Source organism: Klebsiella sp. HMSC09D12 (assembly GCF_001808475.1).
GTDB lineage: Bacteria > Pseudomonadota > Gammaproteobacteria > Enterobacterales > Enterobacteriaceae > Klebsiella > Klebsiella oxytoca.
Map to the genome: position 1 here is coordinate 57,672 of NZ_KV793463.1, position 44,503 is coordinate 102,174.

Genomic DNA, 44,503 nt, shown 5'->3' on the forward strand with positions numbered 1-44,503 from the left:
GCTGCAAACGGCGGCGGGCGTTGCGGGCGGGGTGGTGCTGGGAAACATGCTCACCAATATGTTTAGCGGCTCGCATCCGCAGGAGATCGTTAATATCATCGAAGAGAAACCGCAGCCGGATCTCAGCCAGGCGCAGGACAATAGCGTCGCTGACGATACCTTCCGCCAGGATGACAGTCAGTTCCTTGCCGACAACAACGACTATGATGCCGACTTCGACGCCGGTTTTGGCAACGATGATTTCGGCAGCGACGACGACAGCTGGGTTTAACCCTGCTGGCGCTTGACGTCCAGCAGCCATTTCTCCAGCGCGGCGGCAAACTGCTGTCGATCGCGCTGGGATAAGCTATCCGGGCCGCCGGTCTGCACGCCGCTGGCCCGCATCGTTTCCATAAAATCGCGCATCGTGAGGCGTTCGCGTATCGTCGCCTCACTGTAGCGTTCGCCGCGCGGGTTCAGCGCCGCCCCACCCTTCGCCAGCACTTCCGCCGCCAGCGGGATATCGGCGGTAATCACCAGATCCCCCGGTTCACATAAACGTACGATTTCGTTATCCGCCACGTCAAAACCCTGCGCCACGCGCAGCGTGCGAATAAAGCGCGACGGCGGGACGCGCAGCGGCTGGTTAGCGACCAGCGTCAGCGAGATTTGCGTACGCTCGGCGGCGCGGAACAAAATATCTTTAATGACGTTCGGACACGCGTCCGCATCAACCCAAATAGCCATTGCGGCTCCTGTCGATGAAAAAGAGATAACGTATTGTCGCCTGCTTTGGCCTTCCGCGAAAGCAACAAGATGATAAGCTATGTCGCTAACGATAAAACAAACAAGGGGATTGGTGATGGAGAAGAAAATCGGCTTTATCGGCTGCGGCAACATGGGCAAGGCCATTCTCGGCGGCCTGATCGCCAGCGGACAGGTTCAGCCGGGACAAATCTGGGTCTACACCCCGTCGCCGGATAAAGTGGCGGCCCTGCACGACCAGTACGGCATAAATGCGGCGCAAAGCGCGCAGGAAGTGGCTCAGGTAGCGGATATTATCTTTGGCGCCGTTAAGCCGGGCGTGATGGTGAAAGTTCTCAGCGACGTTGCCTCCAGCCTGAATAAAGACTCTCTGGTGGTTTCCATTGCCGCTGGCGTCACCCTCGACCAGCTGGCGCGCGCTCTGGGCCACGATCGTAAAATAGTCCGCGCGATGCCCAATACGCCTTCGCTGGTTAATGCGGGCATGACGTCGGTTACGCCAAACGCGCTGGTTAGCGCCGAAGAGACCGCGGATATCCTGACCATCTTCCGTTGCTTTGGCCAGGCGGAAATTATTGCTGAGCCGATGATCCACCCGGTGGTAGGCGTCAGCGGCTCCGCGCCGGCTTACGTCTTTATGTTTATCGAAGCAATGGCTGATGCCGCCGTACTCGGCGGAATGCCGCGCGCTCAGGCATATAAATTCGCAGCCCAGGCGGTGATGGGCTCGGCCAAAATGGTGCTCGAAAGCGGGGAACATCCGGGCGCGCTGAAGGATATGGTGTGCTCGCCGGGCGGCACGACGATCGAGGCCGTGCGCGTGCTGGAAGAGAAGGGTTTCCGTTCCGCCGTTATCGAAGCCATGGCGAAATGCATGGAAAAATCAGAGCAGCTGAGCCGTTCCTGATATCCACATCGGACAGCGGGTGGGGTATCCCTCACCCGCTCATTTTCTACACCTGTTTTTTCAGGCACGCGCTCATAAATTTGCTGCGATCGTCACCTTTCAGCGACTGCTGGGTCGCCTGACCGTTGCACTCGCGCATTTTTAGCTGCTGAGGCGTTAACCCCTTACCGTCCTGGGCCGCGCCCTCTTTCTTCAGGCAGCTGCTCATAAACGTTTTACGCTCATCCCCTTTTAGCGACTTCGCTGATGCTTCTTTATTGCAGACGCTCATCTTTTGCTGCTGGGGGGTCAACTCTTTTTCCGAGGCACCCACCGCTGTCATAAATACCAGGCCAAAAAGTAGGGTCACAAGTAATGTTATTTTCATCGCACCATCCTCTATGAGTGGAACACTGTAAGTCTGGTCGCTGATGGAGAAAAAACCAGCCGGTAACGAAAATTCATCACCGGCGTCCGGTTATTTCAGATTAAGTGCGGCTTTCATGGTGTAAAACAGGTCGGTCTGATCGGTTAAGCCCACCACGTTAGCCGCATGCGGGCCATAGGCGGCGATACGCAGCTGAGTACCGGTATGCTCCATCGACTCTTCTTCAGAGTTGCCGTAGCTCATCACCATCACCGAGCCATCTTTGGTGTTCAGCGCCTGCGTCAGGCCCGGCGCTTTGGTATCGGCGGGGATAATCTGGCTGGCGTGAGCGTGGTCGGCGGTGACGATAACCAGGGTGTTGCCCTCTTTTTTGGCAAATTCCAGCGCCTTCTGTACCGCTTCATCCAGATCGACGGTCTCGCCAATCTGGCCGCACGGATTCGCCGCATGATCCTGTTTATCGATGGAAGCGCCTTCCACCTGCAGGAAGAAGCCTTTCTCATTGCTGCTCAGCAGATCGATGGCTTTTTCAGTCATCTGCGCCAGCGTCGGCACCGATACATCGCGTTTCGGGTTCGGAGTACAGGTTACTGCCGCCTTATCGATATTACCGTGATAAGACGCCTTTGGGCCTTCCCAACGCACCGGCATATTGCCTTCCGCGAAGAGACCGAGCAGCGGTTTATCCTGATTTGCCTGGCTAATAGCGGCCAATGAGCTGGCATCGGTAACGATCTGGTAGCCGCGGGCCACCGCCTGCTCGTGCAGCGTTTTGCCCTGCCATTCGCCGGCCGTCGCGCTTTCAGCGAAGGTTTTCGCTCCGCCGCCCAGCGTCACGTCGGGACGCGCGTTCAGCAGCTGTTCGGTAATGGAACCTTTCCCGCCCTTTTCCAGCGCATTGCTGGCGCATTTTTCGCTGGTCACGCTCGGGCCGTAGCATTTACGCGAAGTGACGTGCGCCACCAGCGCAGCCGGCGTCGCGTCCTGCAGTTCCGCCGTTGAGACGTTACCGGTGGCTAAACCCGCCGCTTTCGCCAGTTCAAGGATAGTCTGATGATCTTTTTCATGGATATCGACGCCCAGCGCGCCGTTATAGCTTTTTACGCCGGTGGTCCATGCGGTAGCGGAAGCGGCGGAGTCGGTCACATAATTCGGCTTGCCGGTTTTCTTATCCAGCGAATAGTGGGTGTACTGGCCAGTCAGCGGCAGCGCGTCAATCCCTTTAAAAAATCCGCCCGCCCCTTCTGCATAATTTCGCGCGGCGGTAATTTCAGAATCCCCCATCCCGTCGCCAATCAGCAAAATAATATTTTTAGCCGGTTTATTGATTAACGAAGCGCGCAGCGCCTCGGTCCTATCGCCGCTTAAACGACGCGCGCCGCCCGGCGTGGTGATATCGCCTTGGGCGGCGCGATTTTCCAGAACCGGTGCGGTTGTTGTTTCTGCGTGAATAATCGGGGAGCCCAGCAGAGGTAGCAGGGCAATAAACAGGGCGCTTAATTTCACTTTTATCGTCTCCATGTAAAAAATACTTTAAAAAACAAAACGAGGGAGACTGTATAAAAGCGATGTGACAGTAAAATGACAGCATCCATACCTTGTCACGAAACTAACTACGAGGATGCCGTAACAGCTTTTTTATATATTGCTGCAGTAGCTGGGTATCGCGGTCATCGACCAGCGGGCCGGGGCTGGCCTCGTCGATCGCCTGCTCGATATCGCTGATGAGCGCCTGCTGGGCGTCCTGCGCCATATGGCGCAGCAGAGCAGTGACCACCACTTCCAGCGCCTCGACCTGGGCCGTCAGTTCCTTCGATTCTTCTTCCTTTTGGGCGAGTTTTACCAGTAGCTCAGCAATGAGATTCTTCACAGCGCTTTATCCTTATGCGAGGTCCGTAGTCTGCTATTTATGTCATACATTAGCCGTCGGTTGCCACAATTATTTTTTTAAAATGAATCGGCTCATCCATGAATAACAAGCGAAACGTTTTGCTCTTTACACCCCGCCATCCAGGAAATGACTCAATGACGGATTAATAAGCGACATAACCAAATTTAACAAATAAGAATAAAATGGAATATCGCTATTCTATCGATAACTATAACGTATCGCCATAATATATCTGGTAGGCCAGATTAACGCTGTCCGGCGCGTCTTTTCCGGCCAGACGTGCAATAAGTATTTCGCTCGCAGTTTTACCGATTTCATAACGTGGGGTAATGACGCTGGCGATTTTTTGCAGCCGGGCGCGGCCAATTTCCAGCCCGTGAAAACCGGCAATCGCCATCTCCTGCGGGACGGTTTTTCCCTGAGCCTGGCACTCCAGCAGCACGCCTACCGCCAGATCGTCGTTGGTACAAAAGATTGCATCGATATCCGGCCGCACCTGCTGCATTTGCAGAAACATCTGCCGGCCAAGCGCAACCGAGGAGATGGTGCGCGGCGCCATATGATAGGGCTTCAAACCGTGGGCCGCCAGCGCCAGTTCGGTTCCGTGAAAGCGGCTTAAATCGCGGGGATCGTCCATTGAACCAAAAAAGGCGATCGCCCGTTTACCGCTCTCAAGAAAGGCGTTCGTCATGTCCCACGCCGCCTTTTCGTTATCGAAACCTACCTGGATATCCAGTTGCTGACCGCCAAAATCCATCAGTTCAGCAACAGGAATACCGCTGGCGCGGACGTATTGCACCATGCGATCGCTATGCTGTTTTCCGGTCAAAATCAGCCCGTCAATGTTATAAGAGAGCAGGTTAAGCACCTCGCGCTCTTCACGCTGCGGATCGTATTCGTAGTTGGCAATCAGGGTCTGGTACTGGTGAGCGGAAGTAACGGATTCGATTCCGGCCAGCACATCGGCAAAAATCTGATTGCGAAAAGAGGGAATGAGCACGCCAATCGTTTTGCTGCGAGCATTAAGCAGGATTTCCGGCGCCCGATTAGGAATATAGTTGTTCTCTTCCATGACCTTCGAAATCAGCTCACGGCTGCGCTGGGAAACCTGACCGGGGTCGCGTAAATAACGACTGACCGTCATTTTATTCAACCCCGCCAGGTTGGCGATATCCTGCAATGTCATCCGGTTGTTTTTCATCAGGTTCTCTACGACAAACGACTTATGTCCTTGCAGAGAACCTTACCACAGCAGCGGCGGTTTATGTTAACCGGCGACCTTTTTTGCCGTCACCGAGGAGGTGGCGGGTTGTGGGTTAGCGCGCACGTTGTACATCAGCACGACGGAGGACAACAGCGCGATAGCCATAAAGGTATAGGATACCCCCGGCCCGCCGGTAATACCGTTCAGATACCCCACCAGCCACGCGCCAAGGAAAGCGCCGAGCGCGCCGAAGCTGTTGATCAGGCCCATCGATACCCCGGAGACGTTACGCGGCAACAGTTCAGGAATGAGCGCGAAGAACGGGCCATAGGGCGCGTACATGCACGCCGCGGCAATCACCAGCAGCAGGTAAGAGAGCCAGAACGCCTGGTTGCCCACCATCCACGAACCAAAGAAAGCGATAGCGGCAATCAGTAATAATGGCCAAATAAACAGCTTTCGATTCTGAAACTTATCCGACAGCCAGGAAACCGTCAGCATCAGGATGATTGCCGCCAGGTACGGCACCGCCGCCAGCCAGCCCACCGCCACGATATCCATCTGCGCGGCGTTTTTCAGAATTGACGGCATCCACATCATGAAGCCGTACACACCGATGCTCCACAGCGCATGGACCGCGCAGAGCATAATGACATTGCGCGAGCGCAGCGCTTCACCGTAGTTGCGCACTGGCTTGATATGACTCTGCTCGCTGTCCATCACCTTCTGCAGGGTCTCTTTTTCCTGCTCATTCAGCCAGGAAACCTCGGACGGTTTATCGCGCACCAGAATCCACCAGCATACCGCCCACAGCACCGCCGGAATGCCTTCGATAATAAACATCTCGCGCCAGCCCCACGCCTGAATGAGGTAGCCCGAAACGATCGACATCCACAGCACCGTCACCGGATTTCCGAGGATCAGGAAAGTATTGGCGCGTGAACGTTCGGTTTTGGTAAACCAGTTACTGATATAAATCAGCATTGCCGGCATCACCGCCGCCTCGACCACGCCCAGCGTAAAGCGAATCGCCATCAGCATCGGAATATTGCTGACGAACCCGGTCGCCGCCGCGCAAAATCCCCATAAAATAAGACTGAAGAAAATCATTTTTCGCACGCTGCGTTTTACCGCATATATCGCACCGGGCACCTGGAAAAAGAAATAGCCGAGAAAAAATAGTGCGCCAATAAGCGATGCCGTTCCTTTCGTAATCCCTAAATCACTTTCAATTCCCGCCGCAGCGGCAAAACCATAATTTGCGCGGTCAAGGTAGGCCAGACTATAGGTAATAAATATAATCGGCATTAAATACCACCAGCGACGCACGGGTAATTTCGCGAGCATTTGCATAAGCCATCCTCAGGTGTTGAATACCATCACACGGGTTTAATAATCCGTCCTTCAGGCAGTGCGTGCGCGCATGCGGTTCGAAGGACGTGAAGTGATTCAGACGGCGGCAAGCATCCCGCCATCCACGAATAACAAATGACCGTTAACAAAGTTTGCCGCTGAAGAAGCCAGATACACCGCGGCGCCAATCAATTCTTCCGGTTTGCCCCAGCGTGCCGCCGGGGTGCGCTGATACAGCCAGGCGGAAAACGCCTCATCGTTGACCAGGGCGGTGGTCATCTCGGTGGCAAAATATCCCGGTGCGATACCGTTAACCTGAATATTGTATTCCGCCAGCTCAACGCACATGCCGCGGGTCAGCATTTTAACTGCCCCTTTCGAGGCCGCATAAGGCGTAATGGTTTTACGCCCCAGCTCGCTCTGCATTGAGCAAATATTAATTATCTTCCCGGCGCGGCGGCCGATCATATATTTCGCCACCTGCTGCGAAACCAGGAAAACGCCCTTCTGGTTGACCTCAATAACGTTATCCCACTCCTCCTCCGGAAACTCGGTAAAAGGGAAACGTCGTTGAATCCCGGCGTTATTAATTAAAATATCAATGGCGCCGACCTCCGCTTCGATGCGGGCTATCGCCTGCTCGACCTGCGTCGCCTGAGTGACATCAAATGCGTACCCTACCGCGCGGAAGCCCTGCGCCACCAGCGCCTGCGCCGCCTGGTCCGCGCGGGCCTGAGTCCGATCGTTGATGATGATTTCTGCCCCATACTCCGCAAGGCCGCCGGCCAGCAAATTGCCTATCCCCTGAGCAGACCCGGTGATCAGCGCGCGCTTCCCTGTCAAATCGAATAAATTTCGCATAAAACCTCTTTTTTAGATAACTGTTACGCGTAACTGTATACGCGTAACAGTTAATAATAGAAGAGGATGAGAGGAGAAAATGATCGTTTTGTGATCGGTAATACATTTGAAGCTGAAGGCGGTCGGCGACCGGCATTGACGCTGTGATGTCAATACCGGCGAAGGAGAAGAGAAGGGATTAAGCCGTTGTACGACGGCTGCGACGCAGCATGATGGCCAGCTGCCAGATATTGATCAGGACAATAACCGCCGTCGCGATAAACACCCAGCGGAAGCCGGCCATGGCCGAGACCGATGCGCCGATTAACGGACCGGCTACGTTGCCAAGATACATAAACGACTGGTTATAACCAAAAATCCGCCCGGTCACGCTGTCGCTGCAGTATTTCAGCAGAAGCGTTTGCACCGCCGGCAGCATTGCCCCATCGGCAAAACCGAGCAGAAAACGCAGCACACCAAGCTGGAATGGGGTTGTGACGAACGACATGGCAAAGAACATCACCACCGCGCAGCATAGCGTCGCCAGCAGGATCCGCGAGGTGCCGATCCTGTCGCCCAGTTTCCCCAGACGGGGAGCCGAAATCAGCGCCGACACGCCCGGTACGGCGGCGATCATGCCGGCAAGAAAGGCGATGTTATTGCTATCCGGCGCCATCGACTTAATAAAGAGCGCCAGAATCGGGCCAATTGAACCATTGCACAGTTGGATCACCAGGGTGGTGAAAAACAGGCTGATTACCAGACCCGGATAAGGCAGCGAGGCAAACACCGCCTTACCGCTCAGCCGCTCCGCCTTACTCATCTGCGGGCGGACGCCCTCTTTGATCAGAAACAGCGTCACCAGGAAACTCACGGTCAGTAAAACAGCAGTGATGATAAAGACCGCGCGCAAACCGACATGGTCAGCCAGGAAACCGCCGAGCAGCGGCCCACCGATCACGCCGCTGATTTGCGCCGTTGAAAGTGTACTCAGCGCCCAGCCGCTACGCTCGCGCGGAACCTGAGACGCCACCAGCGCCATAGCGTTAGGAATATAGCCGGAGGTCAGCCCCATCACCGCACGCAGGATAAACAGTTGCCAGACGTTGGTGGCAAAGGCCTGGAGTAAAATGGCGATGGCCATCCCCAGCGAGGCGCGCAGCAGCATTAGCTTGCGCCCTTTGCGGTCGGCCAGGCTGCCCCACATCGGCGAGACGATCGCTGACACCAGAAAGGTGACGCTGAAGGTCAGCCCAGACCACATGGATAACGCTTCGTGCGAGGTTACGCCGAGTTGAGAAACGTACAGCGGCAAAAAGGGGAGAATTTGGCTGATAGCCAGTCCGGTAAAAAAACAGCCAAACCAGACGGAGATAAGATTAACCTTCCAGGATTCCATAACTACGCGTATTCATTAATTTTTTGGCAATTATTACCTAGCTTAGCAATTTCCCCGATCCGCCGTACTACCAGAGATGCGCCAGAGGTGAGTTTAGTGTTTTATGACACCATATAGCCCTGTTGTGAATGATTTCGTGGTGAAAATCGTGGTGTACAGTGAGTTATGCTTAGAAACAGAAACCCTGGCCGCGCATCCCGAAGTGAAAATGGTTGGTATGGGCCGCGTTATAGTCCGGCCCTAAAGCGTTGCCGTAATAGCGGCAACCGCCGGCCAGTAACGCCTGCAGCCAGGGGTGATACTGCGCATCGGGCCACCCTTTCAGCACGCTGACGCGTCGGCCATCGGACAGACGAAAGCCGCTGACATCCAGCGCCTCCGCGGTAGCGTGCTCACTGCGCCGCGCGTTCTGGCGATGGTAAATATTACGGCAGGCATAGCTGCCAAAATGGTCAATCTGGCGGAGCTCTTGCCCCAGCATCCGGCGAGTCAACGGTTTCGCCTGCTGTTGCAGATATAGCGCGCTGCTCAACGCCAGCGGACAACTGGCAAGAAAGCTGCTGCTGAGCTTCACCGTGCCAAAATCACGCACCCGAACCACATTCTGCAGAGGACACGCTCCTCCGCTATCGGCCACCGGCTGGCTGGAAATGAGCTTCCGCCGGTTGGCCTCCTCAAGCAGGCCAGCGCACTCGGCGGGCGTTAATCGCCGCAGTTTATAGTGGCTGAGGAGTCCCGGGGGGTCTTCCAGGCGCAGCGGCGCGAATGGATTGTACTGTGCGGGAAGATAACGATAGCCGTAATATCCGGCCGCCAGCAGCGCCAACAGAACGATAAGACCTTTTCCTTTCACGCGCCGCCTCCCAATGCTTTACCCGGTGAATATTATGGCAGCCAGGGGGCTCTTTCACATGCTATGTTATGCCCTTTGATGTAATCATGATGGAAGTTGAAATGGCTAAGATGAGGGTTGGGATCGTTTTCGGCGGTAAGTCGGCAGAACATGAAGTGTCGCTTCAGTCAGCGAAAAATATCGTGGAAGCGATCGATAAAACGCGCTTCGACGTAGTTTTGCTGGGGATTGATAAGCAGGGGCAATGGCATATTAACGACGCCAGTAACTATCTGCTCAATCCGCAGGATCCTGCCCATATTGCCCTGCGCCCGTCCGATATTACGCTGGCGCAGATTCCCGGACGCGAGGCGCAGCAGCTGATTAACGCCGATAGCGGCCAGCCGCTGGCGGCCATCGACGTCATCTTCCCGATCGTTCACGGCACTCTTGGCGAAGATGGTTCTCTGCAGGGCATGCTGCGGATGGCCAACCTGCCCTTCGTCGGCTCCGACGTCCTCGGCTCCGCCGCCTGCATGGACAAAGACGTCACCAAACGTCTGCTGCGCGATGCCGGGCTGTCGATTGCCCCTTTTATTACCCTGACCCGCGCTAACAGGAATCAGGTAAGCTTTGCCGAGGTGCAGGCGAAGCTGGGCCTGCCGCTGTTTGTTAAACCGGCGAACCAGGGCTCCTCGGTGGGCGTCAGCAAGGTCAACAGCGAAGAACAGTATCAGCAGGCCGTCGCCCTGGCCTTCGAATTTGACCATAAAGTGGTGGTTGAACAGGGGATTAAAGGGCGTGAGATCGAGTGCGCGGTATTGGGCAACGATAATCCCGAGGCCAGCACCTGCGGTGAAATCGTCCTCAACAGCGAATTCTACGCCTATGACACCAAGTACATTGACGATCAGGGCGCGAAAGTGGTGGTTCCGGCGGCCATCGACAGCGATGTAAACGATAAAATTCGCGAGATCGCCGTTCGTGCCTATCAGACCCTCGGCTGCAGCGGCATGGCGCGCGTCGATGTGTTCCTGACCGCCGATAACGACGTGGTGATTAACGAAATCAATACGCTGCCGGGTTTCACCAACATCAGCATGTATCCGAAGCTATGGCAGGCCAGCGGCCTGGATTACACCAGCCTGATTAGCCGCCTGATTGAACTGGCGCTGGAGCGTCACGCCGCCGATCGGGCGCTGAAAACATCGATGAATTAATCAAGGTATCGCCCGGTGGCGGCTGGTGCCTTACCGGGCCGGTAGCCCGGACAGATGCGCAGCATCGCCTCCGGGAATCCACATCCAACACGGCTTCAGGTTATCTCCCCGGGGGCGGCGCAAGCGCCTGCCCGGGCTACGGGTTCACCGCCTCCGCCTTACGCTTCCTCTGCCGGGCGGCGGCGAATAATAAAACCGGCGATCCAGAAGCTAATCACCCACGTCACCAGCCCAACCGCGTAAGAACGCCAGCCTTCGGTTTCATACCCCAACAGCCCGACTACGCCATTCATAATAAAAATTAACCCCAGGGCAACCGCATAGTAGTGCCAGTCGCGGCGGATTTTTTCAGTGAGTTTCATAACCACTCCGACAACAAAAAAAGCATCTTCGCATAGCCATCACCGCCGGTCTGCAGCCGCGTGGAGAATTGTCGCACATTGCGATAGCGGTCTAAATTTCACAAATTTGTAGCAAACTCACAAGCCGATGAAATCAGGAATATTCCTGGGCGGAAATTACCAGCAATCTGATACTGGAATCCCCCCGGGGTTGCTAGAATGACTCGTATGTAGCCGAAGTAAAAAATCGGCAAGAAAGCGAAGTCCGGAGGTCAATATGGCTGAGTTCACCTTTGCAAAGACCGTCAACGGCGGCAAAAAGAGGAGCGCTATTACCAGCAGCAACATCGCCTATGCTCTGTTTGTGCTGTTTTGCTTCTGGGCCGGCGCGCAAATGCTGAGCATGCTAATCCACGCGCCGGGCGTTCTTGAGCACTTGATTCAGATGCAGGACAGTAGCCGCCCCCGGGTCGAAATTGGCCTGCTGGTCGGCACCCTGTTTGGCCTGATTCCCTTCGTGGCGGCCAGCCTGTTAATTGGCATATCAGGGCTGATTTTTCGCTGGCGCAGCCGCCGTTAGCGGCGCGCCATACAGCTGGCCCGTCGGTCGTCAACGCGTTTGGCAAACCAGGCGGTGGTCAGATTACGGGTGATTTTGGGGCTCTCAAGCTGTATACCCGGCAGGACTTCCCGCGGAAGCGTTTTACCGGCTTTCTTATCGGCGATGCGAAATACCTGTTTATAAAGATCGCTCTCTTCAAACGCCAGCGTGTCGCCTTTCTTTAACTGACGATGGATCTCGTCGTCGCTCATCGCCAGCTGGGAGGATAAGCGGCGCACCGCCAGTTCGGTGGTTCCCGCCTCGTCGCTGTCGTAGCGAATTAAGTCGCCATCCAGCGCCAGCTTCACGCCCGTTGCTTTAGAGACGGCATTCTGGAAGGCGGCATTGCGGCTGGCGTACCATCCGGCGTTAAAATCAGCAAAACGGTACAGCGGTACGCTGTAGTTCGCCGGATAGTTCAGCAGATGATAGGTGCCAAACCACAGACCGCCGCGCAGGCTGAACACCTCCTGGCGCACGGTACCGTCGATTTTCCACGGATAGCCGTCGGTGTGCTGCTCGGCGAAAGCAATGCTGACCTGCATCGGGCCGCCGGTATGTACCGGGTTCAACGAGCCGAACAGCTTCTGTCCCATCGGCACCATGCCGATAAAATCATCGAAAATCGCGCTCAGCTGCTTTTCGGTTTTCACGCTATCCAGACGTTCGCTATAGCTTTTGCCGTTGGGTGATTTGATTTTCAGCGCGGTATGTACCAGAAAAACCGGGATGTGCATTTTTTCCGCCCGGCGGTCTATCTCCTGCCAGGCGATTTTATTCAGCCCCGGCACCGCCGGGTCAGATTGATAGTTGGATTCCTGCTGCGCCACCGCCAGCACCGAACAGACGTTCTCTTCCGTCGGCGCCAGCTTCTGACTGGCAAAGGTTTTGGCGATGGCCTGCGCCCAGGCTTCGCGATCCTTCACGCTGGCGGGCATTTTCTGCCGCACTACCGCGGCGACATCAATCGCCTTTTCGCCCTTTTTCAGCTCCGGCTCCGGTTTGCTGGAGCAGGCGCTGAGGACAATCCCTGCCAGTAGCGTCAGGGTGAGAGAAGTGATTCTGGATTGCGCTACCGGCATGGTTCATCCTTGCGTTGATTAACTTAATGTTTGCGTCACGGTCTGCAGCTCTTTGCCATCCAGCTCGCGCTCGAAGCTGCGCAGACGTTTGTAGATAGACATCAGCTCAACCAGTGTAGTCCATGAGCTGATCAGGTACTGGAACGAACCGCGAACCTGGCCAAAGACGTTGGTTATCTGAGTCATCAGGCCCAGCGTAATCGTACCGGCAACAATCGACGGAAACAGCAGGAACAAACCGAAAACGTTATCCACCTGCAGATAAAGAATACGGGCGATATTGAAATACATATAGTGGAAATAGAGGCGGAAATAGTTGCGGCGCACGGCGCCAAAGAGTTCACGCACCGTCGGCGGCGTCGCGCGGTTAGCGTCATCTTCGCCGTAAACCAGCTCTTTACGATAGGCGGCCTCAACGCGCTGGTTTTTGAACTCCAGGCCGGGCAGCTTGATCCCAACGACCGCCAGCAGGCCGGTACCCATTAACGACCAGACGATGGCGGCAATCACCAGGCCATAAGGCAGATGACCGACAATCGGTAAATCCGGGACGTGCGCGGAGAGCGTTACCAGCACCGGCAGGAAGGCGATAAGGGTCATCACCGCGTTAAGGAAGCTGACGCCCATGCTCTCCAGCGTGGAAGCAAAGCGCATGGTATCTTCCTGCACGCGCTGCGCGGCGCCTTCGATATGGCGCAAATGCTGCCAGTGCGCCATATAGTGTTCGTTCATCGCGGTACGCCAGCGGAAGACGTAGTGGCTGACGAAGAAGTTGTTCATCACGCCGATCACCACCGCGATTAGCGCAATGCCGAGGAAGATGCCAATTTCATGATAGAACTGGTTAATGCTGACCTTGTGCGGCGTTGCCAGCGCGGCCTGGATAAGATCGTAGAACGGAGCATACCAGGCGTTAATGGCCACCCCAACCTCGACCAGAAACCAGGTAACGAAAATAATCAGCGAGGTACCGAGGATCGACCAGTACTGCCAGCGGTGCGGGCTGTAAATAAACCAGAAAAGGGCGAAAACGCCCACGCAGAATATGTAGAAGGCGTAGAACACCAGGTAGTTGAGGGACCAGAAGCGCGCCGCGCTAATCGCCACATCCTGCGATGCGCCGGTGACCCGCAGCAGCCAGTCGCCGCCGCCCGCCTGCCAAAAGATCACCGCCAGCAGCGACCAGATAAAGGCAGAAATAAAAAACGGCCCCGGTTTGGGGAAAAAGGATTTAAACATCTTGCTCTCCTGCTAACTTCTTTTTCGTTTTGCTGTGCTGTGTACCACAAAAGCGCCCGCCGCAAAGCCGTCGCAGCGAAGCAAAGTGGGCGGATGATGAGACCGGATATCAGCAGCTTAGTTCGCCTGCCATCCGCTAAGAATTGTTTCTGTCGGTTTCACCTGTAAAGGATTGCCGGGAACGGTCAGTGAACGCCACACATCGTTGTAGTGGGCGATCAGCGTGACGGCCGGCGCCGCTGGACGGTTGGCGGTAGTGTGGGCATCTTCCGCGACGGTAATCGCGTAGCCCCGGCTGGCGCCGTTTTTGATGGTGGTATCCACGCAGTAGTCGGTGGCGCAGCCGCAAATCACAAACTGCGTGATGTGATGTTCGCGCAGTACCTCTTCCAGACGGGTACGGTAAAAGGCGTCGCAGGCGGTCTTAGTCACGTACAGGGAGCCTGCGGGTTGGATCAGCTCGGGGAGCAAAGCAAAACCTTCGCTCCCCTCTTCGAGGCCGCCCGCTTCGCAGTGCTGAATGAAAATTACGGTGTCCGCAGCGTTAATCAGGCGGTTAATTTGCGCCGCGCAGCGCTCGCGCTCAACTCGCGGCGTCGCGAAAACGCCGTTTTGCATATCCACTACCATCACTACCCGTTTCGCCGCCATCTTCTCTTGCCCCCCCTCTTTAGCCAAAACGATCATCATACGCGCCCGCAGGTGAATGCCGCTATCCGAAAGCAAAAAAAGGATTTTTTACGCCAGGTTACGTTTTTCCGCACAGAATCGTGCTATTAGCGCTTTGCACGGCGGCGCTTCGTAGTATAAATACGCTCTATCTTTTTTCTTCATCATGATGGATGCTCCCGTTGAAACGTAGTCTGCTCATTTTTGCTGCGCTGTGCGCGGCGTCGTTGACATCGGTCCAGGCCGCACAGCCGAGCGTCGACCCGGAATTCGCCGCTGATGTGGTCGATCGTTACGCTAACCATATCTACTACGGCAGCGGCGCAGTCGGTATGGCGCTGGTGGTTATCGACGGAAACCAGCGCGTATTCCGCAGCTTCGGCGAGACGCGCCCGGGCAATAATGAGCACCCGCAGCTCGATTCGGTGATCCGCATTGCCTCTATCAGCAAATTGATGACCAGTGAAATGCTGGTCAAACTTCTCGATCAGGGCGTGGTTAAGCTCAACGATCCGCTAAGCAAATATGCTCCGCCGGGTGCGCGGGTGCCGACTTACCAGGGGGCGCCTATCACGCTGGTAAATCTGGCGACCCATACCAGTGCCCTGCCGCGCGAGCAGCCCGGCGGCGCGGCGCACCGGCCGGTATTTGTCTGGCCAACTCGCCAGCAGCGCTGGAACTGGTTATCCACCGCAACGCTGAAAACCGCTCCCGGCACCCAGGCCGCCTACTCCAATCTGGCATTCGATTTACTCGCCGATGCGCTCTCTACCGCTGCGGGCAAGCCTTATCCGCAGCTGTTTGAAGAGCAGATCACCCGTCCGCTGGGGATGAAAGACACCACCTTTACGCCTTCGCCGGATCAGTGCCGGCGCCTGATGATTCCCGAGAAAGGAGCCAGCCCGTGCAACAATACGCTGGCGGCTATCGGCAGCGGCGGCGTCTATTCCACGCCGGGCGATATGATGCGCTGGATGCAGCAGTTCCTCTCTTCCGATTTCTTCGCCCGTGGGCAGCAGGCGGACCGGATGCAAACGCTGATTTATCAACGCAGCCAGCTGACGAAGGTGATCGGTATGGACGTGCCGGGTAAAGCCGATGCGCTGGGCCTCGGCTGGGTCTACATGAAGCCGAAAAACGGCCAGCCGGGCATTATTCAGAAGACCGGCGGCGGCGGCGGCTTTATTACCTACATGGCGATGAACCCGCAGGCCAACGTCGGCGCCTTCGTGGTGGTCACCCGTTCTTCATTGACGCGTTTCAACAACATGAGCGACGGGATCAACGAGCTGGTCAGTGAATTAAGCGGCGTCCGCACCGGGATTGAGACCGCCAGCCAGTAACCTGTGGGGATGTTTTGCCGACGATTGATAAGGATCGTTTTGGCGAAACATCCCGCCGCCAATTGAGGTAAACTCACTTTTTTCATTTCACAAAATCAGGCAAACCATGACAGATTTAATCACTCGCCCACGCCGCCTGCGCAAGTCCGCTTCGCTACGTGCCATGTTTGAAGAGACAACACTGAGTTTGAACGACCTGGTGTTGCCGATCTTTGTTGAAGAAGAAATCGACGATTACACGGCCATTGAAGCCATGCCCGGCGTGATGCGTATTCCGGAAAAACACCTGGCGCGCGAAATCGAGCGCATTGCCAACGCCGGCATCCGTTCGGTGATGACCTTCGGCATTTCCCATCATACCGATGCCGTTGGCAGCGATACCTGGAACGAAAACGGCCTGGTGGCGCGCATGTCCCGCATCTGTAAAGAGGCGGTGCCGGAGATGATCGTCATGTCCGACACCTGTTTCTGCGAATACACCTCCCACGGCCACTGCGGCGTGCTGTGCGATCACGGCGTGGATAACGACAAAACTCTTGAGAATCTCGGCAAGCAGGCGGTGGTCGCCGCTGCCGCAGGCGCGGATTTTATCGCGCCTTCCGCCGCGATGGATGGCCAGGTGCAGGCTATTCGCCAGGCGCTGGACGCCGCCGGATTTACCGATACGGCGATTATGTCCTACTCCACCAAATTCGCTTCATCGTTCTATGGCCCGTTCCGCGAAGCCGCGGGTACCGCGCTGAAAGGCGATCGTAAAACCTATCAGATGAGCCCGATGAATCGCCGCGAAGCGATTCGTGAATCGCTGCTGGACGAAGCCCAGGGCGCCGACTGCCTGATGGTCAAACCGGCCGGTCCCTATCTTGATATCCTGCGCGATCTGCGCGAGCGCACCAACCTGCCGATCGGCGCGTACCAGGTGAGCGGTGAATACGCGATGATTAAGTTCGCCGCCCAGGCTGGCGCTATCGATGAAGAGAAAGTGGTGCTGGAAAGTCTCGGCGCAATCAAGCGCGCCGGCGCGGATCTGATCTTCAGCTATTTCGCCCTCGATCTGGCCGAAAAGAAAATCCTGCGTTAATTCGGCTATTACTGCCTCCCCGGTGGCGCTGCTGCAATATCGGGCTACCAACCCACAGCTATCTGTGGGTTGGTAGCCCGGACAGGCGCAACGCGCCGCCTCCGGGAAAAGGCTTTTATGCCGATTTTTGCGCGTCCAGATGTACCCCAATATAGCGCTGATAGCGGTTGGCCTTCAGATAGGTCAAATCTACCAGCACCAGCCCATCCACGCAGTTGTTGAAATCCGGGTCGCTGCCGAAATCGATAAACTGCACGCCGCCCGGCTCGCAGACTTCCGAGTACTGCTTATACAGCGGCGGGATCGCGCAGCCGAGGTTGCCGAGCAGGGACTTTAGCCGCGCCAGGTCGTCGTTGTAATCATCTCCGCCAAACTGGGCCAGCACATCGGGCAGCGAGGCCGGATAAGGACGCCGCGACTCTGCCAGCGGATGCGTCGCCGGGAACCACAGCCGATAAAAAGCCACCAGCAGATCGCGCGCCGACGGCGGTAGCCCGCCGGAAATCGACACCGGGCCGAACAGATAGCGATAGTGCGGATAGCGCGCCAGATACGCGCCAATGCCGGACCACAGGTAGTCCAGCCCGCGGCGGCCCCAGTAACGCGGCTGGATAAAACTGCGACCCAGCTCAATGCCGTGTTGCAGAATATCGTCCATGCGCGCGTCGTAATGAAACAGGCTGTAGCTGTAGATGCCGTTCAGGCCGCGCTTTTCCAGCTGTATTGCGGTTGGCATAAAACGGTAAGCGCCGACGATCTCAAGATCTTCCTCATCCCACAGAATCAGCTGCAGATAGTCGTCGTCATAAACGTCAACGTCGCGACGTTTGCCGCTGCCTTCCCCCACCGCGCGAAAGGCGATTTCCCGCAGGCGGCCCAGCTCGCGCAGTATCGGCGCATCTTCCTGGCCGCGGCGCTGCCAGAGATAGATGACTTTACCATCCGCTGTGCGTCCCAGCGTTTCAGCCTTCCCCAGCTCGCGCTTGAGCAGGGCGCGGTCTTCGGGACGGGCGATAGCGCTTTCGGTTTTGAATATACCCGGCAGCCCTTTGCCGAGTAGCTCCAGGTGGCGATAGCAGCGCTCGGTCAGTTCCCGAGAAGAGCTTTGCGGATTGAACCAGTTTGACCAGGTTATCTGTTGACCAATATTCACCGGCAGGCTGCTGTTGCGGCGACGGAACATTTGCTGCATCAGCAGCAGTAACGGCAGATTCTCGGACATCAGGGTACTGGCGTAAAACAGCGCGCTGTTGCGCGCGCGGATCCACACTGGCAGCAGCGGGGCGCGGTATTTCGCCGCCAGCTTAATAAATCCGGAGTGCCATTTTTTATCACGAATACCGCGCCGGGTGAGGCGTGAAACTTCGCCGGCCGGGAAGAAAATCAGCACGCCGCCGTTTTGCAACTGCTGGTCCATCTGCTGCAACGCCGCTTTGGCGGTGCGGCCATTGATATTATCGACCGGAATAAACAGCGAGCTCAGCGGTTCAAGGTGAGTCAGCATGCGGTTGGTGACCACTTTGACGTCGCGGCGCACGCGGGACACCGCATAGAGCAGAGCCAGGCCGTCAAGCGTACCGGTGGGGTGGTTGGCGATGATGACCAGCGGACCATGTTCGGGGATTTGTTCGAGATCGTGCGCCGGGATAGCGCAGCGGATATTAAGATGTTCGAGCACCTGTTCGACCGTATCCAGTCCTTTCAGGTGATGATGACGCGCGGCAAACTGCTGAAACTCTTCCTCATGCAGGAGCTTTTTCAGCACCTTTTTCTGCCAGAGCGCTGGCTTTGCCTGAGGCCACAGGTCATCGATGACATTGTCGAGACTAAACATAGCGGCACCTCCTCCGTCCTGCCCAGACAGTAGAAGGCGCAGATGTCGCTCAGATTACAGTTGAGTGAAGATTTGGGATTGGCTGGAGCTGGTAGCCCCGGGCTACACGCGCTACACGCGTACTATGCTGCAGTGCGTTTATCGTAGGTTGTTTCCCGGCTTGTGGCATATTGCGCCTTAGCCGGGCTACGGGTTAACCGCGTTCTGCGGAGCGGTAGCCCGGACAAGGCGCGTTAAGCGCCGCCTCCGGGAAACAGCGCACAATGCAGCGGCCACTTTCCTCCTCGGCTCGCGGCTGACGCCTTAGCCGGGCTATAGAAATTAACCAGCCCGGTAATACGGCTTGTCCCCGAGAATCGTCGCCCGGTGCATAATGCGCCGCTGCGGCAGGTAATCGGCGTTGGCGTAGTGCTGGGTGACGCGGTTATCCCAAATCGCCACGTCGTTCGGCTGCCAGCGCCAGCGCACCTGAAAGTCCGGTTTAGTGACGTGAGCAAACAGGAAGCCGAGCAGCGCCTCGCTCTCTTTCTCCGTGACGTCAACGATGCGGGTGGTAAAGCCCTCATTGACAAACAGCGCCTGTTTACCGGTCACCGGATGGGTACGCACTACCGGATGTAGCAGCGGCGGATTTTTCGCGACCGCCTCCAGCCAGCGCTGATGCTCCTCTTCGCTTTTACGATATTTATACTCCTGAAACGATTTGCGGAAATCATGCTCCGCGTGCAGGCCGCTTAACAGCTGGCGTAAAGGCCCGGAGAGTGCCTCATAGGCCGCAATGCCGCTGGTCCACAGGGTGTCGCCGCCGGTTGACGGCAGCTCTTTTGCCGCGAGGATCGCCCCGGCGGGCGGCGTCTCAATGAAGGTGACATCGGTGTGCCAGTTATCGTTATCCGGCGGGTTATCGTCGTGGGTATCAAGCACGATAATCTCATCGACGCCGGGCGCATGCGGATAGACCGGATGAATATGCAGGTCGCCAAAGCGCAGGGCGAGATCCCGCTGCTGCTCGGGAGTGATATTCTGCTCGCGCAGGAACACCACCTGATGACGCAGCACCGCGTGATACAGCTGCTCAAACTGGTTGTCGCTCAGCGGGCGGGTAATATCGACGCCGGATACCTGCGCGCCAATATACGGCCCCAGCGGGGTAATGCTTAAACGTTCGCTCATTGTACTTCTCCATGCCAGGGCGTCAGGCGACGCTGCAGCGCGCGCAGCCCCAGTTCCAGTAAAAAGGCGATGATGGCAATCACCGCGATCCCGGCCAGCACCACGTCGGTGGCGAGGAACTCACCGGCGGACTGCACCATAAAACCTAACCCACGGGTGGCGGCAATCAGCTCCGCGGCCACCAGCGTCGACCAACCCACGCCGAGCCCAATTCGCAGGCCGGTGAGGATTTCCGGCAGCGCGCCGGGCAGGATCACCAGCCACAGCACCTGCGCCCGGCTGGCCCCTAAAGATTGCGCGGCGCGAATGCGCACCTGCTGGGCACTCTTTACGCCCGCCAGCGCCGACATCGCCACCGGCGCGAATATCGCCAGGTAGATCAACAGGATCTTCGAGGTCTCGCCGATGCCGAACCAGATCACCATCAGCGGTAAATAGGCCAGCGGCGGCACCGGGCGATAAAGCTCGATCAGCGGGTCGAGGATCCCGCGTACCGTGGGGCTCAACCCCATGGCGATCCCGACCGGCACGCCGAGCAGTACCGCCGCCAGCAGCGCGATAACGATACGCGTCAGGCTCGCCGCCAGGTGCTGCCAGAGGGTGGCGTCCATAAAACCCTGCGGACCGGCAATAGTGATAAGTTTCTGCAATACCTGCCCCGGCGGCGGCAGAAACAGCGGGCTAATCAGCTGCAGGGCGGCAACGGCCCACCAGATAGCCAGCAGTACCGCCAGGGTCGCCGCGCTGAGAGTGAGCTGACGCGAGAACGGCCAGCGCCACTTCAGCCTCCGCTGACGCGGTTTATCATTGATGACCACGCTCATGAGAAAGCCTCCCGTTGTTCAAATACCCGGCTGAGGACGTACTCGCGCTGTTCGATAAACCGCGGGTCCGATTTAATGCTGCGGCAGGATTCGCCGGCCACAAAGCGGCGGCCAAAATCGAGCGGCAGCCGTTCGAGCACCCGGCCCGGCCCCGGCGAAAGCAGTATCAGCTCGGTGGCCATAAACACCGCCTCTTCTATATCGTGGGTGATCAGCAGTACCTTCTTGCCGGTCTCATGCCACAGGCTGAGCAGCAGGGTTTGCATCTGCTCGCGGGTAAAGGCATCCAGCGCACCAAACGGCTCGTCGAGAAGCAGCAGCTGCGGATTGGCCGCCAGCGCGCGGGCAATGCCCACCCGCTGACGCTGGCCGCCGGAAAGCTGCCAGATAAAGCGCTTTTCCGCCCCTTCGAGGCCGACTTTTTTCAGCATCCGCGCGGCGGTTGCCCGGCGCTGCGTTTTGTCGACGCCCGCCAGCTGTAGCCCGAGCGCGACGTTATCCTGCACGTTGCGCCACGGCAGCAGCCCTTCATTCTGAAAGACCACGCCGCGATCGGCTCCCGGCCCTTCAACCCGCCTGCCTTCAAGAGTGATGCTGCCGTGCTGATAAGGCACGAATCCGGCAATCAGGTTCAGCAGCGTGGTTTTACCGCAGCCGGAAGGCCCGAGGACCACCAGCAGTTCACCGCTGTCCAGCGTCAGGTTGATATCCGCCAGCGCTGGTTTACCGCCGTAGTCGGCGGAAAGATGCGAGATTTGCAGCATCATGATCTCCTTTACTTCACAAAACGGTCGGTAACGTACTGGCTGTAATCGCTTCCCGCTGCGGGGACTTTACCCTGCTCTTTCAGGAATTTAGCGGTGTCGATGATGGCTTTATTCACCGGCCCGTTCAGCTCCTGCGCCTGCTGGGCGGCGGTCAGATAGGTATTGCCTTTCACCAGCCCCGGCACGTCGGCTTCCGGTACGCCGCTCAGGCGCGCCAGCTTGCTGATGTTTTCCGGCTGCTTCAGCCACTCATCCGGGTTGGCGATATAGGGCTGCTGCGCGTCAATGGCGCTTTTGGCGAAGGCTTTGACAATATCAGGATGCTTTTCGGCAAAGTCTTTGCGTACCACCCACACGTCCAGCGTCGGCGCGCCCCACTCCCCCACCTGCGACGAGTCGGTGAGAACCGTGCCGTCTTTTTCCAGCGCGTTGACCGCCGGCGCCCAGACGTAGGCGCCGTCAATGTCGCCGCGCTGCCAGGCGGCAATAATCGCCGGCGGCTGCAGGTTGAGGATCTGCACCTGCCCCGGTTTAATCCCCCAGTGCTTCAGCGCCGACAGCAGGCTGTAGTGAGTCGTAGAGATAAATGGCACGGCGATGCGTTTGCCAATCAGATCCTGCGGTTTGGTGATGCTCTTTTTGACCACCAGCGCTTCGGAGTTACCGAGCTTTGAGGCCAGCAGAAAGACTTCAATCGGCACCTGCTGGGTGGCGGCGACTGCCAGCGGGCTGGAGCCGAGGTTGCCGATCTGCACGTCGCCGGAAGCCAGCGCCCGCACGATGCTCGCGCCGCTGTCAAACTTGCGCCAGTCGACGGTCGCCCCGCTCGCTTTGGCGAAGGTGTTGTCCGCCTGGGCGACTTTCGCCGGTTCGGCGGAGGTCTGATACGCCACGGTGACGTTCACCGCCTGGGCCTGGAATGCCGCCAGCGCCAGCGCGGCAATGAGTGTGATACGCGATGATAGTGCCATAGTGTCTGCTTCCCATAGTTGTTATGGGTGCAGTATTTCCGGCGCGATGCGTTTGATGAAGTAATTAAAAATTCTTGCTAAGAACAAAGCGTTTTTAGAAAAAAATCGGCAATGCTTATACACAAAATCATTCATGCTGCATCGAGGCGGCAAGGTTGTTCGTCCCCGGGAGCTGACATAAGTCAGTGACCGGGGCGGGCAAACGAAGCCAACAAAGAGGCAGCTTGAAGGATGAAGTGTATTGCGATTTTGTTACATTCATTGCATAACTGCGCCTGATTGATTGCCAGCGCAGCGGCGGCAGGCATCATAGAACCATGATGCGCTAAGAGAGAAGAAACATGATTCGAGTGGTGCTGGTCGATGACCATGTGGTGGTGCGTTCAGGCTTTGCGCAGTTACTCAGCCTCGAAGAGGATCTCGAGGTGGTTGGCCAGTTCAGCAGCGCGGCGGAAGCCTGGCCGGCATTATTGCGCGACGACGTCAACGTGGCGGTCATGGATATCGCCATGCCGGATGAGAACGGCCTGAGCCTGCTAAAGCGCCTGCGCGCGCAAAAGCCGCAGTTTCGCGCCATTATTCTCAGCATTTACGACACCCCGGCCTTCGTGCAGAGCGCCCTTGATGCCGGCGCCAGCGGCTATCTGACCAAACGCTGCGGCCCGGAAGAGCTCGTGCAGGCGGTGCGTTCCGTCGGTATGGGTGGACACTACCTGTGCGCCGATGCCCTGCGGGCGCTGCGCGGCGGAGAGCAACCGGCGCAGGTGCTCGAGGTGCTCACCCCGCGTGAACGCGAAGTGTTTGATTTGCTCGTTAAAGGCGACAGCGTCAAGGAAATCGCCTTCAAGCTCGATCTCAGCCACAAGACGGTGCACGTTCATCGCGCCAACGTGCTGGGCAAACTGCAGTGCCACAGCACCATTGATCTGGTCCATTTCGCCCTCGACCACCAGCTGCTGGCGGGTCATTAATGTCGCGCAGCCTTCGCCACAGCGTCATCTCGCTGTTCATCGTGCTGGCCTGGGGAAGCGGCTGGCTGATGCTGTGGACGCTCGGGTTTTACCTGACCCATAACGGCCAGCAGGCGGCGCTGTTCCTGCCTCACGGCGTCTATCTGGCGCTGCTGATCCTGCTTTCGCGCCGCTACTGGCCCGCGCTGGTGCTGCCTCCCGTGTTGATGCTGTTCTGGCTGCACGGCGAACAGCTGCTGAACGGCTATATTCTGCTGGCCGCGCCGTTGATCGGCCTGCTTCCCGCCGGCATCGCCCAACAGTTCTGGCACCGCTTCCCCCTTTACTGGCAGCGGCTGACGCTGCTGCTGGCCACGGTCACCGCCAGCGCGCTGCTCAACACCGCCCTGCTCTCGCCGTTTGTGAAAAGTCCGGCGATGATGCTCGGTCTGGCCTCGTTTACCGGCGGGGTGCTGCTGACGCCGTTTGTCTATCTGATTTTTGAATTCCTGCGCCAGCAGCACCGCTACCACCTGCTGGGGCTGGATACCAATAATCCGCCGCTGCGCACCTCATTGATCATCTGGTGCAGCCTGTTCTTTATTATCGGCATCGGCACCCAAATGGTTCTGTCGCCGGAAATCGAGCGTCTGCTGTTAATTGTGGTGTTTCTGCCCAACGTGGTGATGGCGTGGAAGTTCGGCTGGCAGGGCGGCGTTCTCTCCGGTCTGCTGGGCAGCATGATGATCACCATTGCCCGCCAGGTTGGCGTCGGATTCAGCAACCTGGTGGAGCTGGAGATTTTTCTGGCGACCCAGGCGCTGCTCGGTATCGGGCTGGGGATTGCCATCAGTCGCCAGCAGCACCTGGCGCAAAACCTGCACCACTATCGCCAGCGGCTGGAGGCGGAGCTGGCGGCGCGGCGGGCGCTAACCGAAAAGCTGATCCATACCGAAGAGGATACGCGCAAAAGCCTGGCGCGCGAGCTGCACGACGAAATCGGCCAGAATATTACCGCCATTCAGATCCAGTCGCAGCTGGTGAAGCGAGCGCGCGATCCGGCGCAAACCCAGGCCGCCGCCAGCCAGATTAACGATCTCGCCCGGCGTATTCACCACTCTACCCGCCAGCTGCTGCGCCAGCTACGCCCCCCGGCCCTTGATGAACTGTCGTTTAAAGAGGCGCTGCACCATTTGCTCAATGAGTTTGCCTTTGCCGAGCGCGGTATCCGCTGCCGCTTTGACTACCGGCTCACCGCCACGCCGGAGAGCGAAACGGTACGTTTTACCCTCTATCGGCTGCTACAGGAGCTGCTTAACAACGTCTGTAAACACGCCGACGCCAGCGAGGTTGCCATTGCTCTGTATCAGCAGGGGACGCTGCTGCGCCTGGAGGTCAAGGACAACGGCATCGGTATCAGCCCCGACAAAATGGCCGGCTTCGGCATTCAGGGCATGCGTGAACGGGTCAGCGCCCTGGGCGGAGAGCTGACCCTGGAGTCGCAGCATGGGACGCGGGTAATTGTTAACTTGCCCACAAATTTGCAACAAACAGCCGGCTAACCAGGAAAAAGTCTTAGTCACTCCGGACTTTCTCTCATCCCCTTTCGATTTCACTTTCATATAGTCAGCAAAACGGAGACGGCGATGCGCTCAGCAACCGACATTAATCAACATTACCGGACGCTGCGTCCGCAGCTGCTGATGTACATGGTCATCGGATATGCGGCGTTTTACCTGACGCGCAAAAGCGTCAACTACGTATTGCCGGCGCTGCAAACGGATCTGGGTCTGGATAAAGGCGATATCGGCCTGCTGGGATCGCTGTTTTACCTGACCTACGGTCTGTCGAAGTTTACCGCCGGACTGTGGCACGACAGCCACGGGCAGCGCTGGTTTATGGGCGTGGGCCTGTTCGCCACCGGTCTGCTGAACGTGGTGTTCGCCTTCGGCGAATCGCTGACGCTGCTGCTGGCGGTCTGGACGCTGAACGGATTTTTTCAGGGCTGGGGCTGGCCTCCCTGCGCCCGCCTGCTGACCCACTGGTACTCGCGCAACGAACGCGGCTTCTGGTGGGGCTGCTGGAATATGTCGATCAATATCGGCGGAGCGATTATCCCGCTGATTAGCGCCTTTGCCGCCCACTGGTGGGGCTGGCAGGCGGCGATGCTGGCACCGGGGACGATCAGCATGGCATCAGGCATCTGGTTAACGCTGCACCTGAAAGGAACGCCCCGCGAAGAGGGATTGCCGTCAGTAGGCCGCTGGCGTAACGACCCGCTGGAGCTGCGCCAGGAGCAGCAAAGCCCGCCGATGGGGCTATGGCAGATGCTGCGCACCACGATGCTGAAGAATCCGATGATCTGGCTGCTGGGCGTCTCTTACGTGCTGGTCTATCTGATCCGCATCGCGCTCAACGACTGGGGCAACATCTGGCTGACGGAGAGCCACGGCGTCAATCTGCTCAGCGCCAACGCCACGGTGATGCTGTTTGAAGCGGGCGGTCTGCTCGGGGCGTTGTTCGCCGGATGGGGCTCGGATCTGCTGTTCAGCGGCCAGCGGGCGCCGATGATTTTACTGTTCACGCTGGGGTTGATGGTCTCCGTCGCCGCGCTTTGGCTGGCGCCGGTCCATCACTACGCGCTGCTGGCGGTGTGTTTCTTTACGGTGGGCTTCTTCGTTTTTGGCCCACAAATGCTGATTGGCCTCGCGGCGGTGGAGTGCGGACACAAAGCGGCGGCGGGTTCAATTACCGGATTTCTTGGCTTGTTCGCCTATCTGGGGGCAGCGCTGGCGGGCTGGCCTCTGTCGCTGGTCATTGAACGCTACGGCTGGTCGGGCATGTTCAGTTTACTCTCGGTCGCCGCAGTTCTGATGGGTTTATTGCTGATGCCGCTGCTGATGGCGAGCATTACTACCTCTGCTGCTCAAAGGATAAAATAATGAAAAAAACGCTGGTCACTACCCTGATTGCTTCCGGCATTGCGCTGGCGACGTTAAGCGGCGCGGCGCACGCCAAAGGTCGTCTGGTGGTCTATTGCAGCGCCACCAACGAAATGTGTGAGGCGGAAACCAAAGCCTTCGGCGAAAAATATGACGTAAAAACCTCATTTATTCGCAACGGTTCCGGCAGCACGCTGGCGAAGGTCGATGCCGAGAAGAAAAACCCGCAGGCGGATGTCTGGTAAGGCGGCACCCTCGACCCGCAGTCCCAGGCCGGTGAAATGGGCCTGCTGCAGCCCTATAAATCGCCCAATCTTGCGCAGGTGATGGAGCAGTTCCGCGATCCGGCGAAGCTGAAAGGCAACTACTCCTCGGCGGTGTACGTTGGCATACTCGGCTTCGGCGTGAACACCCAGCGCCTGAAAGAGAAAAATCTGCCGGTGCCGAAATGCTGGAAAGATCTGACTAAACCGGAATATAAAGGCGAAATTCAGATTGCCGACCCGCAGAGTTCCGGCACCGCCTACACCGCGCTGGCGACCTTCGCCCAGCTGTGGGGGGACGATCAGGCTTTCGATTATCTCAAACAGCTTAACGCTAACGTCTCCCAGTACACGAAGTCCGGTATCGCCCCGGCCCGCAACGCCGCCCGCGGTGAAACGGCCATCGGCATCGGCTTCCTGCACGACTATTCGCTGGAAAAAGAACAGGGCGCGCCGCTGGAGCTGATCTCGCCGTGCGAAGGCACCGGCTATGAAATTGGCGGCGTCAGTATCCTGAAGGGCGCGCGCAACCTCGACAACGCCAAACTGTTTGTCGACTGGGTGCTGTCGAAAGATGCCCAAGAGCTGGCGTGGAAGAAAGGCAAGTCTTATCAGATCCTGACCAACACTACCGCCGACACCTCGCCGAACTCGCTGAAGCTCGACGACCTGAAGCTCATCAACTATGACATGGATAAATACGGCTCAACGGACGTGCGTAAAGCGCTAATCAATAAATGGGTTAGCGAAGTGAAGATGGGTAAATAAGCCCGCATTGCGTTCATTTGCCGGGTGGCGGCATCACTGCCCTACCCGGCCTACGACACCGGAAAACTTATGTCACACACACTTGCACTCCATCCCGTGAAAAAGCGGGATGCGATATTCCTTTGGGTTTTATTCGGCTGGCTGGCGTTTGCCCTGCTGCCGAGCTGGAGCCTGGATTACGGTCTGCTGGAGTCCACGAGCGATGAAATTCTCGCGGCCTACGGCTGGTCACAGTTCAATATCAGCTGGCTGTGGTATCTGTTACCGAGCCTGCTGCTGATTCGTCCCTTTCAGGAAGCCAGGCGGGAGCAGCGCAGCCGCCACTATCTCGATGCTGGCTGGGCGTTCTGCTGTATGGCGTTTATCGTCGTCAGCGCCACCGTGGAAGGCCGCGGATTAGGCTACGCCACCATCGTGCTGTTTGTCGCGCTGGGGGCCATCATGACCCTGGCGCTCACCCGCCTGGAATGGCTGGGGGGCGACCGCTTTGTCATTGGTTCGCTGGTCACCATCGTGGCGTTAATCGGCGTCTTTATCGTCTGGCCGAGCATCGCTATTTTCATCCCGATGTTCACTAACGACGCCGGCGAGTTTGCCCCGCTGGCGTTTATGGCCGTGCTGTCGCAGGCGCATATTGTCCAGGTGATCCTCAACTCCATCGCCCTGTCGATTGCGGTAGGCATCGGCTGCACTTTCTTTGGTCTGGTGCTGGCGATTTACACCACCCGTATCGCCCAGCGCAGCGCGATTATTGGCCGCATTTTCTCGATTCTGCCGATCGTCACCCCGCCGTTTGTCGTCGGTCTCGGCGTTACCCTGATGATGGGCCGTTCCGGCTACGTCACCGAACTGATGGTCGACTGGTTTGGCTTAACCAACACCAACTGGCTGTACGGATTTACCGGCATCTGGCTGGCGCAGGTGCTGGCGTTCACCCCGATGGCGTTTATGATCCTCGACGGCGCGATTAAGACCATTCATCCGTCGCTGGAGGAGGCGTCGTACACCCTGCGCGCCAGCCGCTGGCAGACCTTCAACGGCGTCTTCGTCCCGCTGCTGAAACCGGCGCTGGCGAACGCGTTTTTAATCGTCATCGTTCAGTCGCTGGCCGACTTCAGCAACCCGCTGGTGCTCGGCGGCAACTTCGACGTACTGGCGACGCAAATCTACTTCTATATCACCGGTTCGCAGCTCGATTATCAGGCCGCCAGTACTCTCGGCGCATTCCTGCTGCTGTTCTCGCTGCTGGTGTTCTGCATTCAGTATATGTGGATCGGCAAGCGCTCTTACGTCACGGTTTCCGGCAAGTCCTACCGTGGCGACGTGCAGCCGCTGCCGGTGACCCTGGTGTGGAGCGTGATCGCCATTCTGGCGGTGTGGATCGCCTTCAACGCCCTGCTCTACGGCAGTATTTTCTACGGCAGCTTTACCGTTAACTGGGGCGTGGACTACACCCTGACGCTGGATAACTTTATCAAGCTGTTCGGCCAGGGGATGAGCGACGGCGCCTGGCCTTCGCTGCTCGATACTCTGCTTTACGCCGGGATCGCCGCGCCCATCACCGCCGCTTTCGGCCTGCTGATCGCCTGGATCGTAGTGCGGCAGCAGTTTAAAGGCAAAAAGACCATCGAGTTCACCACCATGCTGTGCTTCGCGGTGCCGGGCACCGTGGCGGGCGTCTCCTATATTCTCGCCTTTAACAGCGCGCCGGTGTACCTCACCGGAACGGCGGCGATTGTGATTATCTCGATGGTCATGCGTAACGTGCCGGTGGGCATTCGGGCAGGTATTGCCGGTTTAGGCCAGATCGACAAATCGCTGGACGAAGCGTCGCTCAGTCTGCGCGCGGGTTCCCTGCGCACCATTACGCATATCCTGCTGCCGCTGCTGCGCCCGGCGATCCTCTCGGCGCTGATCTACAGCTTTGTGCGCGCCATTACCACCGTCAGCGCCATTGTGTTCCTCGTGACGCCGGACACCCGCGTCGCTACCGCCTATATCCTCAACCGGGTGGAAGACGGCGAATACGGCGTGGCGATCGCCTACGGATCGATTCTGATCGTCGTGATGCTGGCGATTATTTTTATCTTTGACTGGCTGATCGGGGAAGCGCGTATCTCCCGGTCAAAAGCCAAAAACCAGGCGTAATGGAGCGCACTATGAGTCAGAAAAATTTTGTTGAGCTGCGCAACGTCACCAAGCGATTCGGCAGCAACACGGTTATCGACAATATCAATCTCACCATCCCTCAGGGACAAATGGTGACCCTGCTCGGCCCTTCCGGCTGCGGCAAGACCACCATTCTGCGCCTGGTCGCCGGGCTGGAAAAACCGAGCGAAGGACAGATTTTCATCGATGGCGAAGACGTTACTCATCGCTCCATTCAGCAGCGCGACATCTGTATGGTATTTCAGTCTTACGCCCTGTTTCCGCATATGTCGCTGGGGGACAACGTCGGCTACGGTCTGAAGATGCTCGGCGTGTCGCGCAGCGACGTGAAAGCGCGGGTGAAGGAGGCGCTGGCGATGGTGGATCTGGAAGGATTCGAAGATCGCTATGTCGATCAGATCTCCGGCGGTCAGCAGCAGCGCGTGGCGCTGGCGCGCGCCCTGATCCTCAAGCCAAAGGTGCTGCTGTTTGATGAGCCCTTAAGCAACCTAGATGCCAACCTGCGGCGCAGCATGCGCGATAAGATCCGCGAGTTACAGAAGCAGTTTGATATCACCTCGCTGTACGTGACCCATGATCAGAGCGAAGCCTTTGCGGTTTCCGATACCGTGCTGGTGATGAATAAGGGACATATCATGCAGATCGGCTCGCCGCAGGATCTTTACCGCCAGCCCGCGTCGCGCTTTATGGCGAGCTTTATGGGCGATGCCAACCTGTTCCCGGCCGCCTTTAGCGAGGATTTTGTCAATATTTATGGCTATCGGCTGCCGAGGCCGCCGCATTTTGCCGCCCAGGGCGAGGGCAGCGTCGGCGTGCGCCCGGAGGCAATCACCCTGAGCGATCGCGGCGAGGAGAGCCAGCGCTGCACGATTCGCCACGTGGCCTATATGGGACCGCAGTACGAGGTGACGGTAGAGTGGCACGGGCAGGAAATTTTGCTGCAGGTGAACGCGACGCGGCTGCAGCCGGATGTCGGCGAGCACTATTATCTCGAAATCCACCCGTACGGGATGTTTGTGTTAGCGGATGCCGGGTGATTGATGCCGGGTAGCGCTTACGCTTACCCGGCCTACGATTCGTGCACGTTGTAGGCCGGGTAAGGCATCAGCCGCCACCCGGCGCAAACTCAACGCCGCGCGTTCAGTTCGGCAATATCCTTCGGCGTCGTGCGGCAGCAGCCGCCAATCAGCTTCGCCCCCGCCGCCAGCCACTGGGGTAAATATTCCGCCAGCGTTGCACAGGCTTCGCCGTGGCGATGCCAGGTCTTGGATACCGCGTCATAGTGCTCCCCGGAGTTAGGATAAACCACCAGCGGCAGCGCTGTCAGGCTATGCAGATGCGCCAGCGCGGCGGTGCTGTTTTCCAGCGCGATACAGTTAATGCCCAGCGCCACCACCTGCGGATAGTTTGCCAGCACGGCAACCACTTCCCGCAGCGGCGTGCCGTCGCTGAGATGCTGCGCATCGCGCAGGGTAAACGAGAACCATGCCCGCGCGCGCGGATAGGCAGTCAGCAGCTCCGCCAGCGCCTTCATCTCGGCGAAATTCGGCATCGTTTCACAGGCCAGCAGATCGGCCCCGGCGTCGAGCAGAGCTTCCACGCGCGGACGATGAAATGCCTGAAATTCCTCATCGCTGCGGACATAATCGCCGCGATACTCCGAGCCGTCCGCCAGGAAGGCGCCGTACGGCCCGACCGAACCGGCAACCAGCAACGCGCCCGCCCGCGGGTTTTCCGCCAGATACGCTTCCCGCGCCTTGCGGGCCAGCTCAACGCTTTTGCCGATCAGCGCTTTCGACTGCGCTTCATCAAGGCCGAGGGCAGCAAAACCTGCCGGAGTGGCCTGATAGCTGGCGGTGATCGCCACCTGCGCGCCGGCGCGGAAATAGTCGAGGTGAACTTCACGGATAAGCTCCGGGTTGTCGACCAGCACTTTCGCCGACCACAGGCTGTCGGCAAGATTGCAGCCGCGCGCTTCCAGCTCCGTCGCCATCGCGCCGTCCAGCAGGATAAAGGGCTTTGCGTCAATGAGGGCGGTTAACGGATTATTCTGCGACATGTTGAGGCTCCTGGGTGAGTTTCCGTGAACGAGTCAGATAATACGCACCATAACACAGTGCCACGAACGGGATCCCGCACCACAGCGCAATCCTCTGACTCGGGTCAAACGCCAGACCCACGCAGGCTACCAGGCAAAGCACAAATCCCAGCACCGGCACCAGCGGATACCACGGCGCGCGATAGTGCAGTTCGCTTAGCGCCTTCCCCTGCTGCAGATGGCGACGGCGGAACATAAAGTGCGAGGCGCAGATGCTCAGCCATACCGCCACCACCGCAAAACCGGAAATCGCCGACAGCGCGACAAACACCGTATCCGGGGCCACGACGCTGGAGAAGAGCGCCAGCACGCCGCCGAGCATGCTGACCGAAATCGCCGTCAGCGGCACCCCGTTTCTGGTCAATTTGGTAAAACAGGACGGCAGCGTTTTTTCATTGGAGAGCGACCACAGCATCCGCCCGGAGGCGTAAAGGCCAGAGTTGGCCGCCGACAGAATCGCCGTCAGAATCACAAAGTTAAAGATATCCGCCGCGTAGGGAATACCGACCTTTTCAAACACCAGCACAAACGGGCTTTTCTCGACTCCCGCCTGCTGCATCGGGATCAGCGCCGCCAGCACGAAGACGGTGCCGATGAAAAAGATAATCAGCCGGGCGATGGTGGTACGAATGGCCACCGGAATGACTTTATGCGGATTCTCCGTTTCCCCCGCCGCGATGCCGATAAGCTCGGTGCCGGAGAAAGCGAAGTTAACCGCCACCATGGTCATCAGGATCGGCAGACCGCCGTGCGGGAACCAGCCTTCGGCGGTGATATTGCGCAGCCCCGGCGCCGGAGAGCCATCCTGCATCGGAATGATGCCAAAGATCGCCGCCCCGCCGAGAATAATAAAGGCGATAATGGTGACCACCTTCACCAGCGAGAACCAGAATTCACCTTCGGCAAAGAAGCGGGTGGAGATAACGTTGAGCGCGAAAATCACCGCGCAGAACACCACGCACCAGACCCATACCGGCACCTGCGGGAACCAGTACTGCATGCAGAATCCGGCGGCGGTGAAGCTTGAGCCAAGCGCGACGGTCCAGGTCAGCCAGTAGAGCCAGGCGACGGTATACCCGGTCGCCGGGCCGAGATAGCGCGCGGCGTAGACGTGAAACGCCCCGGTTTCCGGCATCGCCACCGAAAGTTCGCCCAGACACTGCATCACCAGCCAGACCACTAGCGCGCCAATCAGATAGGCCAGCAGCGTGCCCGCCGCTCCGGTGGTGGAGATGATATAGCCGGTATTAAAAAATAGCCCTGTGCCAATAACGCCACCCAGCGACAGCATGATCAGGTGGCGAGTCTTCATGGTGCGCTTAAGCTGCCCACCTTGTTGTTGTGTTGTTTGCATTTGACCCCACGGGCGTATAGACATCTAAACATCCAGATAAGAGGTTCCTTATACCCCGCCTGTCGCCAAATTGCAAAGCCGCCGGGCCTGTCATCTATGCATTCGCCCAAATCATCATCGCCACTTATGGGCAGAATAACGACAAAAGAGAAACCGTGATCGCCGCCCTCATTAAATCAAAACATTGGTGCTAATTTTACAAAACAACAAACCAAAAAAGGATAATGCCATGATACCCCGCGCTTTGCCTCTGTGGGCCGCCGCTGCCGCCGTCGGCCTTCTACCGCTGCACGCCGCTCAGGCCGCGAGTTCCGTGAAGTTTCCCGATAAAGTCTGTGATATCACCCACTACGGCGCAGAAGGCCATCGGCTGCAAATCGCGCTCAACACCGATGCCATTCAAAAAGCGATTGATGACTGCGCCGCCGCCGGAGGGGGAACGGTGCTGGTGCCGAAAGGTAATTTCCTCACCAACCCGCTGTTTCTGAAGAATAATATTCAGCTTAAGCTGGAGAAAGACGCCACCCTGGTGGCCTCAACCGAAGTGGCTGCCTATCGCGGCGATGATAAAACGCGATACGCCGAAGCGGAAAACGGCTGGCTGCCGTTTATCAGCATCGCCGACGCGCAAAACGTGGCCATCGTCGGTGAAGGCACTATCGACGGCCAGGGCGCGGTGTGGTGGGAACGCTGGCGGGAAAATATCCGCGCCACCGGCAAGAAAGGCGGTACCGACCGGCCGCGGCTGATTTATATCACCCGCGCCAGTAACGTGCTTATCGACGGCGTGACCCTCACCCATTCACCCAGCTTCCACGTGGTCACCCGCTACGCGCACGATGTCGATATCAACGGCACGCGTATTCTTTCGCCGTGGCATGCGCCGAACACCGACGCCATCGATCCTATCGATAGCCAGAATATCCGTATTACCAACAACTATATCGACTGTAACGACGACCATATTGCCATCAAGGCGGAGAAAGCCGACCCGCGCTTCCCGGACGGCGTGGTGGATAACATCTATATCGCCAACAACACTCTGAAGCAGGGGCGCGGGATCTCCATCGGCAGCGAGAGCGCAGGCGGCGTGAATAACGTGCTGGTGGAAAACAATACCTTCGAAGGTTCGATGTACGGCATTAGGATTAAAAGCCCGCGCGGCAAAGGCGGCGAGGTAAAAAATATCGTCTACCGCAATACCAGAATGCATAACGTTGAGGTGCCGCTGGTGTTCTCCGCCTATTACAAAGCCGCGCCGATTGTGCAGGCCGAGGTCGATAAGCTGTTGCAGGCAGGCGGCTTTACCCTCGGCGAGCAGATCTATCCGCCGGACAGCGACCCGAAACAGCCGTTCGATAAATACAAGACTCCGCACTTCAGTAACATCACCGTTGAGAATTTAACCTCCACCGGCGACAGCAAAGCGGCGGCCTATATTATCGGTACCCCGGAAGCGCCGCTCAGCGGTTTCCATTTTAGCAACGTCAATATTGAAGCCGACCGCGGCCTGCGCATTCGCAATGCCGAGCTGGAGAGTAAAGGACTTAACCTGCAGGTGAAAGCAGGTCCGGTAATTCAACAAGACGCTGGCGCCATCGTGCACCAGTAACGCCACATTTGCGGGCAGCTGCACCACGGCGACTCTTCCGCCGGGCGCGGTCTGCCCCTTTTTTGATCCTCGTTGGCGTAGAGCCTGGCCCAACAGGCGTAATCGTTGCAGACCGTTTGGACACGGACAGCGCGCAAGAACCGGAGCGTACACGTAGTACGTGAGGATGGTTCGCTACGCTCCCCCTGCGGGCCGCCCTGAAGGGCGTTCAACACTCTGTGAGTATTGTCTGAGCACTGCCCAGGGCCAAACTGGCAAATAAGATAGCCCTAATGGGATAGGTTCTTAAACCGCCGCGTTTATCGGTGGTATGCCCTGGCATTCTCTTTGCAACCCTCCCGATATCTTTATCTGGCGAGGCAACGAACATGACAGAGCAAACCACAACGCTTAAAAGAACGCTCGGCAGTTTCCGCTTATGGGGGATCGCCGTAGGCTGGTTATTTCCGGGGAGTATTTTGGCTGGAGCTACGGCTGGTCCCAGGCCGGGACGCTGGGCTTTCTGATCGTCGCGCTGGCCATCGCCGCGATGTACTGCGCCTTTATTTTTAGCTTCACCGAGCTGACAACCGCCATTCCGCATGCGGGCGGACCTTTTGCCTACGCCTACCGCGCCTTTGGCCCCACCGGCGGGTTTATCGCCGGCTTCGCGACCCTGATTGAATTCGTCTTCGCCCCGCCCGCCATCGCTATGGCCATCGGCGCCTATCTGAACGTGCAGTTTCCGGCGCTCGACCCCAAATGGGTGGCCTGCGGCGCCTATGTTATCTTTATGACGCTGAATATTCTCGGCGTGGGGATTGCCGCCACCTTTGAGCTGATGGTGACGTTATTAGCGATTTTCGAACTGCTGGTGTTTATGGGCGTGGTCGCGCCGGGCTTCTCCTGGAGCCATTTTACCGCTAACGGCTGGGCGGGCGCGGAAAGCTTTAGCGGCCTGGCGCTGCCGGGCATGTTTGCCGCCATCCCGTTCGCGATCTGGTTCTTTCTGGCGATTGAAGGCGCATCGATGGCCGCCGAAGAAGCTAAAGATCCGCAGCGCACTATTCCCCGGGCGCTGGGCGGCGGCATTCTGACCCTGACCGTACTGGCGATAGGCGTGATGGTCTTTGCCGGCGGCGTCGGCGACTGGCGAACCCTGGCCAATATCAACGACCCGCTACCGCAGGCGATGAAAATGGTGGTCGGCAACAGCAGCGGCTGGCTGCATATGCTGGTGTGGCTGGGGCTGTTTGGCCTGGTGGCCTCGTTCCACGGGATTATCATGGGCTACTCGCGGCAGATTTACTCTCTGGCGCGCGCGGGCTATCTCCCCGCCGGGCTGGCGACGCTGAACCGCCGCACCCGCACGCCGCATCTGGCGATCCTCGCCGGGGGCGTGGTCGGCATCGCCGCCATTTTCTCCGATTCGCTGATCACCATTAGCGGGATGCCGCTGACCGCCTGTATCGTCACGATGTCGGTATTTGGCGCTATTGTTATGTATATCACCTCGATGGCGGCGCTGTTTAAGCTGCGCCGCAGCGAGCCGAAGCTGATTCGACCGTTCCGCGCGCCGCTCTATCCGTGGGCGCCGGCCTTCGCGCTGGCCATGGCGGTGCTCTGCCTGGTGGCGATGGTCTGGTACAACACGCTGCTGGCGCTGATTTTCGCCGCCATGATGCTCGGCGGCTACCTGTGGTTTCGCAAGACCGCAGCGGCTCGCCAGCGCGCGGCGGTGGATCCGCAGCTGCGTACGGTCTCCTGAGGAGGCGACACATGTATAAAACCACGCTATCGGGCCAGGTATGGCGCTTTGAGAGCCTGAAAACCCTACTGGCGAAGGCCTCCCCTGCGCGTTCCGGCGACGCGCTGGCGGGCGTTATCGCCGGCTCCGCCGAAGAGCGGATGGCGGCAAAAATGGCGCTGGCGGAGGTTCCGCTCACCGAGATTCTCGATAATCCGCTGATTCCCTACGAGCAGGATGAGGTGACCCGGCTGATCCTCGATACCCACGACGCCCGGGGCTTCGCGGCGATTCGCCATCTTACGGTCGGCGATTTTCGCGACTGGCTGCTCGACGACGCCACCGATGAAGCGGCGCTGCGCCAGGTCGCCCGCGCGATAACCCCGGAGATGGCCGCCGCGGTCAGCAAGCTGATGCGCAATCAGGATCTGATCCTCGCCGCCAGCAAATGCCGGGTCGTCACCCGTTTTCGCAACACTATCGGCCTGCCGGGGCGCCTGAGCGTGCGCCTGCAGCCTAATCACCCGACCGATGACCTCAAAGGCATCGCCGCCAGCATGCTCGACGGCCTGCTGTACGGCGCAGGAGACGCGGTGATCGGCATCAATCCGGCCAGCGACAGCCTGCCGGTGCTGGCGCAGCTAAACCATATGCTTGACGATATTATTCAGCGCTTCGCCATTCCGACCCAGTCGTGCATTTTGACCCACGTCACCAACACCCTGCAGCTGATTGAGCGCGGCGCGCCGGTGGATCTGGTGTTCCAGTCGGTGGCCGGTACCGAAGCCGCCAACAGCGGTTTCGGCATTAATCTGGCGCTGCTGCAGGAAGCGCGGGAAGCGGCGCTTAGCCTGAACCGCGGCACGCTGGGCAACAACGTGATGTATTTTGAAACCGGCCAGGGCAGCGCTCTTTCCGCCAACGCCCACCACGGCGTTGATCAGCAGACCTGCGAAGCCCGGGCCTATGCCGTCGCCCGTCATTTTGAGCCGCTGCTGGTCAATACGGTGGTGGGCTTTATCGGCCCGGAGTATCTGTACGATGGTAAGCAGATTATTCGCGCCGGGCTGGAAGATCACTTCTGCGGCAAGCTGATGGGGCTGCCCATCGGCTGCGACGTTTGCTACACCAATCACGCCGAAGCGGATCAGGACGATATGGATACCCTGCTGACGCTGCTTTGCGCGGCCGGGCTGACCTTTTTGATCGGCGTACCGGGGGCAGACGATATTATGCTCAACTACCAAAGCACCTCGTTCCACGATGCCCTTTACGCCCGCCGACTGCTGGGTTTACAGCATGCGCCTGAGTTCGCCGACTGGCTGACGAAGATGCAGATTATTGACCGCCACGGCGCGCTGCGTCTGACCGATGCCCGCCATCCGCTGCTTTCCGTCCTGCCGCAAGGAGAACCGGTATGAATCCTCCCGACGCCTGGAACCCGCTGCGTGAGTTTACCGATGCGCGGATTGCGCTGGGGCGCAGCGGCGCCAGCCTGCCGACCCGCGAAGTGCTGAATTTCGGCCTCGCCCACGCCCGGGCGCGCGATGCTATCCACCAACCTTTCGCCAGCGACCAGCTTGTTCAGCCGCTGGCGGAGCTGGGGCTGTCGACGCTGACCGTCCGCAGTGCCGCCAGCGATCGCCATGTCTATCTGAATCGCCCGGATTTGGGGCGACAGCTGAATGAAGAGAGCAGCGCCGACCTCGCCGCCAGCGGCGCGCGCCCCGCCGACCTGCTGCTGGTGATTGGCGACGGGCTGTCGTCGTACGCCGTGCAGCGCCAGGCAGTGCCGCTGATTCGCGCCCTGCTGCCCTATCTGAAAACCCTCGGCCTGAGCCTGGCCCCGGTGGTGCTGGCGCACCAGTCGCGGGTCGCGCTCGGCGATGATATAGGCGAAACGCTGAAGGCCAGAGCGGTGGCGATATTGATTGGCGAACGGCCCGGGCTCTCTTCGCCGGACAGCCTCGGAGTGTATTTAACCTGGCAGCCGCATCGTCAGCGGCTGGAGTCGGAGCGCAACTGTATTTCTAATATCCGTCCGGAAGGGCTGAGCTTTGATGCCGCCGCTTTTAAGCTGGCCTGGTTACTGGAGCAGGCCTTTTTGCGGCGGCTTACCGGAGTGCGCCTGAAAGACGAAAGTGATAATCCTGCGCTGCATGGAAAAATAAAACCGTTGAGCCAGCTAAAATAATAAACCAGGCGGACAGCAGAATAGATTTTTAATATTACCGGGCGCACCTGGATATTATTTTCGGGTGCGCGCTGGCATTGCGGATTTTGCAGGCCGGGTAAGGCGTCAGCCGCCCCCGGCATAATGCGTTCACCGTACCCAAAACAGGGTTGTCATCAGCCTTATGCCCTTTCCTGCAGGTAATAAGAATATTGCATGAGTAAAAACGAAACGGACGTTGTAAGGTAAATCTGCATACCAAATATATCTCGTTATCTATTCAATATAACAGCCAATAATTCGCCGGATATCCAGGTGAATTATTTCTCAATGTTATGCAGTCATTGATGGTTAAAGATATACCCAAAATAATTCGAGTTGCAGGAAGGCGGCGACGCAGGGAATCCCCAGGAGCTTACTCTAGTAAGTGACTGGGGTGAGCGAGGAAAGCCAACGCACATGCAACTTGAAGTATGAAGGGTATAAATAATCGACCGACGGTGAGGTAAAAATGAACAAGTTTTCCGGGAAAGCGTCTTTAATGGCCACGCTGGTTGCCGCGTGGGTCGGTGCCAGCAGCGCGCAGGCGGCTGAAATTAAAATTGGCGTGGTCTTGCCGCTGAGCGGCGCGCTGAGCGGCTACGGACAACCTTCGCAAAAAGGGCTGGATATCATCCAGAGCATTACGCCGACGTTAAAAAATGGCGACACCGTGAAGCTTATCGTGATTGACGATAAGAGCGACAAGGTCGAAGCCGCTAACGCCATGCAGCGCCTGGTCTCCAGCGATAAAGTCGACGCGGTGATCGGCGAAGTCACCTCCTCCAATACCCTGGCGATGACCAAAATCGCCGACGACAGTAAAACGCCGCTGGTCTCCTCAACCGCCACCAACGACCGCGTCACCCGCAACCACCCTTACGTCAGTCGGGTCTGCTTCTCCGACAGCTTCCAGGGCGTGGTCGGCGCTAACCTCGCCTCGCGCGATCTGAAGGCTAAAACCGCCGCCATCGTCTTCGACAGCAGCAACGACTACTCCGTTGGCCTGGCGAAAGCCTTCCGCACGCAGTTCCTGAAAAACGGCGGCACCATTCCTATCGAAGTTCAGGCTCCCGGCGGCAGCAAAGACTTTAAGGCCCAGCTGGCCAGCGTGAAGGCGAAGAACGTCGACATGATCTATATGCCGATCTACTACACCGAAGGGGCGCTGATCGCCGTACAGGCGAAGCAACTGGGGCTGAGCAAGCCGGTGGTCGGCGGCGACGGGCTGGCGGCGGATCAGGTCTTTTTTGACGTCGGCAAAGACGCGGTCAACGGCTATATGACCACCGACTACTACTCGCCGAACGCCAAAGAGCAAACGCCGGCGGGCGAGGTGTTTATCAAAGCCTGGGAAGCCAAATACCAGCAGCCGACCCATACCTGGGGCGCGATGGCGGCGGACGCCTATAACGTCATTATCAACGCCATGAACCAGTGCAGCGACCCGCGCGACCGGGTTTGCGTTAACGAAAAAATTCGCGCTACTAAGGACTTCCAGGGCGTAACCGGTACGCTGACGTTACAAAACGGCGACGCTATCCGCAGCGCGGTCATCAACGAAGTGAAGGATGGCAAGCTGGCGTTTCGTACCGTGGTTAATCCTTAACCCCGTCATACTTCAAGTTGCATGTGCGCTGGCTGTGTTACTCGGCTCATCCATGAGCATCGCCCCTACGGGGCCAGCGCAAGCGCTGTTCAAAACGGTTAACCGTTTTGTCCTGCAACTCGAATTATTTAGGGAAAATAAGAGAGATATCAGATGGATGGTGCCATTTTTCTCCAGCAAGTGGTCAATGGAATGAGCCTTGGGGGCATGTACGCCCTGATTGCCATCGGTTATACGATGGTTTATGGGGTGCTGCGCCTGATCAACTTCGCCCATGCGGACGTAATGATGGTCGGGGCGTTTACCACCCTGTTTTTGTTTTCTTCCATTGGGCTACCCTTCGGGGTAGCCGTTTTCCTGACCCTCGCGCTGTGCGGCCTGTTCGGCATGCTGATCGACCGGGTGGCCTATCGCCCGCTGCGTCAGGCATCAAAAATCTCGATGCTGATCACCGCCATCGGCGTCAGCTTCTTCCTCGAAAACCTGTTCAACGTGCTGTTTGGCGGCAGCTCGCGCTTCTTTTCCGCACCGGAATTTTTCAACAACACTCGCGCCTTTGGTGACGTGATTATCACCAACGTGGCGTGGATCGTGCCGCTGATCACCGTCCTGCTGCTGCTGGCGATCCTCTGGCTGCTGTACCGCACCCGCTACGGGATGGCGATCCGCGCGGTGGCCTTCGACGTTAATACCGTGCGCCTGATGGGCATCGACGCCAACCGCATTATCTCGCTGGTGTTCGCCCTCGGCAGCAGCCTCGCGGCGCTGGGCGGGGTGTTCTACTCCATCAGCTACCCGACCATCGACCCGCTGATGGGCGTGCTGATCGGCCTGAAGGCCTTCGCCGCCGCGGTGCTCGGCGGAATCGGCAGCGTCACCGGCGCGGTGCTCGGCGGCTTTATTCTCGGCTTTACCGAGGTGGTGGCGGTCGCCCTGTTTCCCGAGCTGGGCGGCTACAAAGACGCCTTTGCCTTTATGTTCTTGATTCTGGTCCTCTTATTCCGCCCGGTTGGCATTATGGGCGATGAACGTCTGGAAAGGAGCCGTTTCTGATGCTCAACGCTACGACTACCGCCGGGGCGCAGCTGCGCAACCTGGTCATTATTGCTCTCTGCGTCGCGCTGCTGGCCGGGATCAACGTCGTCTTCAACGACTACATTATTCGCGTCATCAGCACCATTTTCGTCTTTATGATCCTCGCAGTCAGCTATAACCTGATCAACGGCGTGACCGGCCAGCTGTCGCTGGAGCCCAACGGCTTTGTGGCGGTCGGCGCTTACGTCACCGCCCTGCTGATCCTCCCCAGCGACAGCAAGCTGGATATGTTTGAGATGGCCGCGCCCAGCCCGTGGATCCTCGTGCTGCACGCCGGGTTCCTGCCCGCGCTGCTCATTAGCGGCCTGTGCGCGGCGGCGCTGGCGGTTTGCCTTGCCCTGCCGGTCTTCCGCGTGCGCGGCGACTACCTGGCGATTGTGACCCTCGGCTTCGGCTTTATCATTAAAATCCTCGCAATCAACAATCCGCAGATCACCAACGGCGCGATTGGCCTCAACGATATTCCGCAGCAGCCGCATCTGCTGTTCTGGTGCGGGCTGTTCGCCCTGCTGGCGACCGGGATGATTTTGCAGCTGGTGTGGTCGAAGTACGGGCGAATGATGAAAGCGGTGCGCGACGACGAAGACGCCGCTATCGCCATGGGCGTGAACACGTTTCGCATTAAAACCTGCGCCTTCGCCACCAGCGCCTTCTTCGAAGGGATCGGCGGCGGCCTGCTGGCCTCGCTGCTGACCACCATCTCGCCGGGCCTGTTCGACTTTATGCTTACCTTCCAGCTGCTGATTATTATCGTGCTCGGCGGCCTGGGCAGCACCACCGGCGCGCTGCTCGGCACCATACTGGTGGTCGGCAGCGGCGAGTGGCTGCGCTTTCTCGACCAGCCGCTCCAGTTCTTCGGTCACGATCTCGGCGCGTATCCGGGCCTGCGGATGGTGGTGTTCTCGCTGCTGCTGCTGATCATCATGCTGTTCGCCCGCGAAGGTCTGTTGGGCAAAAAAGAGATTTGGCAGGTGGGCAAAAGGAGACGCGGCGATGGCGCAAAATAAGGTCATTTTACAGGTGCAGGACGTGACCATGCAGTTCGGTGGCCTGCGGGCTATCGACAGCGTCAGTTTCCACGTCGACGAGGCGGAAATTTTTGGCCTGATTGGCCCCAACGGCGCGGGCAAAACCACGATGTTCAACGTCATCACCGCCAACTATAAACCGACCAGCGGCAGCGTGACCCTCGCGGGAAAATCGCTAAAAGGGCTGAAGCCGAACCGGGTGGTCAACGCCGGGATTGCCCGCACCTTTCAGAATATCCGCCTGTTCAACTCGATGACGGTATTAGAAAACGTGATGGTTGGCCTCGACAGCGCCAGCCGCTATTCGCTGCTGGAAGCGGCGCTGCATATCGGCCGCTACTACCCCGCCGAGCGGGCGGCAAAGGCCAAAGCGATGGCGATTCTGGACGATATCGGTATCGCCCATTTCGCCGACGTGCAGGCCACCAACCTTAGCTACGGCAACCAGCGCAAGGTGGAGATCGCCCGCGCGCTGGCGACCTCGCCAAAATTACTGCTGCTCGACGAACCCGCCGCTGGGATGAACCCAAAGGAGACGGAAGATCTGGCAGACCTGATCTTCCGCATGCGTAACGACTATCAGCTCAGCGTACTGCTGATCGAGCACGATATGCCGTTCGTCAACAAGCTGTGCGAGCGGGTGATGGTGCTGGAGTACGGCAAGCCGCTGTTTAGCGGCCTGATGTCGGAAGCCATTGAGGATCCGGGCGTGATTTCCGCTTACCTGGGGGACGTTCGTTATGCTTAGCGCGCGCGAATTAAACGTGTTTTACGGCGTGATTCAGGGACTAAAAGGCGTTGATATCGATATTTACGACCGGGAGATCGTTACCCTTATCGGCAGCAACGGTGCCGGGAAAACCTCCACCCTCAACGGCATCGTCAACCTGGTGCGCTCCACGGGGCGGGTCAATTTTCTCAACGAGGATATCTCCCGCAGCCAGACGCATCAGATTGTGCGTAAGGGGCTGGCGCTGGTACCCGAAGGACGGCGCATCTTCACCAACCTGACCATCGAAGAAAATCTGCGCATGGGGGCCTACAATAATCTCGCCGGCTTTACCCGCCTGCGCGATCGCATGTACAGCCTGTTTCCCCGCCTCAAGGAGCGGCGTGCTCAGATGGCGGGCACCATGAGCGGCGGCGAGCAGCAGATGCTGGCTATCGCCAGAGCGCTGATGAGCGAACCGGTACTGCTGATGCTCGATGAGCCCAGCCTCGGCCTGGCACCGAAAATTGTCGGGGAGCTGTTCGCCACGATTAGGCAGCTACGGGAGGAGAATATTACCGTGCTGCTGGTGGAGCAGAACGCCACGGCGGCGTTGACCATCGCCGATCGCGCGTATGTGCTGGAGAATGGGAAGATTATGCTCTCGGGTCCTGCGCAGGAGGTGCTGGCGAATCCGGAAATTAAGCGGATGTATCTGGGGGGATAAAGCTGTTCAGGGCTGCGGCTTCGCTTCCTGCGTCGCCGCAACCGCAAACAGCCTCGCGCTACACAAAGCACACCTCGTTCCAGTAGGCTTCGCGCGTCCTGCGCCGCTCAGTATGTTTTATCATGGCGAAACCACCTTGTTTCAACGTTGCCGAGCTCAATTCCGTAGAGACTGGCGACCGGCAATATTGCCTCCATGATGCGTTGGGTATCCTGCTGCCCGGCTTCACCGTCAGATAAAGAAGCCAGCCAGCCCGTTATGCGTTGCCACAGCGCCACTTTCATTTTCTCCTCCGTCAGGAAGCATTTTTGCCTGGGTCTATTTCAACCACAGTTGACGGCGAGCGGGAAATATCAATTCCGGATTAGTAATGCTGCGGGATGCATATTGGGGCCTTTCCCGGATTGCGACGTAAACGTCTTATCCGGGCTACTTTTCCTCGGTTTGGTAGCCCGGACAGGCGCGTCAAGCGCCGCCTCCGGGAGAGTTTCATACAGCAGCGGAGATATCTCTGAAACAACGTGTTATGCAGCGATGCCCTGGCCCCCGCTGAAATCGG

40 protein-coding genes and 3 pseudogenes (1 of these 43 running past the window's edge) are annotated in these 44,503 nt (G+C 58.2%); 21 read left to right on the forward strand and 22 right to left on the reverse strand.

Annotated elements, in window-relative coordinates:
* Positions 1-271: the end of a DUF2076 domain-containing protein gene (locus HMPREF3178_RS10520; RefSeq protein ID WP_017146530.1), read on the forward strand. It extends 428 nt beyond the left edge of the window; the window shows 271 of its 699 coding nt (coding positions 429-699); its start codon lies beyond the left edge, outside the window; the stop codon is at positions 269-271.
* Here the strand turns inward: HMPREF3178_RS10520 and HMPREF3178_RS10525 are convergent.
* Entirely contained in the window at positions 268-726 is a 459-nt protein-coding gene (locus HMPREF3178_RS10525; RefSeq protein WP_004099390.1) for a YaiI/YqxD family protein, read from the reverse strand. The genes HMPREF3178_RS10520 and HMPREF3178_RS10525 overlap by 4 nt on opposite strands.
* A 115-nt stretch (positions 727-841) precedes the next feature.
* Between HMPREF3178_RS10525 and proC the strand changes: the two genes are divergently transcribed.
* Positions 842-1,651 (forward strand): pyrroline-5-carboxylate reductase, encoded by an 810-nt coding sequence (gene proC / locus HMPREF3178_RS10530; protein ID WP_004099389.1) that lies wholly within the window; start codon positions 842-844, stop codon positions 1,649-1,651.
* 46 nt (positions 1,652-1,697) lie between these two features.
* Here the strand turns inward: proC and psiF are convergent, their stop codons facing one another.
* The 8 genes from psiF to HMPREF3178_RS10570 all read right to left on the reverse strand — a co-directional run bounded on the left by psiF (position 1,698) and on the right by HMPREF3178_RS10570 (position 9,558).
* Positions 1,698-2,018 carry a phosphate starvation-inducible protein PsiF gene (psiF, locus tag HMPREF3178_RS10535; protein WP_017146531.1) on the reverse strand — a complete coding sequence of 107 codons (321 nt, stop codon included), beginning with the start codon at positions 2,016-2,018 and terminating at the stop codon, positions 1,698-1,700.
* Positions 2,019-2,108: 90 nt separating this feature from the next.
* Positions 2,109-3,539 (reverse strand): alkaline phosphatase, encoded by a 1,431-nt coding sequence (gene phoA / locus HMPREF3178_RS10540; protein ID WP_029496868.1) that lies wholly within the window; start codon positions 3,537-3,539, stop codon positions 2,109-2,111.
* Positions 3,540-3,627: 88 nt separating this feature from the next.
* The gene (gene iraP / locus HMPREF3178_RS10545; RefSeq protein ID WP_004099385.1) at positions 3,628-3,888 is read right to left on the reverse strand and encodes an anti-adapter protein IraP; all 261 of its coding nucleotides are present in this window, start codon (positions 3,886-3,888) and stop codon (positions 3,628-3,630) included.
* A gap of 229 nt (positions 3,889-4,117) precedes the next feature.
* Positions 4,118-5,110 (reverse strand): DNA-binding transcriptional regulator IdnR, encoded by a 993-nt coding sequence (gene idnR, locus HMPREF3178_RS10550; RefSeq protein WP_004099384.1) that lies wholly within the window; start codon positions 5,108-5,110, stop codon positions 4,118-4,120.
* Positions 5,111-5,176: 66 nt separating this feature from the next.
* On the reverse strand, positions 5,177-6,466 hold the full coding sequence (locus HMPREF3178_RS10555; protein ID WP_004110963.1) for an MFS transporter: 1,290 nt from the start codon (positions 6,464-6,466) through the stop codon (positions 5,177-5,179).
* Between the two features lie 96 nt (positions 6,467-6,562).
* Complete coding sequence (gene idnO, locus HMPREF3178_RS10560; protein WP_004099382.1) at positions 6,563-7,327, reverse strand: gluconate 5-dehydrogenase; 765 nt, start codon at positions 7,325-7,327, stop codon at positions 6,563-6,565.
* Between the two features lie 178 nt (positions 7,328-7,505).
* Positions 7,506-8,705 (reverse strand): multidrug efflux MFS transporter, encoded by a 1,200-nt coding sequence (locus tag HMPREF3178_RS10565; protein WP_004099381.1) that lies wholly within the window; start codon positions 8,703-8,705, stop codon positions 7,506-7,508.
* Between the two features lie 169 nt (positions 8,706-8,874).
* On the reverse strand, positions 8,875-9,558 hold the full coding sequence (locus HMPREF3178_RS10570) for an extensin-like domain-containing protein (protein WP_017146533.1): 684 nt from the start codon (positions 9,556-9,558) through the stop codon (positions 8,875-8,877).
* A 101-nt stretch (positions 9,559-9,659) separates the two neighbouring features.
* Here HMPREF3178_RS10570 and ddlA point away from each other — a divergent pair, with 101 nt between their 5' ends.
* Complete coding sequence (gene ddlA, locus HMPREF3178_RS10575; RefSeq protein ID WP_004110961.1) at positions 9,660-10,757, forward strand: D-alanine--D-alanine ligase; 1,098 nt, start codon at positions 9,660-9,662, stop codon at positions 10,755-10,757.
* 158 nt (positions 10,758-10,915) lie between these two features.
* Here the strand turns inward: ddlA and HMPREF3178_RS10580 are convergent, their stop codons facing one another.
* A complete protein-coding gene (locus HMPREF3178_RS10580) occupies positions 10,916-11,119 on the reverse strand; it encodes a DUF2754 family protein (RefSeq protein ID WP_004132489.1) in 204 nt (67 codons plus the stop codon).
* A 256-nt stretch (positions 11,120-11,375) separates the two neighbouring features.
* On the opposite strand from HMPREF3178_RS10580, the gene HMPREF3178_RS10585 reads away from it, so the two are divergent.
* Positions 11,376-11,678 carry a DUF2755 family protein gene (locus tag HMPREF3178_RS10585; RefSeq protein WP_004099375.1) on the forward strand — a complete coding sequence of 101 codons (303 nt, stop codon included), beginning with the start codon at positions 11,376-11,378 and terminating at the stop codon, positions 11,676-11,678.
* On the opposite strand, the gene HMPREF3178_RS10590 is transcribed toward HMPREF3178_RS10585, so the two are convergent.
* The 3 genes from HMPREF3178_RS10590 to HMPREF3178_RS10600 all read right to left on the reverse strand — a co-directional run bounded on the left by HMPREF3178_RS10590 (position 11,675) and on the right by HMPREF3178_RS10600 (position 14,650).
* Complete coding sequence (locus HMPREF3178_RS10590) at positions 11,675-12,781, reverse strand: DUF1615 domain-containing protein (RefSeq protein WP_004099373.1); 1,107 nt, start codon at positions 12,779-12,781, stop codon at positions 11,675-11,677. The genes HMPREF3178_RS10585 and HMPREF3178_RS10590 overlap by 4 nt on opposite strands.
* Positions 12,782-12,799: 18 nt before the next feature.
* Positions 12,800-14,020 carry a peptide antibiotic transporter SbmA gene (gene sbmA, locus HMPREF3178_RS10595; RefSeq protein WP_004099371.1) on the reverse strand — a complete coding sequence of 407 codons (1,221 nt, stop codon included), beginning with the start codon at positions 14,018-14,020 and terminating at the stop codon, positions 12,800-12,802.
* Between the two features lie 117 nt (positions 14,021-14,137).
* Positions 14,138-14,650, reverse strand: coding sequence for an isochorismatase family protein (locus tag HMPREF3178_RS10600; protein WP_162098351.1), 513 nt, complete (start codon positions 14,648-14,650; stop codon positions 14,138-14,140).
* A 221-nt stretch (positions 14,651-14,871) separates the two neighbouring features.
* On the opposite strand from HMPREF3178_RS10600, the gene ampH reads away from it, so the two are divergent.
* Positions 14,872-16,032: a D-alanyl-D-alanine-carboxypeptidase/endopeptidase AmpH gene (gene ampH / locus HMPREF3178_RS10605; protein WP_016808633.1), complete on the forward strand. Its 1,161-nt coding sequence runs from the start codon at positions 14,872-14,874 to the stop codon at positions 16,030-16,032.
* A gap of 106 nt (positions 16,033-16,138) precedes the next feature.
* Complete coding sequence (gene hemB / locus HMPREF3178_RS10610; protein ID WP_004099358.1) at positions 16,139-17,113, forward strand: porphobilinogen synthase; 975 nt, start codon at positions 16,139-16,141, stop codon at positions 17,111-17,113.
* Positions 17,114-17,228: 115 nt separating this feature from the next.
* Here hemB and HMPREF3178_RS10615 read toward each other — a convergent pair whose 3' ends face one another.
* The 5 genes from HMPREF3178_RS10615 to tauA form a co-directional block, all read right to left on the reverse strand.
* The gene (locus tag HMPREF3178_RS10615; protein WP_017146535.1) at positions 17,229-18,947 is read right to left on the reverse strand and encodes a bifunctional ornithine lipid synthase OlsF; all 1,719 of its coding nucleotides are present in this window, start codon (positions 18,945-18,947) and stop codon (positions 17,229-17,231) included.
* Between the two features lie 321 nt (positions 18,948-19,268).
* Positions 19,269-20,120, reverse strand: coding sequence for a taurine dioxygenase (gene tauD, locus HMPREF3178_RS10620; RefSeq protein WP_004099353.1), 852 nt, complete (start codon positions 20,118-20,120; stop codon positions 19,269-19,271).
* Complete coding sequence (tauC, locus tag HMPREF3178_RS10625) at positions 20,117-20,944, reverse strand: taurine ABC transporter permease TauC (RefSeq protein WP_004099351.1); 828 nt, start codon at positions 20,942-20,944, stop codon at positions 20,117-20,119. Before tauC ends, tauD begins: the two co-directional genes overlap by 4 nt.
* On the reverse strand, positions 20,941-21,708 hold the full coding sequence (tauB, locus tag HMPREF3178_RS10630) for a taurine ABC transporter ATP-binding subunit (RefSeq protein ID WP_016808629.1): 768 nt from the start codon (positions 21,706-21,708) through the stop codon (positions 20,941-20,943). The genes tauC and tauB overlap by 4 nt, the downstream gene beginning before the upstream one ends.
* 11 nt (positions 21,709-21,719) lie before the next feature.
* Positions 21,720-22,682 carry a taurine ABC transporter substrate-binding protein gene (tauA, locus tag HMPREF3178_RS10635; RefSeq protein ID WP_004099349.1) on the reverse strand — a complete coding sequence of 321 codons (963 nt, stop codon included), beginning with the start codon at positions 22,680-22,682 and terminating at the stop codon, positions 21,720-21,722.
* Positions 22,683-23,023: 341 nt separating this feature from the next.
* Between tauA and HMPREF3178_RS10640 the strand changes: the two genes are divergently transcribed.
* From HMPREF3178_RS10640 to fbpC, 6 genes and pseudogenes are all read left to right on the forward strand, one after another.
* Positions 23,024-23,653, forward strand: coding sequence for a response regulator transcription factor (locus HMPREF3178_RS10640; protein WP_004099348.1), 630 nt, complete (start codon positions 23,024-23,026; stop codon positions 23,651-23,653).
* Positions 23,653-25,194 (forward strand): MASE1 domain-containing sensor histidine kinase, encoded by a 1,542-nt coding sequence (locus HMPREF3178_RS10645; RefSeq protein ID WP_004099347.1) that lies wholly within the window; start codon positions 23,653-23,655, stop codon positions 25,192-25,194. Before HMPREF3178_RS10640 ends, HMPREF3178_RS10645 begins: the two co-directional genes overlap by 1 nt.
* 60 nt (positions 25,195-25,254) lie before the next feature.
* A complete protein-coding gene (gene uhpC / locus HMPREF3178_RS10650) occupies positions 25,255-26,574 on the forward strand; it encodes an MFS transporter family glucose-6-phosphate receptor UhpC (RefSeq protein ID WP_224226429.1) in 1,320 nt (439 codons plus the stop codon).
* A pseudogene (locus HMPREF3178_RS10655) lies at positions 26,574-27,605 on the forward strand (ABC transporter substrate-binding protein). Before uhpC ends, HMPREF3178_RS10655 begins: the two are co-directional and overlap by 1 nt.
* A 69-nt stretch (positions 27,606-27,674) precedes the next feature.
* A complete protein-coding gene (locus tag HMPREF3178_RS10660; RefSeq protein WP_004099344.1) occupies positions 27,675-29,753 on the forward strand; it encodes an ABC transporter permease in 2,079 nt (692 codons plus the stop codon).
* 11 nt (positions 29,754-29,764) lie between these two features.
* Entirely contained in the window at positions 29,765-30,811 is a 1,047-nt protein-coding gene (fbpC, locus tag HMPREF3178_RS10665) for a ferric ABC transporter ATP-binding protein (protein ID WP_017146536.1), read from the forward strand.
* An 89-nt stretch (positions 30,812-30,900) separates the two neighbouring features.
* On the opposite strand, the gene mmuM is transcribed toward fbpC, so the two are convergent.
* Positions 30,901-31,833, reverse strand: a complete 933-nt coding sequence (gene mmuM / locus HMPREF3178_RS10670; protein ID WP_017146537.1) for a homocysteine S-methyltransferase — start codon at positions 31,831-31,833, stop codon at positions 30,901-30,903.
* Positions 31,820-33,226, reverse strand: coding sequence for an S-methylmethionine permease (gene mmuP, locus HMPREF3178_RS10675; RefSeq protein WP_024273818.1), 1,407 nt, complete (start codon positions 33,224-33,226; stop codon positions 31,820-31,822). The genes mmuM and mmuP overlap by 14 nt, the downstream gene beginning before the upstream one ends.
* Positions 33,227-33,455: 229 nt before the next feature.
* Between mmuP and HMPREF3178_RS10680 the strand changes: the two genes are divergently transcribed.
* The 4 genes and pseudogenes from HMPREF3178_RS10680 (at position 33,456) to eutC (ending at position 38,758) form a co-directional block, all read left to right on the forward strand.
* Positions 33,456-34,838, forward strand: a complete 1,383-nt coding sequence (locus HMPREF3178_RS10680) for a glycoside hydrolase family 28 protein (RefSeq protein WP_004110925.1) — start codon at positions 33,456-33,458, stop codon at positions 34,836-34,838.
* Between the two features lie 368 nt (positions 34,839-35,206).
* Positions 35,207-36,585: pseudogene (gene eat, locus HMPREF3178_RS10685) on the forward strand (ethanolamine permease).
* An 11-nt stretch (positions 36,586-36,596) separates the two neighbouring features.
* Complete coding sequence (locus HMPREF3178_RS10690) at positions 36,597-37,985, forward strand: ethanolamine ammonia-lyase subunit EutB (protein ID WP_004099337.1); 1,389 nt, start codon at positions 36,597-36,599, stop codon at positions 37,983-37,985.
* Positions 37,982-38,758, forward strand: coding sequence for an ethanolamine ammonia-lyase subunit EutC (gene eutC / locus HMPREF3178_RS10695; protein ID WP_017146539.1), 777 nt, complete (start codon positions 37,982-37,984; stop codon positions 38,756-38,758). Before HMPREF3178_RS10690 ends, eutC begins: the two co-directional genes overlap by 4 nt.
* 259 nt (positions 38,759-39,017) lie before the next feature.
* Here eutC and HMPREF3178_RS31690 read toward each other — a convergent pair.
* A pseudogene (locus HMPREF3178_RS31690) lies at positions 39,018-39,098 on the reverse strand (hypothetical protein); the annotation flags it as partial.
* Positions 39,099-39,278: 180 nt separating this feature from the next.
* Between HMPREF3178_RS31690 and HMPREF3178_RS10700 the strand changes: the two are divergent.
* The 5 genes from HMPREF3178_RS10700 to HMPREF3178_RS10720 all read left to right on the forward strand — a co-directional run bounded on the left by HMPREF3178_RS10700 (position 39,279) and on the right by HMPREF3178_RS10720 (position 43,944).
* The gene (locus tag HMPREF3178_RS10700; protein WP_026055932.1) at positions 39,279-40,385 is read left to right on the forward strand and encodes an ABC transporter substrate-binding protein; all 1,107 of its coding nucleotides are present in this window, start codon (positions 39,279-39,281) and stop codon (positions 40,383-40,385) included.
* A gap of 153 nt (positions 40,386-40,538) precedes the next feature.
* Positions 40,539-41,438, forward strand: a complete 900-nt coding sequence (locus HMPREF3178_RS10705) for a branched-chain amino acid ABC transporter permease (protein WP_004099333.1) — start codon at positions 40,539-40,541, stop codon at positions 41,436-41,438.
* Complete coding sequence (locus HMPREF3178_RS10710) at positions 41,438-42,487, forward strand: branched-chain amino acid ABC transporter permease (protein ID WP_017146540.1); 1,050 nt, start codon at positions 41,438-41,440, stop codon at positions 42,485-42,487. Before HMPREF3178_RS10705 ends, HMPREF3178_RS10710 begins: the two co-directional genes overlap by 1 nt.
* Positions 42,474-43,256: an ABC transporter ATP-binding protein gene (locus HMPREF3178_RS10715; RefSeq protein ID WP_004099331.1), complete on the forward strand. Its 783-nt coding sequence runs from the start codon at positions 42,474-42,476 to the stop codon at positions 43,254-43,256. The genes HMPREF3178_RS10710 and HMPREF3178_RS10715 overlap by 14 nt, the downstream gene beginning before the upstream one ends.
* Positions 43,249-43,944, forward strand: a complete 696-nt coding sequence (locus tag HMPREF3178_RS10720; protein WP_004099330.1) for an ABC transporter ATP-binding protein — start codon at positions 43,249-43,251, stop codon at positions 43,942-43,944. The genes HMPREF3178_RS10715 and HMPREF3178_RS10720 overlap by 8 nt, the downstream gene beginning before the upstream one ends.
* Before the next feature lie 107 nt (positions 43,945-44,051).
* On the opposite strand, the gene HMPREF3178_RS30870 is transcribed toward HMPREF3178_RS10720, so the two are convergent.
* The gene (locus HMPREF3178_RS30870) at positions 44,052-44,228 is read right to left on the reverse strand and encodes a hypothetical protein (protein WP_004099329.1); all 177 of its coding nucleotides are present in this window, start codon (positions 44,226-44,228) and stop codon (positions 44,052-44,054) included.
* Positions 44,229-44,503: the final 275 nt, after the last annotated feature.

What these genes read in the sequence shown, in the direction of transcription:
- HMPREF3178_RS10585 (WP_004099375.1), top strand. Translation starts at nt 11,376, where the DNA reads ATGGCTGAGTTCACCTTTGCAAAGACCGTCAACGGCGGCAAAAAGAGG.
- HMPREF3178_RS10715 (WP_004099331.1), top strand. Translation starts at nt 42,474, where the DNA reads ATGGCGCAAAATAAGGTCATTTTACAGGTGCAGGACGTGACCATGCAG.
- HMPREF3178_RS10660 (WP_004099344.1), top strand. Translation starts at nt 27,675, where the DNA reads ATGTCACACACACTTGCACTCCATCCCGTGAAAAAGCGGGATGCGATA.
- HMPREF3178_RS10690 (WP_004099337.1), top strand. Translation starts at nt 36,597, where the DNA reads ATGTATAAAACCACGCTATCGGGCCAGGTATGGCGCTTTGAGAGCCTG.
- idnO (WP_004099382.1), bottom strand. Translation starts at nt 7,327, where the DNA reads ATGCGAAATTTATTCGATTTGACAGGGAAGCGCGCGCTGATCACCGGG.
- HMPREF3178_RS10600 (WP_162098351.1), bottom strand. Translation starts at nt 14,650, where the DNA reads ATGGTAGTGGATATGCAAAACGGCGTTTTCGCGACGCCGCGAGTTGAG.
- tauD (WP_004099353.1), bottom strand. Translation starts at nt 20,120, where the DNA reads ATGAGCGAACGTTTAAGCATTACCCCGCTGGGGCCGTATATTGGCGCG.
- sbmA (WP_004099371.1), bottom strand. Translation starts at nt 14,020, where the DNA reads ATGTTTAAATCCTTTTTCCCCAAACCGGGGCCGTTTTTTATTTCTGCC.
- tauA (WP_004099349.1), bottom strand. Translation starts at nt 22,682, where the DNA reads ATGGCACTATCATCGCGTATCACACTCATTGCCGCGCTGGCGCTGGCG.
- mmuM (WP_017146537.1), bottom strand. Translation starts at nt 31,833, where the DNA reads ATGTCGCAGAATAATCCGTTAACCGCCCTCATTGACGCAAAGCCCTTT.
- HMPREF3178_RS10580 (WP_004132489.1), bottom strand. Translation starts at nt 11,119, where the DNA reads ATGAAACTCACTGAAAAAATCCGCCGCGACTGGCACTACTATGCGGTT.
- phoA (WP_029496868.1), bottom strand. Translation starts at nt 3,539, where the DNA reads ATGGAGACGATAAAAGTGAAATTAAGCGCCCTGTTTATTGCCCTGCTA.
- tauB (WP_016808629.1), bottom strand. Translation starts at nt 21,708, where the DNA reads ATGCTGCAAATCTCGCATCTTTCCGCCGACTACGGCGGTAAACCAGCG.
- idnR (WP_004099384.1), bottom strand. Translation starts at nt 5,110, where the DNA reads ATGAAAAACAACCGGATGACATTGCAGGATATCGCCAACCTGGCGGGG.
- hemB (WP_004099358.1), top strand. Translation starts at nt 16,139, where the DNA reads ATGACAGATTTAATCACTCGCCCACGCCGCCTGCGCAAGTCCGCTTCG.
- mmuP (WP_024273818.1), bottom strand. Translation starts at nt 33,226, where the DNA reads ATGCAAACAACACAACAACAAGGTGGGCAGCTTAAGCGCACCATGAAG.
- HMPREF3178_RS30870 (WP_004099329.1), bottom strand. Translation starts at nt 44,228, where the DNA reads ATGAAAGTGGCGCTGTGGCAACGCATAACGGGCTGGCTGGCTTCTTTA.
- HMPREF3178_RS10645 (WP_004099347.1), top strand. Translation starts at nt 23,653, where the DNA reads ATGTCGCGCAGCCTTCGCCACAGCGTCATCTCGCTGTTCATCGTGCTG.
- proC (WP_004099389.1), top strand. Translation starts at nt 842, where the DNA reads ATGGAGAAGAAAATCGGCTTTATCGGCTGCGGCAACATGGGCAAGGCC.
- HMPREF3178_RS10590 (WP_004099373.1), bottom strand. Translation starts at nt 12,781, where the DNA reads ATGCCGGTAGCGCAATCCAGAATCACTTCTCTCACCCTGACGCTACTG.
- fbpC (WP_017146536.1), top strand. Translation starts at nt 29,765, where the DNA reads ATGAGTCAGAAAAATTTTGTTGAGCTGCGCAACGTCACCAAGCGATTC.
- HMPREF3178_RS10705 (WP_004099333.1), top strand. Translation starts at nt 40,539, where the DNA reads ATGGATGGTGCCATTTTTCTCCAGCAAGTGGTCAATGGAATGAGCCTT.
- ddlA (WP_004110961.1), top strand. Translation starts at nt 9,660, where the DNA reads ATGGCTAAGATGAGGGTTGGGATCGTTTTCGGCGGTAAGTCGGCAGAA.
- HMPREF3178_RS10710 (WP_017146540.1), top strand. Translation starts at nt 41,438, where the DNA reads ATGCTCAACGCTACGACTACCGCCGGGGCGCAGCTGCGCAACCTGGTC.
- HMPREF3178_RS10640 (WP_004099348.1), top strand. Translation starts at nt 23,024, where the DNA reads ATGATTCGAGTGGTGCTGGTCGATGACCATGTGGTGGTGCGTTCAGGC.
- HMPREF3178_RS10680 (WP_004110925.1), top strand. Translation starts at nt 33,456, where the DNA reads ATGATACCCCGCGCTTTGCCTCTGTGGGCCGCCGCTGCCGCCGTCGGC.
- HMPREF3178_RS10720 (WP_004099330.1), top strand. Translation starts at nt 43,249, where the DNA reads ATGCTTAGCGCGCGCGAATTAAACGTGTTTTACGGCGTGATTCAGGGA.
- HMPREF3178_RS10615 (WP_017146535.1), bottom strand. Translation starts at nt 18,947, where the DNA reads ATGTTTAGTCTCGACAATGTCATCGATGACCTGTGGCCTCAGGCAAAG.
- HMPREF3178_RS10700 (WP_026055932.1), top strand. Translation starts at nt 39,279, where the DNA reads ATGGCCACGCTGGTTGCCGCGTGGGTCGGTGCCAGCAGCGCGCAGGCG.
- HMPREF3178_RS10525 (WP_004099390.1), bottom strand. Translation starts at nt 726, where the DNA reads ATGGCTATTTGGGTTGATGCGGACGCGTGTCCGAACGTCATTAAAGAT.
- HMPREF3178_RS10565 (WP_004099381.1), bottom strand. Translation starts at nt 8,705, where the DNA reads ATGGAATCCTGGAAGGTTAATCTTATCTCCGTCTGGTTTGGCTGTTTT.
- psiF (WP_017146531.1), bottom strand. Translation starts at nt 2,018, where the DNA reads ATGAAAATAACATTACTTGTGACCCTACTTTTTGGCCTGGTATTTATG.
- HMPREF3178_RS10555 (WP_004110963.1), bottom strand. Translation starts at nt 6,466, where the DNA reads ATGCAAATGCTCGCGAAATTACCCGTGCGTCGCTGGTGGTATTTAATG.
- eutC (WP_017146539.1), top strand. Translation starts at nt 37,982, where the DNA reads ATGAATCCTCCCGACGCCTGGAACCCGCTGCGTGAGTTTACCGATGCG.
- tauC (WP_004099351.1), bottom strand. Translation starts at nt 20,944, where the DNA reads ATGAGCGTGGTCATCAATGATAAACCGCGTCAGCGGAGGCTGAAGTGG.